This is a genomic window from Gulosibacter sp. GYB002, assembly GCF_036577665.1.
Lineage (GTDB): Bacteria > Actinomycetota > Actinomycetes > Actinomycetales > Microbacteriaceae > Gulosibacter > Gulosibacter hominis.
On sequence record NZ_JARBDD010000008.1, the window covers coordinates 57,341 to 115,011 of the forward strand.

Annotated in this window: 49 protein-coding genes and 1 tRNA gene (1 of these 50 cut by a window edge); 28 read left to right on the forward strand and 22 right to left on the reverse strand. The window is 61.6% G+C overall.

Translation table 11 applies throughout. From position 1 onward, the window contains the following. Together PV375_RS04730 and PV375_RS04735 are read left to right on the forward strand one after the other, a co-directional pair. Window positions 1-702: the 3' portion of a hypothetical protein gene (locus PV375_RS04730; protein WP_332106354.1), read on the forward strand. The gene continues 15 nt to the left of window position 1, outside the view; 702 of the gene's 717 nt are visible here — the last part of the coding sequence; its start codon lies beyond the left edge, outside the window; its stop codon occupies window positions 700-702. Window positions 703-734: 32 nt separating this feature from the next. Beyond that, window positions 735-1,982: a toxic anion resistance protein gene (locus PV375_RS04735; RefSeq protein ID WP_332106355.1), complete on the forward strand. Its 1,248-nt coding sequence runs from the start codon at window positions 735-737 to the stop codon at window positions 1,980-1,982. A 74-nt stretch (window positions 1,983-2,056) separates the two neighbouring features. On the opposite strand, the gene PV375_RS04740 is transcribed toward PV375_RS04735, so the two are convergent. Then, entirely contained in the window at window positions 2,057-2,668 is a 612-nt protein-coding gene (locus tag PV375_RS04740) for an MBL fold metallo-hydrolase (protein ID WP_332106356.1), read from the reverse strand. 83 nt (window positions 2,669-2,751) lie between these two features. After that, window positions 2,752-3,192, reverse strand: coding sequence for a hypothetical protein (locus PV375_RS04745; protein WP_332106357.1), 441 nt, complete (start codon window positions 3,190-3,192; stop codon window positions 2,752-2,754). A gap of 225 nt (window positions 3,193-3,417) precedes the next feature. Here PV375_RS04745 and PV375_RS04750 point away from each other — a divergent pair, with 225 nt between their 5' ends. Beyond that, complete coding sequence (locus tag PV375_RS04750; protein WP_332106358.1) at window positions 3,418-3,891, forward strand: DUF4234 domain-containing protein; 474 nt, start codon at window positions 3,418-3,420, stop codon at window positions 3,889-3,891. A 117-nt stretch (window positions 3,892-4,008) separates the two neighbouring features. Here the strand turns inward: PV375_RS04750 and PV375_RS04755 are convergent, their stop codons facing one another. Then, window positions 4,009-4,200 (reverse strand): CsbD family protein, encoded by a 192-nt coding sequence (locus PV375_RS04755; protein WP_201517197.1) that lies wholly within the window; start codon window positions 4,198-4,200, stop codon window positions 4,009-4,011. A gap of 314 nt (window positions 4,201-4,514) precedes the next feature. Between PV375_RS04755 and PV375_RS04760 the strand changes: the two genes are divergently transcribed. Then, the gene (locus PV375_RS04760; RefSeq protein WP_201517198.1) at window positions 4,515-5,531 is read left to right on the forward strand and encodes a hypothetical protein; all 1,017 of its coding nucleotides are present in this window, start codon (window positions 4,515-4,517) and stop codon (window positions 5,529-5,531) included. A 697-nt stretch (window positions 5,532-6,228) separates the two neighbouring features. Further along, window positions 6,229-6,858 carry a hypothetical protein gene (locus tag PV375_RS04765; protein ID WP_201521470.1) on the forward strand — a complete coding sequence of 210 codons (630 nt, stop codon included), beginning with the start codon at window positions 6,229-6,231 and terminating at the stop codon, window positions 6,856-6,858. 1,247 nt (window positions 6,859-8,105) lie between these two features. Here PV375_RS04765 and PV375_RS04770 read toward each other — a convergent pair. Beyond that, entirely contained in the window at window positions 8,106-8,681 is a 576-nt protein-coding gene (locus PV375_RS04770) for a hypothetical protein (RefSeq protein WP_230972641.1), read from the reverse strand. A gap of 138 nt (window positions 8,682-8,819) precedes the next feature. Here PV375_RS04770 and PV375_RS04775 point away from each other — a divergent pair, with 138 nt between their 5' ends. From PV375_RS04775 to PV375_RS04795, 5 genes are all read left to right on the forward strand, one after another. Further along, window positions 8,820-10,025, forward strand: a complete 1,206-nt coding sequence (locus PV375_RS04775) for a Fic family protein (RefSeq protein WP_332106359.1) — start codon at window positions 8,820-8,822, stop codon at window positions 10,023-10,025. An 854-nt stretch (window positions 10,026-10,879) separates the two neighbouring features. Then, complete coding sequence (locus PV375_RS04780; RefSeq protein ID WP_332106360.1) at window positions 10,880-11,578, forward strand: hypothetical protein; 699 nt, start codon at window positions 10,880-10,882, stop codon at window positions 11,576-11,578. Window positions 11,579-12,172: 594 nt separating this feature from the next. Next, on the forward strand, window positions 12,173-12,931 hold the full coding sequence (locus PV375_RS10540) for a Fic family protein (protein ID WP_442903927.1): 759 nt from the start codon (window positions 12,173-12,175) through the stop codon (window positions 12,929-12,931). Between the two features lie 56 nt (window positions 12,932-12,987). Further along, window positions 12,988-13,827: a Fic family protein gene (locus tag PV375_RS04790; RefSeq protein WP_332106362.1), complete on the forward strand. Its 840-nt coding sequence runs from the start codon at window positions 12,988-12,990 to the stop codon at window positions 13,825-13,827. Window positions 13,828-14,179: 352 nt separating this feature from the next. Next, window positions 14,180-15,330, forward strand: a protein-coding gene (locus PV375_RS04795; RefSeq protein ID WP_110477080.1) for an IS3 family transposase whose coding sequence is annotated in 2 segments (ribosomal slippage) — window positions 14,180-14,450 and window positions 14,450-15,330 — 1,152 coding nt in all. Because the reading frame shifts where the segments join, the coding sequence is not laid out codon by codon here. Between the two features lie 141 nt (window positions 15,331-15,471). Here PV375_RS04795 and PV375_RS04800 read toward each other — a convergent pair. After that, window positions 15,472-15,804, reverse strand: coding sequence for a DUF2637 domain-containing protein (locus tag PV375_RS04800; protein WP_332106363.1), 333 nt, complete (start codon window positions 15,802-15,804; stop codon window positions 15,472-15,474). Between the two features lie 10 nt (window positions 15,805-15,814). Next, window positions 15,815-16,030 (reverse strand): helix-turn-helix domain-containing protein, encoded by a 216-nt coding sequence (locus PV375_RS04805; RefSeq protein ID WP_332106364.1) that lies wholly within the window; start codon window positions 16,028-16,030, stop codon window positions 15,815-15,817. A 174-nt stretch (window positions 16,031-16,204) separates the two neighbouring features. On the opposite strand from PV375_RS04805, the gene PV375_RS10545 reads away from it, so the two are divergent. Continuing rightward, the gene (locus PV375_RS10545) at window positions 16,205-16,459 is read left to right on the forward strand and encodes a helix-turn-helix domain-containing protein (RefSeq protein WP_442903934.1); all 255 of its coding nucleotides are present in this window, start codon (window positions 16,205-16,207) and stop codon (window positions 16,457-16,459) included. On the opposite strand, the gene PV375_RS04810 is transcribed toward PV375_RS10545, so the two are convergent. The 4 genes from PV375_RS04810 to PV375_RS04825 all read right to left on the reverse strand — a co-directional run bounded on the left by PV375_RS04810 (window position 16,416) and on the right by PV375_RS04825 (window position 22,159). Next, window positions 16,416-16,492: transfer RNA gene (locus tag PV375_RS04810), tRNA-Met, on the reverse strand. The genes PV375_RS10545 and PV375_RS04810 overlap by 44 nt on opposite strands. A gap of 86 nt (window positions 16,493-16,578) precedes the next feature. Next, window positions 16,579-17,865: an MFS transporter gene (locus tag PV375_RS04815; protein WP_332106365.1), complete on the reverse strand. Its 1,287-nt coding sequence runs from the start codon at window positions 17,863-17,865 to the stop codon at window positions 16,579-16,581. A 101-nt stretch (window positions 17,866-17,966) separates the two neighbouring features. Next, window positions 17,967-20,882 carry a UPF0182 family membrane protein gene (locus tag PV375_RS04820; RefSeq protein ID WP_332106366.1) on the reverse strand — a complete coding sequence of 972 codons (2,916 nt, stop codon included), beginning with the start codon at window positions 20,880-20,882 and terminating at the stop codon, window positions 17,967-17,969. 119 nt (window positions 20,883-21,001) lie between these two features. Further along, window positions 21,002-22,159, reverse strand: coding sequence for a YlbL family protein (locus tag PV375_RS04825; RefSeq protein WP_332106367.1), 1,158 nt, complete (start codon window positions 22,157-22,159; stop codon window positions 21,002-21,004). Between the two features lie 82 nt (window positions 22,160-22,241). Between PV375_RS04825 and PV375_RS04830 the strand changes: the two genes are divergently transcribed. Then, the gene (locus PV375_RS04830; RefSeq protein WP_332106368.1) at window positions 22,242-23,630 is read left to right on the forward strand and encodes a zinc-dependent metalloprotease; all 1,389 of its coding nucleotides are present in this window, start codon (window positions 22,242-22,244) and stop codon (window positions 23,628-23,630) included. An 835-nt stretch (window positions 23,631-24,465) separates the two neighbouring features. Here the strand turns inward: PV375_RS04830 and PV375_RS04835 are convergent. Continuing rightward, complete coding sequence (locus PV375_RS04835; RefSeq protein ID WP_332106369.1) at window positions 24,466-26,250, reverse strand: ATP-dependent helicase; 1,785 nt, start codon at window positions 26,248-26,250, stop codon at window positions 24,466-24,468. Next, entirely contained in the window at window positions 26,231-27,208 is a 978-nt protein-coding gene (nudC, locus tag PV375_RS04840) for an NAD(+) diphosphatase (RefSeq protein WP_332106370.1), read from the reverse strand. Before nudC ends, PV375_RS04835 begins: the two co-directional genes overlap by 20 nt. A gap of 89 nt (window positions 27,209-27,297) precedes the next feature. Here nudC and PV375_RS04845 point away from each other — a divergent pair, with 89 nt between their 5' ends. Further along, window positions 27,298-28,398 carry a phosphotransferase gene (locus PV375_RS04845; RefSeq protein WP_332106371.1) on the forward strand — a complete coding sequence of 367 codons (1,101 nt, stop codon included), beginning with the start codon at window positions 27,298-27,300 and terminating at the stop codon, window positions 28,396-28,398. A 129-nt stretch (window positions 28,399-28,527) separates the two neighbouring features. Here the strand turns inward: PV375_RS04845 and PV375_RS04850 are convergent, their stop codons facing one another. Both PV375_RS04850 and PV375_RS04855 read right to left on the reverse strand, forming a co-directional pair. Further along, window positions 28,528-31,983, reverse strand: a complete 3,456-nt coding sequence (locus tag PV375_RS04850; RefSeq protein WP_332106372.1) for an ATP-dependent helicase — start codon at window positions 31,981-31,983, stop codon at window positions 28,528-28,530. Continuing rightward, a complete protein-coding gene (locus tag PV375_RS04855; RefSeq protein WP_332106373.1) occupies window positions 31,980-35,381 on the reverse strand; it encodes a PD-(D/E)XK nuclease family protein in 3,402 nt (1,133 codons plus the stop codon). The genes PV375_RS04850 and PV375_RS04855 overlap by 4 nt, the downstream gene beginning before the upstream one ends. Before the next feature lie 88 nt (window positions 35,382-35,469). Between PV375_RS04855 and PV375_RS04860 the strand changes: the two genes are divergently transcribed. Further along, entirely contained in the window at window positions 35,470-35,682 is a 213-nt protein-coding gene (locus PV375_RS04860; protein ID WP_201517214.1) for a DUF3107 domain-containing protein, read from the forward strand. Beyond that, window positions 35,682-36,044: a hypothetical protein gene (locus tag PV375_RS04865; protein ID WP_332106374.1), complete on the forward strand. Its 363-nt coding sequence runs from the start codon at window positions 35,682-35,684 to the stop codon at window positions 36,042-36,044. Before PV375_RS04860 ends, PV375_RS04865 begins: the two co-directional genes overlap by 1 nt. A gap of 67 nt (window positions 36,045-36,111) precedes the next feature. On the opposite strand, the gene PV375_RS04870 is transcribed toward PV375_RS04865, so the two are convergent. After that, the gene (locus tag PV375_RS04870; RefSeq protein ID WP_332106375.1) at window positions 36,112-37,374 is read right to left on the reverse strand and encodes a glutamyl-tRNA reductase; all 1,263 of its coding nucleotides are present in this window, start codon (window positions 37,372-37,374) and stop codon (window positions 36,112-36,114) included. A 92-nt stretch (window positions 37,375-37,466) separates the two neighbouring features. Here PV375_RS04870 and hemE point away from each other — a divergent pair, with 92 nt between their 5' ends. Genes hemE through hemL form a run of 5 tightly spaced genes read left to right on the forward strand, consistent with a single transcriptional unit; the run spans window position 37,467 to window position 43,678 of the window. Further along, window positions 37,467-38,474, forward strand: a complete 1,008-nt coding sequence (gene hemE / locus PV375_RS04875; protein ID WP_442903928.1) for a uroporphyrinogen decarboxylase — start codon at window positions 37,467-37,469, stop codon at window positions 38,472-38,474. Next, complete coding sequence (locus PV375_RS04880) at window positions 38,471-39,808, forward strand: protoporphyrinogen/coproporphyrinogen oxidase (RefSeq protein ID WP_332106377.1); 1,338 nt, start codon at window positions 38,471-38,473, stop codon at window positions 39,806-39,808. The genes hemE and PV375_RS04880 overlap by 4 nt, the downstream gene beginning before the upstream one ends. Beyond that, window positions 39,805-41,445: a hydroxymethylbilane synthase gene (hemC, locus tag PV375_RS04885; protein ID WP_332106378.1), complete on the forward strand. Its 1,641-nt coding sequence runs from the start codon at window positions 39,805-39,807 to the stop codon at window positions 41,443-41,445. The genes PV375_RS04880 and hemC overlap by 4 nt, the downstream gene beginning before the upstream one ends. Continuing rightward, window positions 41,442-42,407 (forward strand): porphobilinogen synthase, encoded by a 966-nt coding sequence (gene hemB, locus PV375_RS04890; protein ID WP_332106379.1) that lies wholly within the window; start codon window positions 41,442-41,444, stop codon window positions 42,405-42,407. The genes hemC and hemB overlap by 4 nt, the downstream gene beginning before the upstream one ends. Then, the gene (hemL, locus tag PV375_RS04895) at window positions 42,395-43,678 is read left to right on the forward strand and encodes a glutamate-1-semialdehyde 2,1-aminomutase (protein ID WP_332106380.1); all 1,284 of its coding nucleotides are present in this window, start codon (window positions 42,395-42,397) and stop codon (window positions 43,676-43,678) included. Before hemB ends, hemL begins: the two co-directional genes overlap by 13 nt. A gap of 129 nt (window positions 43,679-43,807) precedes the next feature. Here the strand turns inward: hemL and PV375_RS04900 are convergent, their stop codons facing one another. Beyond that, a complete protein-coding gene (locus tag PV375_RS04900) occupies window positions 43,808-44,446 on the reverse strand; it encodes a hypothetical protein (protein ID WP_332106381.1) in 639 nt (212 codons plus the stop codon). Between the two features lie 210 nt (window positions 44,447-44,656). Here PV375_RS04900 and PV375_RS04905 point away from each other — a divergent pair, with 210 nt between their 5' ends. Next, the gene (locus tag PV375_RS04905; RefSeq protein ID WP_332106382.1) at window positions 44,657-46,072 is read left to right on the forward strand and encodes a DEAD/DEAH box helicase; all 1,416 of its coding nucleotides are present in this window, start codon (window positions 44,657-44,659) and stop codon (window positions 46,070-46,072) included. Here the strand turns inward: PV375_RS04905 and PV375_RS04910 are convergent. After that, window positions 46,036-46,932, reverse strand: coding sequence for a PHP domain-containing protein (locus PV375_RS04910; protein ID WP_332106383.1), 897 nt, complete (start codon window positions 46,930-46,932; stop codon window positions 46,036-46,038). The two genes, PV375_RS04905 and PV375_RS04910, sit on opposite strands and share 37 nt — an antisense overlap. Before the next feature lie 76 nt (window positions 46,933-47,008). On the opposite strand from PV375_RS04910, the gene PV375_RS04915 reads away from it, so the two are divergent. Together PV375_RS04915 and PV375_RS04920 are read left to right on the forward strand one after the other, a co-directional pair. Beyond that, entirely contained in the window at window positions 47,009-48,067 is a 1,059-nt protein-coding gene (locus PV375_RS04915; RefSeq protein ID WP_332106384.1) for an endonuclease/exonuclease/phosphatase family protein, read from the forward strand. A 49-nt stretch (window positions 48,068-48,116) separates the two neighbouring features. Continuing rightward, window positions 48,117-49,553, forward strand: a complete 1,437-nt coding sequence (locus tag PV375_RS04920) for an aminopeptidase P family protein (RefSeq protein WP_332106385.1) — start codon at window positions 48,117-48,119, stop codon at window positions 49,551-49,553. A gap of 106 nt (window positions 49,554-49,659) precedes the next feature. Here the strand turns inward: PV375_RS04920 and PV375_RS04925 are convergent, their stop codons facing one another. The 3 genes from PV375_RS04925 to PV375_RS04935 all read right to left on the reverse strand — a co-directional run bounded on the left by PV375_RS04925 (window position 49,660) and on the right by PV375_RS04935 (window position 52,145). Beyond that, entirely contained in the window at window positions 49,660-50,679 is a 1,020-nt protein-coding gene (locus tag PV375_RS04925; protein ID WP_332106386.1) for a permease prefix domain 1-containing protein, read from the reverse strand. Further along, window positions 50,679-51,011 carry a PadR family transcriptional regulator gene (locus PV375_RS04930; RefSeq protein ID WP_201517227.1) on the reverse strand — a complete coding sequence of 111 codons (333 nt, stop codon included), beginning with the start codon at window positions 51,009-51,011 and terminating at the stop codon, window positions 50,679-50,681. The genes PV375_RS04925 and PV375_RS04930 overlap by 1 nt, the downstream gene beginning before the upstream one ends. 276 nt (window positions 51,012-51,287) lie before the next feature. Further along, window positions 51,288-52,145, reverse strand: a complete 858-nt coding sequence (locus PV375_RS04935) for a general stress protein (RefSeq protein WP_332106387.1) — start codon at window positions 52,143-52,145, stop codon at window positions 51,288-51,290. 117 nt (window positions 52,146-52,262) lie between these two features. On the opposite strand from PV375_RS04935, the gene PV375_RS04940 reads away from it, so the two are divergent. The 3 genes from PV375_RS04940 to PV375_RS04950 are packed head-to-tail and all read left to right on the forward strand — an operon-like array spanning window position 52,263 to window position 55,249. Continuing rightward, window positions 52,263-53,588: a magnesium transporter MgtE N-terminal domain-containing protein gene (locus PV375_RS04940; protein ID WP_332106388.1), complete on the forward strand. Its 1,326-nt coding sequence runs from the start codon at window positions 52,263-52,265 to the stop codon at window positions 53,586-53,588. A 5-nt stretch (window positions 53,589-53,593) separates the two neighbouring features. Then, entirely contained in the window at window positions 53,594-54,148 is a 555-nt protein-coding gene (locus PV375_RS04945) for a DUF1003 domain-containing protein (RefSeq protein WP_332106487.1), read from the forward strand. Between the two features lie 3 nt (window positions 54,149-54,151). After that, window positions 54,152-55,249, forward strand: a complete 1,098-nt coding sequence (locus tag PV375_RS04950) for an Mrp/NBP35 family ATP-binding protein (protein ID WP_332106389.1) — start codon at window positions 54,152-54,154, stop codon at window positions 55,247-55,249. A 10-nt stretch (window positions 55,250-55,259) separates the two neighbouring features. Here the strand turns inward: PV375_RS04950 and PV375_RS04955 are convergent, their stop codons facing one another. Further along, complete coding sequence (locus PV375_RS04955) at window positions 55,260-55,694, reverse strand: twin-arginine translocase TatA/TatE family subunit (RefSeq protein WP_230972635.1); 435 nt, start codon at window positions 55,692-55,694, stop codon at window positions 55,260-55,262. Between the two features lie 36 nt (window positions 55,695-55,730). On the opposite strand from PV375_RS04955, the gene PV375_RS04960 reads away from it, so the two are divergent. Beyond that, the gene (locus PV375_RS04960) at window positions 55,731-56,363 is read left to right on the forward strand and encodes an O-methyltransferase (protein ID WP_332106390.1); all 633 of its coding nucleotides are present in this window, start codon (window positions 55,731-55,733) and stop codon (window positions 56,361-56,363) included. A gap of 134 nt (window positions 56,364-56,497) precedes the next feature. Here the strand turns inward: PV375_RS04960 and PV375_RS04965 are convergent, their stop codons facing one another. Further along, window positions 56,498-56,668 (reverse strand): DUF3117 domain-containing protein, encoded by a 171-nt coding sequence (locus PV375_RS04965; RefSeq protein ID WP_201517233.1) that lies wholly within the window; start codon window positions 56,666-56,668, stop codon window positions 56,498-56,500. A gap of 289 nt (window positions 56,669-56,957) precedes the next feature. Here PV375_RS04965 and PV375_RS04970 point away from each other — a divergent pair, with 289 nt between their 5' ends. Beyond that, window positions 56,958-57,557, forward strand: a complete 600-nt coding sequence (locus PV375_RS04970; RefSeq protein ID WP_201521443.1) for a superoxide dismutase — start codon at window positions 56,958-56,960, stop codon at window positions 57,555-57,557. Window positions 57,558-57,671: the final 114 nt, after the last annotated feature.

The following is a 57,671-nucleotide window of genomic DNA, read 5'->3' on the forward strand; positions in this document are numbered from 1 at the left end:
CAGTCAAAATCACAGCAGTGGGTTGCTCCGGCCGCTGTGGGCGGTGTGGTCGGCGTTGGTTCAGCTTTGGCAACGATGCTGCTGCTCTCGTTCGCAGCCCCGGTGAGTGTTGCCATTGGGCTCGCGCTCGGTGCCGGTACAGCACTGATGTTTACGCCGCTAGCACCGAAGCCGATCGAGATCGCGGGCAGAGTCGCACCCACAACCGTTGAAGAATCGCTCAGTGAGGTTGCGCGCTCAACCGACCAGCTCGACCTGGCGTTATCGAGGCTTGAGAGCAGGCCGCTTTGGCATAACTCGACGCTTGATGAAAAACTGCACCGCCTCGTCGACGGCACCCGCTCATTGGCGCGGATGCCGGAGCTGCGCAATCGTGCCGTCATGGACGGCGCCATCCAGATGCTCTATACGCTGGCGACCGATTACCTGCCCACCATCGTGAACCTCGCGATTGAAAACGACCGGATGCACAGCACCTTTTCGGGCCAAAAATCACGCCAACAGGTCGAGCAAAACATTGCTGAGCTGGAACCTCAGGCCGATGTGCTCGGCGAAGTGCTCGACCGTATTGAAACCGACATTGTGCGCGGTACCACTCACTCGGTCCACGAGCACGCCGAGTTCCTGAAAGCACGGTTCCAGGAGGTCGGTACCGAATCGGTGCTCAATTTGAACAACCCCATGACGCAGGGCACAGAATAGCTGTCCGCTATCCCACCAGTTGAGGAGACCAGGTGAACGACAAACTCACTCCCCCTAGCCCCGAAGAACTCGCCCCGATCGAGGCTGCCCCCGCAGTCGAACCGGTTGCGACCGATGCCGCCGGCGGGATGCTGCCCGATATCGATCCTGAGACCGCGCTCGACCTGCGCAATCGCGCAAACACCTGGGTGAACAATATTTCGTCACTCAAGCCCAAAACACCCGAGTACACCGAGCAGGTGCGCGCCATTCAGGAGGTTGCCCGCACCGAAATTCGCACCTCTGCGAATGCTTCGCAGCGCTTCCTCGACAAGTCGCTGGCGCAGTCGAAATCTGCCGGTGGCGACGGCCACGCCGTTGAGGTGTCGCGCTCGCTCGTCGACCTGCGCAACACCGTTGAAGAGCTCGCGCCCGACGACCGCAAGTTCGGTTCGCGCTTTTTGCGGATGCTGCCCGGCGGTAAGCAGGTGCAGCGGTACTTCCGCCAGTACGAAAGCAACCAGGAACAGCTCAACACGATTCTGCTCGCCCTCGACCGTGGCCAAGACACCCTGCGCAAAGACAATGCCGCGCTCGGTGTCGAACGTAAAGCACTGTGGGAGTCGATGCTGCAGCTGAAAAAGCTTTCGGGCTTGCTCACCGAGCTCGATAACTCGGTGGTTGAAAAGATCGCTACCCTGCAGGCCTCCGGTGAGGCCGAAGCCTCGACCGCGCTGCAGAATGACGTGCTCTTTGCGATCCGTCAGCGCCACACGGATGTGCAGACCCAGCTCGCGGTGAGCGTGCAGTCGTACCTGTCGATGGATCTCATCCAAGACAACAACCTCAAGCTGATCGACGGTGTCGAACGGGCGAAGACCACCACGATGACTGCCCTGCGTACCGCCGTTGTGGTTGCCCAGGCGCTTGAAAACCAGAAGATCGTGCTCGACCAGATCGACGCGGTGAACAACACCACCAACGACATGATTGACCGCACCTCGCAGATGCTGCGCGACAACACCGCGCGCATCCAGGAGCAGGCCGTTAATTCGGGTGTTTCGCTCGAGACGCTGCAGCGCGCCTACGACAATGTGTTCGCCACAATCGACCAGGTCGAAGCTTTCCGTGCTGCCGCGAATAACCACTTCGCGCAGACCATCGCCAACCTCGAGCAGCAGGTCGAGCGGGCGAATCCGTACCTTGAGCGCTCGCGTGAAAACCAGCTCGCTCGAGAGGGCGACGGTTCGGCGCAACGACAGCTGAACTCCGGTAATCTGCCGCCCGAGCTGACGATATAACCAGCTGAGCAAAACGCAAGCGGGCCCGCATCCCTGGCAATTGGAATGCGGGCCCGCCGCTTTTTCATCAGCCGTTATGACTGCTCGGCACGCTGGTTCGCGATCGTGCAGTCTTTGCCGCGCCCGGGTTTGATGACCGCGTCGTCACCGAGCGGGAAGAGCCGCTTGCGCACCGAATATTCCATGGTCGAGTAGTCGCTGCCGCCTTCGGGTGAGGCGTAGGGTCCACTGGCAAGCAGTGTGTCACCGGTGAACACGGCGCGCAGTTCTGGCGCCCAGAGGCAAACGGTGCCGGGCGCATGACCGGGTGTTTCGAGCACCTCAAGCGTCGCATCCCCCACCTGGAATTGTTGACCGTCAGCAAGCTCACCTTCGGGATCGATACGGGGATGCACTTCGCGCCATTGGTCGAGCGCGTCGGGATGCAAATAAACGGTGGCGTTGGTGCGCAGCGACAGCTCCGGTACCGCCGATGTGTGGTCGTGGTGCGCGTGGGTGCAAATAATGGCCAGGGTTTCACGTCGACCAACCAGGTCAAGCACCGTGTCCGGATCCGCACCGGGGTCAATGATGACGCACTCTTCGTCATCACCGACAATCCAGCTATTGCATGGCAGCGCCGGGTCTGATTCGTCGTGGTGACCGGATGCGCCGGTGGTTTGGATGCGGTCGATGCGGACGGTCATATGGCCTCCGGTGTAGACAAAACTGAGCACCGGCACGTTACCAAAACGAGGCGAGGGATGGGCAACTTTCCTGACGGGTGTAGCTATGTCGGTTGCTGTTCAGGCTCGCCGGGCTGCTGCTGGCTGCGCTCCTCAACGGTTACTATGGCGGCCACAACCACGAGTGGTATCCAGACTCCGAATATCGAAGCGAGTAGGCCCAGCGTCAGCACTTGGCCATCAAGGTAGTCGGGCAGGCTCAAGAGGTTAAACACCGCTGGCACTATGATGCCCACAACCAGTGAGGATCGCCAAAGGGCACTGATTCGCGGTAAGACGCCGAGCGCGAATCTGAATGTCCCATAGAACACGACGGCGGTGACGGCGGCAACCCCCAACATCATCCAGCCAATGACAATCAACCAGCCAAGTTCGCCGCGGGACTCAACGACAAACGCCATGAACATGACGAATAATGAGCTAGCAAAAACACCCCAGGTGGTGCCACCAGCACGAAGCTGGCTAGGTTCTTCCCGCTTCTCCATGAGCCAGAGCATAGCGAAGCCTACCTGGGGATGCAGCACTCGGCCTTTTTGTTTCTGATTCTCAGTTTCACTGGAAATAAAAATACCAAATTAAATGGCACTATATAAATAGACGACCAGCAGAATTCGATTAATCGCCTACTTTATTAGCCGCCGCTTATAAAAAGGCCGACGCAGAACGGTCTGCAACGGCCGGCTCATCAGCTAGTGAATTAGGAGATTCTCATGAGCAGCATCAGCCCTCTTCAACAGTCCCCGCAAGAGCCGCAGCTTCAGCACGTACAAGCCGCACCGGTTCACCGGGCAAACTTCCCCACGAACCGTTCGCTCACCAAGTTCATCCTGCTTGGCATCATCACGCTGGGCATTTACCAGATTTATGTTGTTGCCCGTGCGGGTGAAGACCTGAACGCGATCGCCAGCCGCTATGACAACAAACGCACCATGAACTACTGGCTCGTGGCGCTGTTGCTCGGTTGGCTTACGCTCGGCATCATGCAGTTCGTTTGGTGGCACGGCACATCGAACAGAATCGGCAATGAGCAGGCTCGCCGAGGCCAAGCGCGCACAATTAGCAGTGCTGATTTTTGGCTGTGGTGTGTGCTCGGCTCACTCATCATTGTTGGCCCGTTCGTATTCATGTACAAGTGGCTCCACGCCATGAACGGTCTGTGCGCCGACTTTAATGAGCGTGGCTAACCGAAAAGTTCACGGATAACGCGTATCAAATACAATAACGGCACCCCGCTATTTGGGGTGCCGTTATATATTTTCGGTTCAACGGCGAAGATGCGCCGGTGAACAGTTCACTAAAAATTACTTGTCGCCATTGAGCAGGTTGTTAACGCCGTCCTTGACGTTTTCAACCCCCTGCTTCACCTTCGACGAGAGCTGGTCGGCCTGGCCTTCGTGCTTGAGGTCCTGGTTGTCGGTCGCCTCGCCAGCCTTCTCCTTGCCCTTGCCAACGAGCTCTTCGGCCTTGTTCTTTGCATCATCAATGAAACCCATAGTGCGCCTCCTCAATAGAGTTTGTGCTGCGGTTGCAGTGGTTCCACCCAAACAAACCACCCTGGGTGTGGCACTCAGACTCCACCCTCATCCAGCCCAAATGTGATGTTGATAGAGCTACGATCGGCTTAAGCGCGCGGCAGACGGCACTTGCTGACCATCTGCTCAACGCCGACGGCTGACGAGGTGGTACGTGCCGAGTGCAATCGATGCCAGTGGTTGTGCTAGTAGCGACATCCCTGCGGTGCGTATTAGCGTTGAGCGTTCAGGCATCGCCCGGCCCCGCCGATGCTGTGCCCCATTGAAAGGACTCGATGACTCCCCTTGCATCCGAACCCGTTTCGCAACCCCCAGCTGGCGGTACCGTACTGCTGCCCGTTGTCGAAAATTATCTCGATACCACTGCCACGGCTGCCGACAACGACGATGCTGAGCAGCTCAGCGGATTTGCTCGCCAAATTGACCGCGCGCTGGCGGTGCAGCGGCCCCTAGCGATTGCATTCGTGCGCCGTTGGCGCCGCAAATATCCGGAGGCAACTCCGGCCGATCTGCTGCCGGTTGCGGAACGCTGGTTTCGTCGCTCAGCAATGGGCACGGGCGGCGGCGTTGGTGCCGTTGCGATTGTGCCCGGTGTGGGTACGGCTACCGGCATCGCGATCGCCGCAGCCGAAGTGTTGAGCTTTGTCGAACTGACGGCGCTATTTGCCATGACCGTGGCCGAGATGCACGGTGATGCCACCGATGACCCGCGCCGAGCCCGCACGATGGTAATGGCGCTATTGCTCGGCGACAAGGGCAAGCGCATCATTCGCGAGGTTGCGGCTGGGCAGGATGCGCGGGGGCTATTTAAGAGTGCCGTTTGGGGCGAACTTGTCACGCGGACGCTGCCCGATACAGCAGTGAATGAAATCGGCCGCAGGCTTCGGGAAGCATTTTTCAAGCGCCTTGGTCAGCGTCAAATTGGCGGGATTGTTGGCAAGGTGCTGCCCTTCGGCGTGGGGGCAACCGTTGGCGCGCTCGGGAATCGTGCGCTCGCCAACGAGGTGATCAGCAACGCTAAAACTGCGTTCGGCGCTCCCCCGGCAAAATTTGTGGGGCCGGTGAACGACGAGGTGTTGCGGGCAGTGCAGGCCGAGCGCGACGAGCGCCTGCTCGAACGGGCCACTCGGCGCGCCGAGCGGCGTGCTGTTGCGGCTCGGCGGCTGGCTGAAAAACGAGCGCGTCGTGACAAAAAACGCGTCGAATCCGACGGGCGGAAAATTTCGCTCTCACTGCGCCGTCGATCGGAGCGGAAGACTCAAGCCCCAGTTCCGCCAGCTGACGACGAGTAGCGCGGTCCGCTACCTGCAGCAGCTGCTCGACCGCATCCGGCACCTGGAACTGGGCGATCATACGACTAGGGATAGCTGTCCTGTCAATCCCGCTAAAAAACACGTCATTTGTCGGCGCCAGTACGACGATTGCGGCGAATAAGCCAGACGACAAGCCCAACAACGAGAAGCGGCATCGCAACAAGAGCGGCGGTCCAGACAACATCCACTACTACCGGGTTCATTCTGACATCTCCTTTGACATCTCTCGGTCGAATTCAAAAGTAGCGAGGAGTTCAACGGAACAAAACGCGCCCAGGAGTGCTGTGGCTGCATCCTGCACTCGAAATCTTCCGTTGAACTCACGGGCACCGACCGCAAACAACCCGGAAAAGGTCTCGGCCCCGACCAGACTTGCTGGTCAGGGCCTTACATGGTTGCGGGGGCAGGATTTGAACCAACGGCCTCCGGATTACGTGCATCAATAACCCCGATCTGGGATGCTCCCAGTTACCGCCGCTCCGCTTGGAAAACGGAAGCTCAACAGATCCAAGCTCGATAACCGACCAGTACACACGCACAACGAATGAAGCACCTCAACCAACGACTGAGGCCAGCGCGTCAAGAACGCAAATCACGCCGTGAGATTCCGAGAAACCGTGCAGCTGAAGCGAGCAGCGAGCCCTGAGATGCACCGCTCCACCCAACACAAAATCCAATGGACCACAGCAACAACGGGATTGAGGACAGCCAACTTAGCATTGACCACGCCCACCATCTCTGCGAAATCCGCACCATCAACAGCGACAACACCCAAGCAGGTTATGTGATCAAGAACCATCAACAGTTTAAGTCTCTCGACACGAAGATCGATCAAGACGCTGTCGAACTGTTTTTGCATCCAGCTCTAAGACGCCTCGCTTGGGAGCCGGCTGGCTGCGCTTGCAAAGCTCATGCACCTGCGGCCTGTACCGTAGTCTCAAAGACGAAGGTTCTGCAGCGCATCTCGAGTTTCAGATCGATCTCGCCACCGACACCGCGACGTAGCAGCGTTGCCAAGCGTTTGCGATCCCAGGTCAATATCGTGCTTGATGGAGTAGCTTTGAAATCTCGAATGATCGATCCGCGAGACGGGGTATCTGAGATTGATTTCCCTGGATACCGTGTGTATTTCGTCGATTCGCACGGGGCCACCGAAGAATGGCTGCTCACGGAGTGCCGTAGCGTGCTTGAGGCGATCGACTGGGCTGATACTGCGGCTCGCCAACGTTCGTATCATTTGTACGCGGAATGGCCCTTGAGCACTGGTATCGGCCTAGTACGACTACTAGAGCGTAACGGCCTTTGAGGGTTGTTCGGTGCTGCACTGTCGGCGATTCCGAACAACCCTCAAAGTTACTTACCGCACCCAGCGAAAGTCAGAGGCTGCTGCGGGGATATTGAACGGGGTGAACGGTGCGACTGCGGATGCTGAAGCTGAGCCCCTGAAGTAGGCTCCGCTACTGATCTTGGTCGAACTGCCTTGCCTTGGAACATACCAGGTCTGCTTCGGCCCGTAACTTGCTTTGGAATTGACTGTTACTCTCTGCGTGTAATCAGACTCGGCCACGATCCTCAGACTTGGAATCGACTCCTTCGAGGACTTCGCTAGGTACCCAATCACGCGGATCGGGATACTGGCGGACGGCCCCTTGCATGCGACGCGGGGTTTAACAATCACGCTCCTGGCACCCGATGACCAGTGTGGACTATCTACAGACAAGATACACGTAAAGGTTGCGGCCTTCGCGACCTCAATTCGTTCGCCGTCGGGCCCTCGATACGCGCCCGCCTCGATACTGAACTCGACCTCCTGCGATCCAGAATCAGGCGTCGCAAGTGCATCGAGCGCAGGGTACTCGGGGAGCGAATCTACATCTGTACCATCCGTATCCACTGTGGCAATCTGCTCGAATGTCCCTTCGAGCGCAGCAGCATTAGCTATTGGAGTCGGGAGCACGAGCGCCAGAGCTGCACATACAGTTGTGGCAATAGTCCTTGACCACATGAATATTCCTTTCCATCACCTTTGATGTGTAGATGAATAACATATCCCTTATCGGAAGCAATAGGAATGGGTGGAAATGTCACCTTCCAAGACTGCCCACGCGGGACGTATATTTCACCATACGCATGGATCGATACATGGTTTGAACCGCGTTGACTTGGCGCTCGGCACATTGATGCAGGCGCTCAGCTCTCTCCTCACACTCGGGGCCTCGCCTTCTGCACCCCTGCTTGAGCAAATGGCACGCTCGCACTCTCAAGCGCCTGTGCGCGAAACGTCGGAGTTGATCTGTGCAAGGGTGCACTAACTCGCGGAACGGCGTCAAAGAGGAAAAGGTCTCGGCCCTGACCAGACTTGCTGGTCAGGGCCTGAATTGGTTGCGGGGGCAGGATTTGAACCTACGACCTCCGGGTTATGTGCATCAGTTACCCCGATTTCAGCAGCGCCGAGCTGGCAAAACTCCAACCGAAAAAGCGATCACCGCGAATCCCAGTCAGCCACGCACGCACATAGACGCCTACGCAACCGGCCGACAAACAATCCAGCAGCTACGCTCCGGCATGAATGTCATAGCCCTCGAACACTGCCGGAAGCTCGGACGGGTCAATCGTCGTCTGGATTCCAAGTTCATACCAGACCGGGTCGTTGACTGGACCTTCGATGTAACAAATGAGCATATAGTCACGCTGTCCTGACACCCAGGTATCACCTACGGTGCCGTAGATTGCCACACCAAAAATGCCATCCTCGCGTTGATAAATAACCGATTCCGACTCCGGGGCAAGCTTGTCACGCGAATACCCGCCTGGAACCCCACTCGGCCCATGACTCTTGGTCTCAACCATGTGCAGACACACCTCGTACGCGTTTTCAGCGTTGACCACATCCCCAGAATCAGCGTCCGGCGCAGTCGGTTCCACCCGACCACCAGGCTCCGATTCAAACGGCACCTCAGTATCAGACTGGACCCCGGTAGGTGAAGGGCTCGCAACCACCGACTGCGCCCCAGTCTCGGGCGCCGGCGAAGAAACAGCACATCCAGTCAACGACACCACCGACACCCCGGCCAGGAACACCGTAAACGCCCGTAGCTGAACACGAGACCCAGCAAACGTTGCCATCATGACCCTCCCTGGGCACAAGAGTACTCACGTGCTCTGTTGCTGCACTTTCCTTTCTCTGATCCGTCTCACCAAAAAGCTGAGAACGAACGAGGTAAAGTATTCTCAACTGGACAATAGTTGAGAATCGAGGTGGTCTGGTTGGCCTCCCAACACGTAACGATCCCACCGATTACCTGGTCGGAACAAGTGTGGCAACCTCAGGCCGGCCGCTATACCGATACGACGATGATCCCCGACTACGGGCGCACCTACCGAGCCCTGGTTCCACCGCGAATCGCTGACCTCCAGGTGCGAGTTCCAACTGTGCTCGCACAAGAGCTTGACGATGCTGAAGCGGCACTCCGCAACTTTGACACCCAACATGGCATCGATATTGCGCACTTTGCCGCATTGCTATTGCGCAGCGAAGCACTATCATCGTCGCAGATTGAACAGGTGGACGCCGGCGCTCGGCAGGTGCTTGCCGCCGAGATTGGTGAGTCATCTCGCACCAATGCGTTGCTGATCACTTCGGCTAGCCGCGCCATGCAAACTGCCTTAAGCGACAACGCCCCCGTCGATGCGGCGCTGGCCCAGAGAATCCACCTCGCGCTATTGCACGACTATCCGCGCGCCCATCCAGGTGAGTACCGGACCGAACCAATTTGGGTCGGCGGGCAAGAAGCGACTTCACCGCTGGCTGCCGAGTTTGTTGCCCCACCCGAAAACCTTGTACCCGAACTCATGGACGATTGGGGGGCATATGCTGCTCGTCGCGATATCCCCCCGCTTATTCAAGCGATGATCGCGCACGCACAGTTCGAAACGATCCACCCTTTCAACGATGGCAATGGCCGCACTGGGCGAGCACTGCTCCAGGCAATGCTGCAGCGGCGCCACGTCGCCGCTCGAGCCGTTGTTCCCATTTCAAGCGGATTGCTCGCAGATACGAACAAATACTTTGACGCACTCTCCGCATATCGAAATCAAGACGCCGCACCCATCCTCTCCGCTGCAGTCGAAGCCACCCACCGCAGCATCGCGAATGCTCGGCAGCTGGTTACTGAGGTCCAAACGATTCAGGCACGCCACGTTGAAGCGGCCCAGGCACGACGCGGGTCGAGAACAGCACAGCTCATCAGCTTTGCAGCGAAACAGCCAGTGTTCACGCCACGGTTAGCAAGTGAACAGCTAGGAGTTCGCCCCAGTAATTTGCAACGCGACCTCGACCGACTCGTTGCTGCCGGCATCCTACGAAAGTCGGCAAGTGAGCACCGAGGCGGCGGCAAAGTGTATCGCGCTGATGATTATCTTGCCGCACTCGATCGATTCACAGCTCGAGCACGTCGCTCGCCGGCGAGGTGATCGAGTGACTCCAACGGCCCTCGTGCTCGGAGGCGGCCAGTTTTTTTTGCGCAACCATCAAGCGAAAACGAACCAATACAACAGCGACTGCCCTGCCATCGATCTCCCGGGCCAGCAACAGTAGCCGGTTTCGCAAGTAGCGAGGAGTTCAACGGAACAAAACGCGCCCGGGAGTGCTGTGGCTGCATCCTGCACTCGAAATCTTCCGTTGAACTCACGGGCACCGACCGCAAACAACCCGGAAAAGGTCTCGGCCCTGACCAAGATTTTTCCTGGTCAGGGCCTGAATTGGTTGCGGGGGCAGGATTTGAACCTACGACCTCCGGCTTACGTGCATCAATAACCCCGATCACAGCGGCGCCGAGCTGGCGCCCACAGCGGATCGCAGAATCGGAGTCGCCCTTGGCATTGAATGAACTGGAATCAGCTGATGAACTCGCACGAGCGACTACAGCTAGGGCCCCTATAAATCGCGGTGATGACTCTCTCGATACTCAATATCACCGGCCGACCGCTTGCTGCGCCGCAAGCACCAAACAACTAGCCCCGCGACAAGCGCTGCTGAGCCGAGGAGGACGACAATCCAAATTACATCAGCAACCACTGGACCCAACATGACATCTCCTGTGACGCTCTGTTTATTCGGCCTCTGCCAATACTAGATGCTGCACATTTTACACCACAAGAACAGATAGGGGGCACACCACAAGAACAGATAGGGGTTGCAGGAACCAGATTCGCAGATTCAGTGGCAGCACAGCGAGCTCACACCAGGTTGTCAGCTATTTTCCAACTGTTTCTGAGTAGAACTTAAAATTGAAGCCCCGTACCATTCCTTCACAAAGGAGTCAAGAATGGCTAGCCAGATGCAGCACCTGACGAAATGTCTCATCGCATTACTCATAGCCATACCGCAACCTGTCAGCGGTTTTATCCCAACAGAACAGCCCTCCACCAGTGCAACAAGCTTCGATTCCTCATCAGAAGCGCCCGACATGGAGAACATTAAGTCCGAATTACTTGAGCTAGGTGTAGACATCGACGAAGCGGATGCTCTCATAGAAAAACTCAAGGAAGGCGTCCCTTGGGATTCAATGACAAAAGATACTCCCCTCCGCGAAGAACCCATCTATGGATCATCTACCGGCATGAAACTCACCTATGCAGACGGCTCAGTAGCAATTGTCACCGTCGAATCACCGAAGCCTGTTCACTCTGACAATGCTTCTTCCCTCGGTCTTCAAGGATGCACCGAGAAACACTCCTCGGGCATCAAGTACGCAACAAATTGTGAAGTCGCCTATAACGGGGTCTCTTTCCGATACGGCTTCAAAGCTGACTATTCATACGGCCCTTCGAGCGCATCAATCAAGGCAAGACCAGGAACCCAGTACGGATATGTGGTGGGTGGCTCATGGTCGTTCGAAGGAATCACTTCAACGAGTCGAACTGTCCGCGGGAACTTTTCACTCACCTTCGGCCCCTACTTGGGCAAGTCTTTCTGGGTTCAAGGAAATGTGAACAACAATGGCGCCTGGACAACATACGGATAGCAATTGAGGATTTGCCTACGAAATCCAGTAGAGAATCTTGAGGAGAGTGTCGTAGAAACCTCAAAGGCCACCCGCATGCATCAGCCCACCCTAAATGCGCAAGTCTTGCTCGGCGCTACAGACTGCCCGCCGATTTCGGTCAGCTCAGCACGGCCAACACCCTTTCTCTTCGCGAGAGCCGGCCATGTCAGGCCCGACGGTTTCCCGCCCGTACCCTCCTTACTTCAGTTAGCTACTCGACTCCTGAGTGGGCAGCAGCGACACCGGTGTGTAATTGATGAGGGTCCCAATCTAATGCGATTGGGACCCTCAAGCCGCGGCTCCGCACGGGGACCTCTTGCTCACCTCGGCAATCACCTCGGAAAAGGTCTCGGCCCTGACCAAGATTTTTCCTGGTCAGGGCCTGAATTGGTTGCGGGGGCAGGATTTGAACCTACGACCTCCGGGTTATGTGCACGAGTGACACCAATCTCGGAGGCACCCACCCTTCTGCGCAAGCATCAAACAGTATCGGCGCAAATCACCTTCAACGAGATCAAGTCCGCGACGTAGACTGACTCTCCATCGAGCAATTGCTGAGCCTTGGAGTAAAAGATGAACTGCAACCTCGAAGTCGTAGACCTTGCCGGGCTCATCTACTCATCCGGCAAGGTATTCAATGGCCTTAATACCAACCGGCTCGATACTGAAGAGTTCCTTCGCACCGGGGACACAAGCAAAGTCCACTCACGCGCAGACCTCGAACTCCTCAACGACCTCCGCGACGCGGCCCAATTCATCCTTGAACACCCCAGTCCTCGAATCGATGCCCAATTCGTTTGCGACGTGAACGCTCGACTCACCCGAAGCGCCGCGCTCGAACCCGGCAAACTTCGCCGCATCGACCAGCGAATTGGCGTTGACACCGTGTTTGGGCGGCACGAGCCACCGGCGATCACTGTCGATCAGCTCGAAGCGCTCGTTGCCACAGCACAGTTGCCGGCAAACCCACGCGAGCGAGCAATGAACCTGTTTATTGACCTCGCCAAGGCACAACCGTTTGGCGACGGGAACAAACGCACAGCACTGTTTGTCGCAAACAGCGCTGTTCTTTGGCAGCCAACGCCGTTGATGCTGACGGTGCCCGTCAGTGAACATGACCCAAAGGTGGCAGCCACGCTAAATGAGGCGATCGCGCGAGCCTACATTCATGACGACCACCGAGACGTGAAAGCGCTCCTTACCGCTGCGGGATGCAAGACCCTCCCATCGACAAAGTCTCCTTTGGCGAGGAACAGCCGACCACGTGATATTCACGCCGATCAAAGCGCGCACACGCCCCGGTCTCAGCAGCGCGGACCAACACTCAGCTGACCGCCCGATTCTCGACAGCACATGAACACACCCCGGCGACTACTTGGAGGAATTGAATGACTGCTGCGAACTCTAATGACGAGTACGCCATCAGCGCGGCAGCGTTCCGTGAAGCGTTGCAATCCCAGCGAACAACGAAGCTCAAAGGCGGGCTATATCACCTGACACAAATCCTGATGGCCTACAACACCAACCGCATCGAAGGAAGTCAGCTCAGCATCGACCAAACCCGGTATATCTACGAAACCCGTACCGTAAGCGGCGAAAACGTGCCGGTTGACGACGTTATCGAAACAATCAACAGCTTCGAGCTCTTTGACACGATGATGGATCGCCTAGGCGAACCAATCACCGCGGACACGATGAAGGAATATCACCGGATTCTGAAATCGGGAACCCGTGCCGTCGGAGCTCCATATTTCGTTCTCGGAGATTGGAAGAACGTCGCCAACGTCATCGGAAGTGGCGAGGTACCCACGAGCTCGCCCGCAAACGTAGATCGCGACATTCATGCCCTGATCGAACGCACGCCAACGTCAATGACCTTTGAAGACATCGTGCAGTTCCACTACGACTTCGAACTCATCCATCCGTTCTCTGACGGAAACGGGCGCGTCGGCCGCATCCTCATGTTCCAACAATGCTTGCAAAACGACATCATGCCGTTAGTCGTCCTCGACGACCAGAAAGCGTTCTACTACCGAGGACTAGACCGCTACGAGGAACAACCGGGGTTCCTGCGCGATACCCTTCGCGCTATGCAAGACAGCTACTACGCTCGCTTTGAACAGTTCGTAGCCCCAACGTTACGACCGGCCACTGGGCGACCACGAGACGTGCACGCGAATCATCAGCAAACGACCTGCCCTCGACCTGACGGTCCATCCATCGCTTAGATCGTTGCGCTTCTCGAATTTGTAGTCGTACCCCTGAGAAGCCCCACAGTCACCGGGATTGCTGCTGATCGGGCAAGGACTTCAACATCGCGCTTTGCAGACACAGGCTGCTGACCTTGAAATCCCCATTCCTCAAGGGCACCTTCGCACCAGAGCTGATCCGCACGAACCCGCGTGGTAATCACGTGGTCGCCACGCTGTGCTTCGCCTGCCGCATACTCGGGTGAAATGGCAACCCAATCACCCGGATTGATGTGCGTTACACCCCGTGGGCTGACCCCGTTTCGTAGGTCCAGTCGTTATGAGAGTCGTCCTGTTGCCCGCGGTCGCGGGCAGGGAGACTGGTCAGATCATGACGAACAGCAGGAAGCGTCACACCCCGGAGCAGGTCGTCCGTAAGCTCGGGCAGGCCGACAGGATGCTCACCGATGGTCAGGACGTCGCGGCGGTGTGCCGGGAGCTGGGGGTGTCCGAGCAGACGTACTACCGGTGGCGGAACCAGTACGGCGGCCTCAAGGCCGACGACGCAAAGCGTCTGAAGGAGTTGGAGAAGCAGAACGCGACCCTGAAGCGTCTGCTCGCGGAAGCGGAGCTGGAGAAGGCCGCGCTCAAGGAGCTGGCTGAGGGAAACTTCTAAGCCCGGACAGGCGCCGCGCCGCCGTCGATCACCTCAAGCGCAAGTTGCGGGTGAGCGAACGGATGGCGTGCCGTCTGGTCGGGCTGAGCCGCTCCGCGTACCGGCGACCGCTCAAGGGCGACACGGTCACGGACCCGGATCGGGCGCTCAGGGAGTGGCTGCGCGCCTGGGCGAAGGACCATCCCCGCTACGGGTATCGGCGGGCGTATCACGACGCCCGCGCCGAGGGGTGGGTGGTGAACCACAAGAAGATCCAACGCCTGTGGCGTGACGAAGGGCTCCGGGTCCCGCAGCGGCGTCGACGCAAGCGCGTCGGGTCCTCGACCGTCGACGCGCCGACGGCGGACGCGCCGAACGTGGTGTGGGCGGTGGACTTCCAGTTCGACGCCGACGAGCACGGACGATTGATCAAGATCTGCTCGATCGTCGACGAACACACCCGGGAGTGCATCGGCGGCCTCGTGGAGCGCTCGATTACCGCCGACCGACTCACCGCCCACCTCGAGGACCTCGTCGCCGCCCGGGGCGCCCCGGCGGTGCTCAGGTCGGACAACGGGCCGGAGTTCATCAGCGAGGCGATGGCCGACTGGGCTGGCACCCGCACCGGCCTGTCCTACATCCCTCCGGGCTCGCCGTGGCGCAACGGGTACGTCGAGTCGTTCAACAGCCGGATCCGCGACGAGTGCCTCAACATCAACAGCTTCTACTCGCTGCTGCACGCACAGGTCATCATCGGCGACTGGAAGGACGAGTACAACCACCACCGCCGGCACTCCTCGCTCGGCTACCTAACCCCAGCCGAGTACGCTCGGCAGTGCACCCATCAAATGGAAACCGACGACTCACAGAACGTCCGGACCGAATGAAGGGGGCGGCTCACAACGGATCAGCAACCCGATGACAAGTAAGCAAGACGACAACCGGGAACAACACCGACTCATGATCGACCAACAAACCCAGCAACCCCATGCCAACTATCCCCAATCACAACGTGAGGAGGTTATGGATTATGTGTGATGCACGTCCACACCGCCGGTGGCATCCACCACTGTCGCGGTGTGCACCGCGTTGCCAACGATGGACACCAGAGCAAATAACGACAGCGTGACCCACGGCCAAGCGACCTCGCGGCGCGGGGCGTTGCGCCACTGGAAGATCACGAGCATGGCGGTCACGATCGAGCCATCGATAATGGTCGGCCACACCCACGCGATTGGCTCGGGGATACCGGACCGCGCGGCCAGATGACTTAGCGCAGTGAAAGACAGCGCGAACGAGCCGAGCGCGATGCTGCCAACGCACAGCGCTGCAACCACTGCCAGCCAACGCGGGCTCTGCACGTTCGCTGTCTTATTGGCGCGCATCAGTTTCACCAAGTAGTGCAGCTACCGTGCTCTGCCCGTTAGCGCGATCCACTTCCGCGCGGGAGATTCGCCACTGACCGTTAATCACCTTGTGCCCAGCGAGCTTCCCGGACTTGAGCCATTCACGCACCGTCGCAGGCGACAGGCGAAGGAGCACCGCAGCTTCGGAAACGGTGAGATCTTCCTGCATTTCTGCGTTCATTGGCGCAGTTACTCTCTGTGCATGTCAGATTTGACACGTGCAGGCTAACACGAACAGATCATTTCTGACATGAACAGATATGCTTGTGTCATGAATAACGCAGAATTCACTCAGGCTCCGAGCGTGACCTCCGGCGTGAACACTCGCATCCACGGTCAACTCTTTGCGGTACGCATGACCAAGAAAGACTTAGCTGTTGCGCTCGGCTTGTCAGTTGCGACTGCCTCGCGAAAGCTCAACGGACATATCGATTGGACGGTCACAGAGCTTGTACGACTGGCGGACGTGCTTAACACATCGGTCGCTTATCTGGTCGGTGAGACCCCCGAGACTCACCGGAAAATGAAGAACGGTCTGACTCGACTTGAGTCAGACCGTTCTGAATTGGTTGCGGGGGCAGGATTTGAACCTACGACCTCCGGGTTATGAGCCCGGCGAGCTACCGAACTGCTCCACCCCGCGGCACATCAATCGACTATACCGGATGGTTACGGGAAAGTCCAATGCCGTTCATATTGCAGCCCGGCCACGCATCTCAACACCAAAAATCAGTCTTCCCGCACATCCTGTAACCGGCCACGCCGGTGCGCCCACAGCACCACTGGCACCGCGAGCAGCCCCGCAACCCCACCAATCACGCTGAGCGTCGCAAAGCTGGCGCCCGCCATGATGAGCCCCGACACTCCCCCGCCAGCAGCCCCCGCCAGCGAGATCGCCACATCGATCGTGCCCTGTGTTTTCGGACGCGTTGCGGGCGTGGTTGCATCCACCACCAGCGCGGTGCCCGCAATCAGCGTGAAATTCCATCCCACGCCAAGCAGCACCAGCGCGGTAATGAGCAGCCCCAGCGAATCACCCGGCGACATCGCCGCCACAACACCCGAGGTAAGCAGCACGAGCCCGCCAAGCACCGCCATAAGCACGCGACCGAATCGGTCGACCATCCTGCCGGTCACAAGCGAGGGCAAATACATGGCACCGATATGCAAGCCGATCACCAGCCCCACATGCTCATAGCCGTGCCCGTGGTGCCCCATATGCACCGGTGTCATGGTCATGATCGCCACCATGCTGATCTGTGAGCACACCATCACCGCCGCACCAACATAGGCGCCGGCGCCAACACCGGCTACGGGCCCACCTGCCGCCGGTGCAGCCACAACCGACGCATCCGTATCCGCAGCAATCTGCTTCGCCACCAAGAACGGGTCGGGGCGCAGCAACACCAGCAACACCACACCGGCACCCAAAAACGCCACCGCCGCCAGCAAAAAAGGCCCCGAGTGCCGAGGAAGACCCAATTGCAACGCCAAATCCCCCAGCGGAGCGATCAGGTTCGGCCCCAGCACCGCACCGAGCGTCGTCGCCACCATCACCACGCTCACCGCCGTGGCACGCTGTGCGGGCGTGGCCAGATCGGTGCCCGCATACCGTGCCTGCAGATTTGTCGACGTGCCGGCACCGTAAACAAAAAGGGATGCAAATAGCGCCCATATATTTTCGGATGCGGCCGCGAGCACCACCGCGATGGCACCAATTCCACCAGCTGCAAACCCCAGCCCCAAGCCCACACGGCGACCAAGCCGCTGCGTCATGCGCCCCACCAAAAATGCCGAGAGCGCAGCACCCAGTGTGAACAGCAGCGTCGGCAACCCGCCGAAGCGTTCAGAACCGAGCATTTCGGTAGCAAGCAGTGCGCCAACGGTAATGCCCGCGGCGAGACCGAGGCCGCCGAGCACCTGACTTATGACCACAATGATGAGGGTGCGGCGCTGCAGCCACTCGCGCGCCATCGGGTCGGTGACGGCCTCCGCAGCTAGCTGTTGTGCATCCATGTAGTTCTCCCGTCGACGGTGCCCCGGGCCCCTTCGCACAGTGCATCCAAAAACAAGTTTGGCGGCAGAACCGCACAAGTTCTGCCGCCAAACTCACATCACTATGGTTTGATGCGTTTTTCTGCCTCGGCTGCACGCTCGAGCGCATCGGTCATACGCTTGTCAGCCTCAGCAGCACCCACAAGGTCGTTGTTTTCGTAGGCCTTGGTGCGGTCTTCAAGCGCCTTACTGGCGTCATTCAGCGCCTGTTCGAGATCGGCACGGGCATCACCACTGGGTGCGCTCGGTTTCTCAGTCGCCTCCGGCGTTTCTGACTTGTCACCCTCGGGGTCGGCAGGCACATCGTCACCGGTTTCGGGCACCTCGACATCGGGGTTATCGGCCTGATTTTGCGCGTTTGAGTCGCCCGCCGTGGTACCCGAGTCGCCGCCGAACAGTTTGTCGAGGGCCTCATCAAGCGTCGATTCAAAGGCGATGTTGTCACCGAATGCCACCAGCACGCGCCGCAGCAGCGGATAGCTGGTTTCACCGGTCGACTCGACGTACACCGGCTGCACGTACAAGAACCCGTCACCCATCGGCAGCGTCAGCAGGTTACCGCGCCGCACCCGTGTCTGGCCGCCGCGCTCGAGCAGGTTGAGTTCGGTGGCCACCTCGTTATTCGAGTTGAAGATGTTTTGCACCTGACCGGGGCCATTAACCGAGTCGTTCTGGATGTTCAGCAGCGTGAGTCGACCATAGTCTTCACTCACCTTGCCGTCGGTCGACCCGGCGTCGGCGTTGGCCGACAGATACCCGGTGAGCACGTTCCGCGACTGCTGCCCCTGACGCACATACGGGATGTAGGTCGAGTACAGCGAGAATGCGGGGTCGTGACCCGGCATGCGCATGGTCATGTAGTACGGGGGCTGCTTGGGACGTTCACCCTCACGCTGCCAGGTCGGTTCACTCGGCAGCTGCCAAGCGTTGTTCTGGTTGTAGTACTGGTTCGCATCGGTCACGTGGTAGGTCGCGAGCACCGAGCGCTGCACCTTAAACAGGTCTTCCGGGTAGCGAACGTGGCTGAGCAGGTCACCCGACATTTCACTCACCGGCTTCACCGTGGCCGGATACACCTTCTGCCAGGTCTGCAAAATCGGGTCGTTTTCATCCCAGGCGTAGAGAGTCACCGAACCGTCATAGGCGTCCACCGTCGCCTTAATCGAGTTGCGCATGTAGTTCACCGTCTCGCCACCGAACTGCTGCGCAGTGTTGGTGTCGGCAATCGCCTGCGCAACCGAAGTCTCTGACGAATATGGATAGTTGTTCGTGGTGGTGTAACCATCAACGATCCAGACGATGCGGCCATCCACCACCGACGCATACACATTGCTGTCGAGCGTGAGGTACGGTGCGGCTGCCTGCACCCGCTGGGCGGGGTTACGGTCGTAGAGAATCTGCGACTGCTCGTTCACCGCATCCGAAAGCAAAATCTGTTCCGAACGGAATTTCACCGCGTAGACAATCCGGTTGAACCAGTTGCCGAGGCTGGGGCCACCCTCACCGCGGAAGGTGGTGTAGGTCTGCGCAGCACCGTCGTCACCGGCAACGTGGTCAAACTCGCGGTGATCGCTACCCTCGGGCGCACCCACGACCGAATATTCGGGTGAGTTTTCGCCGAAGTACACGCGCGGTTCAAACTCTCCCAGCTGGCCCTGCTGCGGCATACCGGATGCAAAAAACAGCGGCTGACCGTCGGGGCCGCGCTGGTTACCATAACCGGCCACAAGACCGTAACCGTGGGTGTACACCGTCGCACGGTTCACCCACGATTGGGCGTCGGCGCCGAGGCCATCAATGTTGATTTCACGCACCGACATGACCGCGTCCTGGGTTTTACCGTCGATCGTGTAGCGGTCAACATCGAGCTGCTTCGGGAAGGCGTAGTAGGCCTTTTCTTGTTCGAACTGGGCGTAGGTCGGCGACACCAGGGCCGGGTCGAGGATGCGGATATTTGCAGCGGTTGCGGCATCCTGACGCAGCTGCCCGGGCTCGGCCGTGGTCACACCCGCGTAGGGCACCACCTCAACATCGTCCACGCCATAGGCAGTGCGAGTGGCGTCAATGTTGTGCTGAATGTACTCGGTTTCGAGCTGCTGCTCGTTGGGGCCCACCTGCAGCTGCTGCACACCCCACGGGTAAGCGAGCGTTACCACTAGCCCCACCACGACGAGCGAACCAACACCGATCGCCGGCAGCCGCCAGCTGCCCGCAATCGCGGCGAAAAAGAACAGCAGCGCAACCACCACAGCAGCACCGGCGAGGATCGTCAAACCGGGAATATTCGCGTGCACATCGGTGTAGAGGGCACCCGCCCAGCGGCCCTGATCCTGGGTCAGCCGGTCATAGCGGTCGAGCCAGAAGTTTACACCCTGCAGCAGCACAAACAGACCCGCCAGCACGGCGACCAGGATGCGGGTGGCCTTGGAGATGATCAACTGGTTGCCGGTGATGCGGATGCCGCCATACAGATATGAAACCGCAACCGCCAGCACCAGCGATACCAGCAGCGCTGCCGAGGCAAACATGGCAACACCGCGCCAGAATGGCAGCTGAAAAACGTAGAACGACACATCCAAACCAAACAGCGGATCGGTCTGACCGAACGGTGTCGAATTCAAAAACGCGAGCACGGTGGGCCAGGCATTGGCGGCTGCCATCCCCGCGAGTACACCCGGGATGATCGGCACGATCAAAAACACGGCACGACGCACGGGTTCGAGCATCTTCTGATACTCATTGAGCTGCTGCGAGAGCTTCGCGTAGACGGGGCGGGTGCGGTAAGCAATCTGCGTGACCAGGTAGAGCGGCACCGCCATCGCCACGAACCCGATTACAAACATCACCGCGCTGGCGATCCAGCGAGTGAGCAGCACCCCTTGGAAACCGAGCTGGTCAAACCAGAGGTAGTCGGCGTAGTAGTTCGTGAACCAAAAAAACACCACTACCAGGGCAATCACCACGGCGATGGTGATCACCAGAGGAGTGAATCGCTTCGTGGTATTGCTATTTGATGCGGCAGCCGGGTTGGGTACCTGAGGAGAGCTCACATTTGTCCCGTCGTCGATTGTCGTTCAATCGCCCAATACTACCGGGGCTATTGCACCTGTTGCACCCCGTCAGCGATAGCGTCGGCGCAGGTGCGTAGCCCCTCGGTGTCGCCGGAGGCGTTACCTTTCAACACGTCCACGGCCTCGCTCAGATCGGCTACCGCGTACACGGTCATATTGCGCGGAGCCGAGCCGCCACTGAGCGCCTCGCCGCAATTTGCCTCGGGGGCAATGAAATAGTCGGCACCGTTGTCGCTAGCGGCATAGATTTTTTGCCGCACCCCGCCGATAGGGGTCACCGTGCCATCGGGCGCGATTGCGCCGGTGACCGCCACCGACAAACCGCCGGTGAGGCTTCCCGGTTCAAGTTTGTCGATGGTTGCCAGAGCGAACACCAGCCCGGCGCTGGGGCCGCCAACATCGGCCAGGCTGATGTGGACATCGATTGGGAAATCATGTTTTTCTTGCACGAGGATGCCCAGCAGCGGTCGCCGGTTTCCCTGCCCGTCCTCAGCGGGTTTCGGAGTGACTGACACCACTTTTTCTTCACCATCGCGGCGGATGCGCACTGCAACCGGCTCGGTGGTCAGTTGCATCTGCTGCACATCGGCAAGCGATCGGATGGGTTTTTCGTCGTAGGCGAGCACCACATCCCCCGCCGTGAGTTTGTCGGTGGCGGGGCTCCCCTCCGGCACCTGCGCCACGACCACCTGGGTTTTGACGTCATAACCGAGATAGCTGAGGGCCGCCGCCACCGAGGTGTCTTGTGAGCTGGTCATCATCGCCGCGGTCTCTTCGTCGCGCTGCTGTTTCGACACACCAATCGGGTAGTACAGCTCCATCGGCAGCACGTCACTGGTCGGGTTAAACCAGGCGCCGGCAAGCTCGAGCCAGTTGAGCTGATACTCGGGGTTCCCCACAACCGACACGGTCATCACCGTCAATTCGCCCGCATCCTCGGGATAGGTTTGTGCGCCCGAGATGCTGATGACCTCCTGCTCCTCGCCCGCGGGGCCCGCCGTGCCGAGCGCATTCGCGACCGGTCCCGGTTCGCGAATCACGTACGGTGAGGGGGTCAGTGCCAGCACCAGCAGCAACACCAGCCCGGCAACTATTGACACCACCCCCGGATGGATGCGGCGACGTTTCGGTGCTGCCGCAGCATCGGATGCGGGGTTCGCGGAGGGCGCAATAGATTCGGTCACAGATGGCAACTTTCCTAGGTTTTGATGCGGAAACGCTTCGCACACCGTCGATACTGTAGAACGAAGCGCTGAGAGGAATGACATGAGCGATCACACAGAACGCAACGGTGCCAATAACGAGCGCCCGGAGGACGAGCTGCGCAGGCTGCTCGAACAGCTGCTGGGTGGCGGTTCAGCGATGCCCGACGGGATTGACATGTCACAGCTCGCCGCCGCTGCGGGTCTGCCCACCGACCAGGGCTCGCTCACACAGTTCCTCTCACAGCTGCAACAATCGATGCATGCCTCGACAGAGGGCATCGATTGGAATCTCGTGCGCGATGCCGCCAAGCGCGCGGCCGTCGGCAATAGCGAGGTGGATGCATCCCAGCGGCAGGAATTTGACCAAGCCTTTACGCTCGCGCAGCTGTGGCTCGGCGAGGTGACCTCGGTGGGTGATCTTACCGAAACCGGTCGCACGCTCACCCGCCACGAGTGGATTGTCCAAACGCTGCCGGCCTGGCAGGAGATGTGCGATCCGGTTGGACGTCGCATCTCAGACGCACTGGTGAACACCCTCACCGAGCAAACCCCCGAACAGCTGCGCGATATGGTCTCGCGCTCAAGCGGCATGGTTCGGTCGATGGGGCACTCGATGTTCGCGATGCAGATGGGGCAGACCATCGGCAAACTCGCCGAGGTGGTGCTCGCCGGTGGCGATATTGGTATGCCAGTGCTCCCCCACGGCCGCGCCGCACTCGTACCGCAAAACGTGATTGCCTGGGCCGAGGGCCTGGAGGTTCCGCAGCAGGAGGTGGTGCTGTGGTGTGCTATCCGGGAAGTCGCTCACGCCCAGCTTTTCCAGCACGCCAAATGGCTGCGACTTCACCTCGAAACGAGCATCGCCGAGTTCGCCGCCGGCATCTCAATCGACACCGACAGGATCGAGCAGACCGTACGCGACCTCGATATCTCCGACCCCACCGAGATCCGCCAGGTGCTCGCCTCAGGCGAGCTGATTCCGCCGCGCACCGCCGAGCAGCAGGAGGCACTCGATCGGCTTGAAACGATGGTCGCGCTCATCGAGGGCTGGGTGGATGTGGTGACCTCTGAGGCAACCCGCCGGCTCCCCCACGCCGAGGCAATCGCCGAGATGATGCGCCGCCGTCGCGCCACCGGCTCACCCGCTGAGCGGGCATTTGGTGCGCTGGTGGGGCTTGAAATCCGCCCGCGCCGACTGCGTGAAGCCGCCGCAATGTGGCGCACCGTCTCAGAACGGCTCGGTGCCGATGTGCGTGATTCGCTGTGGGATCACCGAGATGCGCTGCCGGATGCAAACGATATTGACAGCCCCGACGCTCTCGTCGACCGCCTAGCCGGTGCCGAACACGAGCGGCCCATGGACGAGCTCGATAGCGATCTGCAGCGACTGCTCGACGATCCGGATGCATTTGGGGATGCACCCAGCGACGGCGGCCTGCCGCGCGACTGACCCGTATCGAGACGCCCACGCCTGTGGATAGCCGCAGCGGACGCGACCGGTTTTTGTCACGCTGTTCGCATGCGCTATCGACTCGACCCCGGACTGCCGGTCACGCTCTGCTCGTCCACACAGCTGCGCATCGGTGATTCAGATGCCCGGCTCACCCTGCCCGATACGCCACTCGTGCGCACGCTCATCGAGCTGGCGCAGCTGGGCACTACCCGCGCCGAGCTACTCACCGACGCCCAAAAGTGGGCGTTGCAGCGCCGACAGCCCACTGATCAACTGGCTGAACTGGTCGATCTGCTGCTTGACGTGTGCGAACCGATTGCGCTGCGCGACCCGACAAACCGGCAGCTGCTCATCCGCACCACCGCCGCATCCAGACCGCTCGCGGAACTCATCGCGGGGTCGGTCAATCTTCAGGGCCACCGAGTCGCGATAGGTGACGAGCACACCAACCCCGCCGATCTCGATCCGCTGCCGGATGTGGTGGTTGATATTGCCGAACGGATGCTGGCGCCGCGCCGGTATCTGCACATGGCGTCGCTGCAAATTCCGCAACTGGCGATCGTGCGCGAAACCGCTCGCGACCTCATCGGGCCGCTCAGCTTGCCGCCGGTCACACCCTGCCCAAACTGTGACGAGTTGCACCGCGTTGCATCCGAGCTCGGCTGGTTTGCCGTGGCCACGCAGCTGGCTGCCTCACCGCCGCCGACCGATAGCGACACCCGCCGCTGGTGCACCGCCCTGGTGGCTGCCGAGCACCTGTGTGATCTACTGGCGCAACCGGTCACCGAACAGCGCGTTGCGGCGCATCCGCTCGCCAACCAAACCCTGATGCTCAGCCCGAAGTTTCAGTCAGTCCGGCAGCGCCAAAACTGCCACGACGAATGCGGTTGCCAAGCTCAGCTACAAACCGACTCGTTGTCGATGACTCCCCCGGACGGCTCATCCGCGCGTAGCTCAGCTGCAATTGCTGACGGGCTCGGGTTAGCGCCACATACAGCAGTCGACGCTCCTCATCCAGCAGCTGCGGTGTCGTAGCCTGCGGCACCGGCAGCAGCCGCTCGGCGAGCCCCGCTACAAACACGTGATCCCACTCCAGCCCCTTCGCTGCATGCATAGTGGTGATCGTCACAGCATCGATATCGGGTTCGTGCTGCCACTGTGCCCGAAGCTGCAGCTGCGCCGAAAATTCGGCGATCGAAGTGTCTGGCGCGGCGCGATCAGCCAATTGTGCCAGCGCATCCAGCGAGGCCCACACCCGCTCAAGCTCGCGATTACCGCTGGGCCGATGCACCGACCAGCCCCGGTCACGGAGCACATCCGAGACCACCTGAAACAGCGGCCGGGTATCACCGGCAACGGCCGCTGCGCGAAAACCGGTGAGCGCGGCCCGCACCTCGGGGCGACGAAAAAACGGTTCGCTGCCGGGCAGATGGTGCGGAATACCGGCCTGCTGGAACGCGCGCACAAAAAGCTCGGTTTGTGCGTTGGTTCGCACCAACACAGCGATCTGCGAGGCTGCGGTTCCCCCATCAATAAGATGCCGGATGCGTGCGGCAATCGAGGCCGCTTCGGTTTCACTATCGGGATAGTCGATCAGCACCGGAACAGTGCCAGTTTCAGCCTCGGCGTCGGCACTCACGAGCGTGACTGCGTGGGAAATCTGCCCGGCCAGTGCGTTCGCGGTGCTGAGAATCGCGGGGGTAGAACGATAGTTTTCATCCAGTTCAACCGTGTTGGCATCTGGAAACTCGCGATCAAAATCAGTGAGGTAGTGCGAGCTCGCGCCGGCGAACGAAAAAATTGTCTGCGCCGCGTCCCCCACCACGCACAATTCGCGGCGGTTACCGAGCCACAGCCGCAAAAGTTTGTGCTGCAGCGGCGAAACGTCCTGGTATTCATCCACCACAAAAAATCGGTACTGTTCACGCACCTGCTGCGTCACCCAGGTTTCGGTTTCGAGCATCCCCGCCGTGGCGAGCAGCACATCCTCGAAGTCGATCATTCGCTGCTCATCTTTGAGCCGCTCATACATTTCGCTCAGCGCCACAAGCTGTTCGGCGCTCAGCCCCGCCGGTAGTGGCTGGGTGCCCGCAGCGAGTGCTTCAGCGAACTGCTCATGGGTGAGTTCGCGAACCTTTCGCCACTCGATCTGTTCGCCGATGGCGCGCACCTTGGCCGGATCGACTCGAATCTCCAACCGGCCGGCCGCATCGGCGATGGTTTTAGATTTGGACGGCACAATTTTCGGCAGCTGACCGCCAACGACGTGCGGCCAAAAATAGCTGAGCTGTCGCAGCGCAGCCGAGTGAAAGGTACGTGCCGACACGGTGGGCACCTGCAATTGCGCCAGCCGCCCACGAAGTTCGCCAGCGGCACGCGCAGTGAAGGTGAGGGCCAGCACCCGATTGGGGTCGTAGACGCCCTCACGAACTCCGTAGGCGATGCGATGCGTAATCGTACGGGTTTTACCGGTGCCGGGCCCGGCCAGGATGCGCACCGGGCCCACCAGCGAAAACGCAGCCTGTCGCTGCCCAGGGTTGAGCGGGGCAAGTAGCTCTGCGCCGCTGGCCACCCCGGGCGGCTGCGGCAATGCCTGTTCACGCAATTGGTCGGCCATACCACTGCTCAATCATGGCCCGAGCAATCGAGCTGCGGCCGGGCAAAAGTTCGGGATGCGCACCGATTTCAGCGCGCGTAAACCAGCGCACCTCGGCCAGCTCGAGCTCATCAGCGCGAACCGTGGTCGGGTCTTGGTTCGGGTCGAGTTTGGCGGTGAAGCCGACCATCAGGCTCGCGGGAAACGGCCACGGCTGCGAACCCACATAGTTGAGATCGACAATATTGGCGGATGCTTCTTCCAGCACTTCGCGCGCGGCAGCGTGCTCGAACGATTCACCCGGCTCGACAAATCCTGCCAGCAGTGAATAAAAGCGCGGCGACCAGTTTCGATTGGCGCCCAAGAGGATGCGATCATTCGCGTCGGTAACAAGCACGATCACCGCGGTATCGGTGCGAGGAAACACCGCGCTGCCGTCGCTATCGCGAAGCACCCAGCCACCCTCGGTCGCGGTGAGTGGTTTACCGGTGCGCGGTGAATAGCGGTGACTGGTGTGGAAGTTGCGCAGCGCCAGCGCCTCGGTAAAAAGCCCCACATCCAGGTCGGTCAACTCGAGCGCCACCTCGGTGAGTTGTTCCCAGCGACGCTGGTTGGGCTCGATTTGTTGCGCGTGAAAATCATCAACCTCAATGGCGATAACCGCTGTGCCCAACGGATCGATTCGACCGTCGATGTTGGTGCGTTCGTGCAGTGTTTTACCGAGATAGAGAGGGTTGGGCACGGTAGCCGTGGTCATTGGCTGCAGCTGTGTGAATTCACGCAGGTCGAGCGCGAGGCCGCCTTCGGGCAGTGCGCCCACGAGCACGGTGTCGCGATTTTGTAGCAGCACGCGGGTGTTGGGGTGCACGAGCAGGTGCTCAATCAGCTGTGGATCTTGACGGCCGTTGCTGTCACGGTCGACGCCGGCTCGGGCCAGTGGTAGCGCGCTCCCGAGCGGTGAGTTCAGCTGTGCGTCCATGCTGAAAAAGTGTAGTGCTGGCCGGTCAATGCCTTGGTTAACGGCGCGGCAGCGCGCTGTGCCACTGCCGATCGTTTTAGGGTGTCGGCATGGAATACCTGAAGCTCGCCGGTTTGGCGTCGGCCGCTGTGCCCGATCTGGATGTCGTGGCTGCGGCGCCGTATTCCACCGGCACCACCGGTGACTACGATGCGGCGCTGCTGCGCACCGCCGACGGGCCGACGGTGATTGTGCGACAGCCTCGCTTTGCCGCCGCGGCTGCCGAGCAACTGGCTCAGGGAAGGGCGCTGGCGGCGCTCACCGAGGGGCTACGATCACGGTTGCCGTTCACGGTACCCACCATGGTCGGCCAGTGGCGCAGCCGCGAAACGCAGCTGGCGGTGTTCAGTTTTATTCTCGGCCAAGACTGTGCCCAGGTCGAACTGACTCACGATTCGCTGCTGGTGGCTGAGATGGGACGGTCGATCGCCGCGATCCACGCGCTGCCCAAGTCGTTTATTGGTGAGGCTGGACTGCCGGTATTCGATGTGGCGGCAGTGCGCGATTCGGTTGAGCAGCTCATCGACCGCGCTGACACCACGGGCCGGTTACCGAATGCGCTGGCAACCCGCTGGGGTGCGGCGCTTGATGACCCGTCGCTGTGGGAGTTTTCACCCTCGGTAATTCACGGCTCACTGGAACGCTCGTCGTTTATTACCAATGGCGCGAGTGTGGTTGGAGTGCTGGGTTGGAGCGATCTGCGCATTGGCGACCCGGCGCAGGATATGCGCTGGGCGCAGACGCTCGACGGCGCGACCGAGCGAGTGCTTTTTGACGAGTATGTGGATGCCCGCGGCGCAACTGTTGACCGGCAGTTGCGTCAGCGCGCGGTGCTATACGCCGAGCTCGAGCTGGCCCGCTGGCTGCTGCACGGTGTTGAAGCGCAGGATGCCACGGTGATTGCGGATGCGGAACAGCTTTTGGATGGGCTGGTTACACGGGTGCGCAGCCTCGAGTCGACCGAGTTGCGGCACGAGACGCTGCCGGTGCTCGACCTGGCCGGGGTGCAGGAGCTTTTGGCTGAGGCCGGTATGAAGGCTCGTCACCACGAGGCCAATCTGCCAAAGCGCACTCAGGCGCCAGAAACCGGATCGGAGCAGCGCCCGGAGGCCGACGCGGAGCACGGTCCGGCTCGCGATTCGGACGACTAGCGTCTGCGTCACTTCCGCGCCGGCATCCTCTCGCGGGCGCGGCCCCGCCTGCACCCCGGAAGATTCCGCTCCACCGGTGCCCCCTGGGACATGCTCGCGCGTGCGCGGTCCCCACATGCGAGGGCGTCGCTAGTGCAGTGCCTCATTAGCGCGCGCTTCGGCTGCTCGCAATAGCTCGAGCAACTCTTGCCGCGGCAGGATTCGATCGATGCGAAGCTCCTCGTCGGCGGCGAGATAGTAGAGCGTCGCGCTGACGCGATCGAGCGGCACGCGATAGCTCTCGGCATAAGCGTGCGCGTAGAGCATAAGCTGCAGTTCTCGCGAGCGCTGCTGTTCGGGCCCGCGGGGTGGCACTCCGGTTTTCCAGTCGACGATTTCGACCGTGCCGTCGGGGTGCTCGTAGACAGCGTCAATTTTGCCGCGCACTGTCCGGCCACCCAGCGGTGCGTCGATCGGCAATTCGACGTGCGTCGGCCGAATTTTTGTGGGCGCGAAGCGACTAGTCATGAACGTAGCTTTGAACGTCTCCAACCGGTCGCGGTCGGCGCTGCTGGCGCGAGCGAGCCCGGCATCACCTCCCTCGTCAATATCGGGTTCGAGCCCATCGAGAAATCGCGCTCCGGCACTCTGATCGGTAAACATCGATTCGACCCAGGCGTGGAAGAGATTACCCACGAGGGATGCGGCGGTGGGCCGCTGCGGCATCGGGCGGGCGTAGTCAAGCGCGGATTGTTCGGGATGCTCAATGAGCTCGTGAAAATACGAGGCACCGAATTGTTCGGGCAGATCGAACGACCGCGGCTGCTGTTTGGCACGCTGTTCGGCAAGCAACAGGTCGATGAGCAGGTCGTAGCGGCCCGCTTCGGGTTCGGACGCGCCATCGATCATTTTCCGCAATTGCTGTGCCTGCTGACGCCGGCGCGCCAGGGGATCTGGGGCCATCGGGGGTCGTGGCCAGAGTTCGATATCGCGATCGGCAAGCACCGGTGATTCTGGCAGTGCAGCTCTCCGCTCGGTTTGTTCGTATCTGCCCGACTCGCCGAGCACATATGTGGCATGTTTTGTCACAACCAGCTGCGGGGTCTGATCGCTGTTGTCAGGTTCCGGAACCATGGCAAGCGCCTCGCTCGGCTCATCCAAAGGTGTCGCAAATAGCGCCTCGTCAAAGGTGACGGCAGTGGTGAAGCGCGGCGTTTTGCTGTCGTCAGTGTGAAGTGCGCTGAGCGCCTCGTGCAGGAAGGGTGACGGGTAGGCAGCGGTCGAATTGCGTCCCACCCAGCGGCTAGAGCTCAGCCACAGATCGCTACGTGCGCGAGTGATCGCCACATACGCGAGCCGGCGATCTTCCTCTACACCCCGCTGCCAGTTCTGTGCCACGAATGAATCGGGTTCGCCTTTATCAAACTCCTGTTTGATGTCGTAGAGCGTGTGATACGAGGCACGCAGCGCCACCGGATCGCGAAAATCGAGCCCCGCAAAACGCGGTAGATCATCACGGTCTTGCCGCAGCGGATAGGGCAGCTGATTCTGGTTAAACCAGCCTTTTCCGGAATGACTATTCGGCATCTTGCCGTCGTTGAACAGCGGAATCGCCACCGCATCCCATTCAAGCCCCTTGGCAGAGTGCATCGTCGTGATTTGCACTATGCCGCGGTCTTCGGGAACGTCATCGACCTCGGCGTGCTGATCGTCGGCTTCGGCAGCCTCGAGCCACTCGAAAAACTCGTTAATGTCGGCGCCGGGACTGGTGGCGGTGTAGGCACGCACCGCATCCAAATAGGCATCGAGATTGGCTGCACCAACCGCTTTATTGGGGTTCGCCGTGGTTTCGATTTCGAGGAGGCTGCGGCGGATCGTGCTGTCGACCAGCTCAACCAAGGGCAACGTGAGATCATGTCGTACCTCGCGTAGCAATTCGGCGGCCTCGCAGAGGCGTTCGTATCCGGCATCGCTCAGGCCGAGCTGTTTGCGCTCTTCGGCACGGAGTGTGGGCACCAACTCGAGCGCCTCCGACAAAGAATCGGATTCTTGCTGCGCGTGGTGGCTGCCGCGCAGCTGTCGCGATTGACCGGCCTTTCGTGCCAGCCGCGACAGCGCCTCAATATCGGCCAGGCCCAGCTCAAAGCGGGCACCAACCAGCAGTCGCAGCAATTCGTTACCGGCCGATTCGTCGCTGGCTGCCCGCAGCAGACAGTTCAGATCAACCACTTCGGGTGTACCGAGCAGTCCGCCAAGCCCAATCACCCGGTAGGGCACGCCCCGCGCAGCGAGCGCCTCGGCAATGGACTGCATCTGGTTGCGCGCCCGCACCAGCACCGCACCGGTTTTTTCAGACCACTGCGCCTCGTTCTCGACAAAACGCTCGGCAAACCAGTCGGCAATTGCCGCAGACTCTTGGGCTTGGGTGACGAAGTAGCCGGCGCAGACCGTGCCTGCGTCCGCGTCACCTCGAGCGGCGAGTGTGACCCCGTCGCGGCTTTCCGGAAGCGGCTGCGCCACCCGGTTGGCGGCGTCGAGAATGCTTCGATCGTTGCGCCACGAGGTTGAGAGCGAGTACTCGTTTCGGGGCTGATCGACGTTCGTGAAGTCGCGGTGAAAACGGCGCATATTGCCTGCCGAGGCACCGCGCCAGGCGTAGATCGACTGCTTCGGATCCCCCACTGCCATCACGCCGTGACCGCGGAACAGCGTCGAGAACAGCGCCGTTTGCCCCACCGAAGTGTCCTGGTATTCGTCGAGGATCACGAGCTTGGTTTGGGCACGGATTTCGTCACCGATGGCGGGATCCTGGGCAAGAATTTCAGCGGCCGTGGCCACTTGGTCGCTGAACTCGATCACGCTGAGTTGTCGTTTACGAGCCTGGTATTCATCCGCCAGCCGCGCCAGCACCGGCAACCGCTGAACGTTGGTAACGAGCTTGTGAACGGTTTCAAGTTTCGGCCCCACTCTGCCACTGGGGGTTTCACCGCGTTCGCGAGACTCGAGCCATTCGGTGAACGTCGACACGAAGTCTTCGACGTCGGTGCCGGTGCGACCGTTGTCACGCAGCGCGTTTGCGAGCTTGAGTGCCTGTGTCGCGAGCTGGCCGGGGCTCGACCACTGCCCGAGCATCAGTTCAACGTCGCTGGTGTCGATGGCAACCTGCCGCATGAGTGCGAAGGCACCGGGCTGATCGAGCAGCATCGCGTCGGGTTCGCGACCAACCAGCAGGGCGTACTGCCGATAAATTGTGCTCGCATACGAGTTGTAGGTGCTAATTTCTGGCGCCTCGAACTCGTCAAACTTGATAATTTCGTGCTGCCGCAGCGCACGCATCCCGGCCTCGAGTCGGGTGCGAAGCTCGCCGGTGGCCTTGCGCGTAAAGGTGAGCCCCAGCACCTCACTGGGGCGCACCTGCTTTGTGGCTATCAGCCACAGGATGCGCAGCACCATGGTGTGGGTCTTGCCGCTGCCGGCGCCCGCCACCACCAGCGCCGGTTCGATCGGTGCCTCAATAATCTGGCGCTGCTCGTCGGTGGGGAGATGAACAGGTTTGCCGGGTGGGGTGAGTGCCCGCGCAATTTTTAGGTGTAGCTGGTCGCTCATTCGGTTACCTCCGGAAGGATATGCAACGCGCAGGCTGTGGATGTGCCCCAACTGCTGGTGCAGTGGGTGCCGAGCTCGGCGATGAAATGTGGCGCCGCGGCCGTTTCGCACATGACTGGGTTATCGGAGTCTGCATCCTCTGTGGGCAGCACGCCGTGTTGCTGCAGCGCTATCCGAGCAAAGGTCTGACGAACCGCCACTAACTCGGCCTCATCGAGAGGGAGATGCTCTATCAGCTCAAAATGCGGCGGCTTGACGACATCTTTTTCAAATACCAGCCGCCCGGCACGAAACTGTTTTGACTCACCCTCGCGCTCAAGCACCTGCGCAAGCTGTTCGTCGAGCGCGCCCAGTTCATAGCCAATCTGGTAGGCCCAAAGCTGCGGGAGGTATTCCACCTGTTCGGCTTTCGCAGGACGCCGGCCAGTTTTGAAATCAACGATGCGCACACCGTGTTCGTCGGTTTCGATGCGGTCGATCTGTCCGGAAATGTGCAGGGTGACGTCGACTTCGCCCGCTTCTGTAACGAGGTGCTCGTCAAACGAGCAGTGCATGGTTGTTTCATAGCCGATTGCTCGCTGTGAGCCCGGCCATTGCAGATATTCCCAGAGCCGCAGGGCCTTTTCTTCGGCTTTGCCGCGCTGCACTTCGCCTGCCCAATCGGCCCCAAAGTCGAGCAATTGCAGCCGGTCATGCACCCACTGTTGGAACTCAACGACCGAATTGAATTTTGCTTCTTGTTCGAGCGCTTCGTGGATGATGTTCCCCACCGTCTGGGCCGACGAAGGGCTTCCGAAGGCGTGCTGTTCAATAAACCAGTTGAGCGGGCACGCCAAAAATCCTTTAATGGACGAGGGACGCAGCCGTAGCTCGGTGTGTGCGTTAGTCACGGTCACGAGCGGCGCCTCGGTGCTGCGGCCGCGGGCCGCGAACCACTCGGCCGGGTCGGCTCCGGGCACGCGTGCACGTGCCAGACGGGTAAGCGCCAGGGCGGCATCGCGGTCGCCAGTGTTCGCAAGCTCGCGGCGCAGATGCCCGGTGAGGGCGCCCACACCCAATAGCCGATAGTCGACTGTCAGTTCGTCACTCAGCACCAGCTGCGGCTCAAGAAGTGGCAGCCGCATCTGCCGCAAATACGGCGAAGGCTGCACCTCGTCGCTATTGATTGCGGTGAGCAGCAAATAGTCGCTGGCCCGGCTCATTGCCGCCAGCAGCATCCGTGACTCGTCATAGAGCACCTGCCGACGTCGATCGATGATGTTCGCAGCGGCGTCATCTTGCAGCGCTTCAAGCAGCCTCCCCGCGCCCAGCAGCGTGTCGCGCACGCGCAGGTTCGGCCAAGCGCCCTCGTTCACACCGACCACGGCGACACCCCGCCAGGCGTATCCCACTGCCGAAGCCGGTGTGGTGAGGGTTACCGCATCTGCTCGGCGCGCCCCGCCGAGCGAGTCGTCGACCACACTGTTGTTGTGCCATTCGGCAAGAAACGCCTCGAGCGAGGCATCGGGGTTGCGCTCAACAAATCGCTTTGCTCGATCAAAAAGCGCAACCACCGCGTCAAGCCGTCGGTTAATTGCGACCGCTTCGGGGGTGTCGCCCAGCGCAGTGCGTTGCCACCGAGCATTGCGTTCGGGGTCGTCCCAGGCCACGAACAACACGGTGTCAAGCGGCGCATGCGCTGCGAGCTGGCGCCGCATCCCGCGCAAAATCGTCACGAGCTGTCGCACCCCGCGGGCAAGCTGTGCGCTAGTGCGGTCCCCCTGTTCGAGCGCATCAAGCACATCCGAACCAATCGAGTGGCGTTCGTCAGCAATCTCAGCCGCGATCGAGGCGATGACAAGATCACTGCCCGACGAACACGCACCGGGTAGCACCGGCCACGGATTCGCGGCGGCCTCGCTGTCACCCGCGCTAGCGCGCTGCGATGCGGCAATATCTGCCACCACCATTGCGCGCCGAACCCGGCGGAATTTCAATGCATCCACACCAAAAAGCTCCGAGGCAAGCACCCGCTGAATATCGGCCAGCGACCACACTTTAGGGTCACACTGCGCGAGTTTCGCGAGCGTCAAAATTGCTCGCACCACCGAATCATCGGCGGCCCGCACCGGCGCATTCGTCGTGGTTGGAATACCCGCCCGGTTGAGGGTGCGCTCAATCGTGGTGAGCGTGGCACTGCTGCGGGCAATCACCGCCAATTGCGACCACGGCACCGACTCGAGCAGGTGCAGCCGGCGCAAATACCCGGCAACCAGCGTGGCCTCCTCATGGATGCTGCCGACCTCAGCCATCGCGGCCTCGGGAATCGACCGGACGGCATCGCTTTTGTGCTCGGCTTTTCCGCCCACAGCGGCACGATGCTGCCAGGCGTCGTCGGCCACACCGATGCGAGCGGCGAAGTCGGCGAAGATTTGACTGATAGCCGGGGTGTGCCGGAACCGGGTGTCAAGCACTTCGGCCGGCGGCGCGGTTTCGCCTGCTGCCCGCCAGTTGCGGGCATTCTCGGCAACACCGCCGTGGTAGGGGCCGGTGGCGATATCGGGATCACCAAAACTGATGATCCGGGCGCCGCGCGCCTCAAATGCCGCAATCAGCTGGCGGCCCGATTCGGTGAGCTCTTGCGCATCGTCGATTACCACCAATTTGATTTCGGCATCGGCAGCCGGCAGCACCCCCGCTGCCACAAGATTCGCCGCAAGCGCGGTCATATTCGCAACGTCGTAGCTCGCTTCGTAGGCCGAACCGAGCACATATTGGTAGTCGTTTGCCAGCCGCGACACAGCCCGCCAGAGCGCTCGGTGCCGCTGGCGCTTGGCCACCGCGTCGCTGTACGGCAAGCTCAGCTCGGCTAATTGTTCGGGGCTCACACCGTGCGTGGCCATCGCTGCAAAAAGTTCACGCAGCTCGGCACGGAATCCAGCCAGCTGCGGAGTTTCGGGTGAGAAGTTTTCGGGCCAGGGCAGCTCACCTCGATACCGCGTTGGTGCAGCTTCGGGGTCGGTGGCACCGGCGATGACATCGCGCAAAATGGCGTCCTGCTGCGAACCGGTCAGCAGCCGCGGCGGGGTCTGACCATTGCGGGCGCGATCTATGGCCACTATTTCGTGCGAAATTGAAGCGACCGTGCGCCCCAGTCCTCCGCCACGCACGGCGGTTTGCAGCCGTACCGCGATGCGCTCTCGCAGTTGGGCTGCCTGTTTACGATTGGCCGCCAGTGCGAGCACCTGTTCGGGCTGCGTGCCGGCAGCGACGTGCGCTGCAACCATTTCAATGAGCAGCGTGGTTTTACCACTGCCGGGAGCCCCCAGCACGGCAAAAGACTCGTCGTGGCTGCGGGCCAAGATATGCCGCTGCCGATCACTCAACGGAATCGGCGCGCTGGCTGCTTGTTCGCTCATGGCATTCACCGTACTTGCTGCCTCCGACACTTTTCGCCGACTAGGCTGTCGAACCGTAAGCACCCGCAAAACAGCGAAAGGTTTCTCTGTGGAACTGCGTATCGGTATCCTGCACTCGCCCCGTGAACTCAGCTTTGAGACCAACGCCAGCTCGGCAGAGGTTGAGCAGCTCGTGACCGGCGGCGACTCGATCATTCGTTTCGAGGATGACCGCCAGCGCGTCTACCTCGTGAACCGCGAGCAGATCGCCTACGTAGAAATCGGCGAAGAGGCCGCCCGCCGCGTTGGATTTGTCGCCTAATGTCAGCACTCATCGCGCTGGCAATTGGTGTGGCCTGCGGCGTCGCAGCCCACGCCATTGCCACGCCCAAGGGCCTGGTGCATCCGCTGCTACTGCCGGGAATAGGTGCGGCTGTGGCAGCCGGAACCTGGGCGGCGCTCATTTGGCTCGGCCGGCTGCTGAACTGGCCGGCGCTCGAGCCCACCGCGGTCGCGCCCTGGGTCGTGCTCGTGATTGTCGTTACGGTGACCGTTTTTCTCAGCGCCACCGGCATGGCGAAACGTCGCGAGGCCGATGACAAAGACCTCTTTGACCGACTCAGCCACGTCGGTCGCGTGAACATTCAGCCCGGTGAAGTCGACGAGGCCGCGCCCGCACAGTAACTGCCGGCGATGAGCTACTGGTGTTCAGCAGCTGACGATCAGTTACCGGTCAGCGCGGCAGCGCCGCTCAGGAGTGTTCGAGGTCAGACACGCCCAGGTGCGTCACCGGGCAAACATCTTGTTCGAGCGTGTCAGCGTCAATACCGGACTGCTCACCGATTCCGTACAGGTGCTCCATAGCCCGCAGGTATTCGGCTGTGCGGCCCTGTTCGGCGGCGAGCCGGGCACGGGTTGATGGCACGTGCAGCAATCGGGTTGCCAGCCGCCGCAGCGATCGCGCGGCGTCTTCGGGCGTGAGTTCGCGCTTCGGCAGCCGGGCGACTTCGTCATCCACCAACGCCATCACCGACTCGCGCAACCCGACCACTGCCGGATCGACCGCGCGCACGCGCAGCTTGGTGAGGGTTTCGGCAATCCCCTCGTTCACAATCGCGCCGGCCCGGCGCGTGTCTTCGTCAATCCCGCTTCCGAGCGCCTCCTGGATGCGGGCCAGATCGATCAGCTGAGTTTGTTCACGCTGGCCCACCTCGGGATCAACATCTCGCGCGAGCGACAGATCCAGAAAAATCTTTGGCCCGTCTACCTTCGACACCAGCTGCGGTGTGATCACATGCCCGCCGCGGCCACGGCAGGTGACGATGAGATCTGCACCGGCGATCCCGGTTACCAGATCGGGCTGGTGCGCCACATCGTGACTGACAGCAAAACGCTCTCCCCGGCCGCTGGCCGAGTGCACGGCAAGATCTGCCACACCGCGGCGGCGCAGCGCGGCAATCACAGCACCGGCATATGCTCCCGTGCCGACGATCAGCACCGAGAGCTTCGCCCAGTCAGCCACCTCAAGCAGGTCAAGTCCCTCGCTCACTACCGAGCGACCGGCGCCCTCAAGCGCGGTTTCGTGCGAGACACGGCGCGAGGTGCGCAACGCATCATCAATCGCAATATTGAGCATATGCGTCGATTCGCCGGCTTCACGCGCATCTGTGAGCGCGCGTTTGAGCTGACCGGCAATTTCGCGCTCACCAACCACCATCGATTCGAGCCCGGCAGCCACGCGGAAAAGATGCCCGAGTGCCGCCTCGCCGAGGTAGAGGTCCCAGGCTGGCGGCGTATCAAATTGCTCGTTCAGCACCGTTCGCAGGTCGGCCGCACCGGGTTCATCGGTGTCGAGCAGCACCTCAACTCGGTTGCACGTGCTCAAGACCACCGAGCCGGCAACCGCCGATGACTTCCGAAGCTGAGTTACGGCTTCGTCGATGCCACTGGCGATGCGCTCAACTTCCGAGAGCCCCTGACGATCATGCTGAAGAGAAAAAACATGCAGAGTCACAGTGCTGTCTATTCAACCACTTTCTGCGCGCTAAGGCTCCGCTGACCCGCCCATCCCGGTTCCCTGCAGCTATGGCAAGATTGATAGTTACTATGAGTGCTCTTCTTTCTGCGCTGCAGGGCAAGCGACCAGACCGTCTTCCGGTGTGGTTTATGCGCCAGGCAGGTCGTTCACTTCCCGAATATCGCAAGGCTCGCGAGGGCACCACAATCCTCGAAGCCTGTCTGATTCCCGAACTTGCTGCCGAGATCACGTTGCAGCCGGTGCGACGTCACGGCGTGGATGCAGCGATCTTTTTCTCGGACATCATGACGCCGCTGGTGTTGGCCGGTATTGATGTTGACATTGTTTCGGGTGTTGGCCCGGTGATCGAAAACCCGGTGCGTACCCGCGCGGATGTTGACCGCATCGTCGAACACGAAATCACCGACAGCAGCGCCATCACCGAAGCGGTATCGATCATCGTCCGTGAACTCGGGGATGCGACACCGCTGATTGGCTTTGCCGGCGCCCCGTTCACCCTCGCGGCCTACCTGGTTGAGGGTCGCGGCACTCGCGATCACCTGCGGGCACGCAGCATGATGCACGCCGATCCCGAGACCTGGAGCCGGTTGCTCGACTGGGCCGCGAAACTTTCGGGACAGTTTTTGGATGTGCAGATCGCCGCGGGCGCTCGGGCCGTGCAGCTGTTCGACTCGTGGGCCGGTTCGCTCAGCCGCGCCGACTATCTCGAATATGTCCAGCCGCACTCGGCCACCGCGCTTGCACCGGTCGCCGGACGGGTGCCGCGCATCCACTTTGGCGTGGGGACCCACCACCTGCTGCCCGATATGGCAGCCATCGGTGTTGATGCGCTCGGTGTCGACTACCGCACGCCGCTCGATGAGGCGGCACAGCTGGTGCCCGACCTGCCACTACAGGGCAACATCGACCCGGCACTTTTGGCAGCCGGTTGGCCCGCCCTCGAGGCACACGCGCGCGATGTTGTGCGGCGCGGGCAGGCGGCTCCCGCCCACATCGTGAATCTCGGCCACGGAGTTCCACCAACTACCGACCCGCAGGTGCTGACCGACCTGGTAGCACTCATCCACGAACTGTGACGCAGGTCGTTGTTGTCGGCGGCGGTATCGCCGGGCTATTGACGGCCGTGCGGCTGGGTGAGCGCGGCCACAGTGTCACGCTGCTCGAGGCACAGCCACAGCTCGGTGGCATGATCACCTCGATCACGGTTGGGGATGCGCTCGTGGATGCGGGTGCCGAGGCATACGCGGTTCGCGGCGGCACCGTGCGCGCGCTGTGCGATGAACTCGGCCTTGCGGTAGCGCCACCGCGCGGCACCTCGCAGCTGTGGTGGCAGCACGGTAGCAACCCGATGGCCACCGGCGTGCTCGGTATCCCCAGCTCTCTCGATGACCCCGCCCTCGGTGCGCTCAGCTCCGACGAGCACCAGCTCGCGGCCGCCGAACCGCAGCTTGACCGCGCGGTGGGCGCCGATTCGACCACCCTCGCCGAGCTTGTGCGCCTGCGCCTGGGCGAGGCGGTGTTGACGAAGCTGGTGGCGCCGGTGACTCGCGGTGTTTATGCGCTTTCGCCCGAGCAGATGCCGCTCGCCGAATTTGCGCCACAGCTGCTGCCGAAACTCGCCGAGTCGGGATCGCTGATCGCCGCGGTGGCACAGCTTCGCGGCCCTGGAAGCGCCGCCGTAGAGCAGCCGGTGGGCGGAATGTTCCGGCTTATCGAGGCGCTCCGCGAGCGCTTCCTCGCAGCAGGTGGCACGCTCCACACCAATGCGGCAGCCACCAGACTCGAACCAGGTGCGTCTGGGATCACCGTGTGCACCGCAGGCGGGCTCAGCTTGGATGCTCACCACCTGGTGCTCGCCACTGCGGCGCAGCCGGCTGCACGGCTGCTGGCCACGCTGGGAGTTGAACTTACTCCGCCGCCGGTGCGCACCATCCGGTCGGTCATTCTCACCACCAAAAAGCCCGAGTTTGCCGCGCATCCGATTGGTTCGGGAGCCGTGGTGGCCGAACCCGACGGTGTCGGGGCCAAAGCAATCACGCACTATTCGACAAAATGGTCGTGGGCACCCGAACATGTGTTTCGGATGACCTATCCCCCGCACGCCCGCCCCACCCTTGAGGGCGCGGTGGACGACCTTGCGCGCCTCACGGGGGTGCCGGTAACAGCAGCGGACATCACCGGTTTTGCTTCGCTGGCGTGGGATTCGGTACCCACCCGCATCAGCCCCGCTGAACGCACCGCGATCCGCGAGCTCGCGCGCGCCGCCGGTGTTGAGCTTGTGGGTGCCTGGCTCGACGGTAACGGCATTGCGCCCGCGATTGCCGGCGTGGCGCAATTGCTCGAACGCGATTGGGTCAACAGCGCGGCCACTTCGGCTGGCGATATGACTCACACAGGGAGTGAAACGTGAAACTCAAGCTCGGTACTCGAGGCTCCGCCCTCGCCGTTTCGCAATCGGAGCAGGTAGCCGATGCGCTCCGGGATCGCGGCCACGAGGTTGAACTCGTGCGCATCCGTACCGGCGGTGATGTGGCCCGCGGCTCACTCACCCAGCTCGGTGGCGTGGGCGTATTTGCAGCCGAATTGCGCATCGCGCTGCTCAACGGCGAATGCGATTTTGCCGTGCACTCGCTCAAAGACCTGCCCACGCAGCCGGTTGAGGGGCTGACCATCGCCGCCGTTCCAGCTCGCGTCGATCACCGCGACGCGCTGTGCGCTCGTGACGGCCTCACCCTCACACAGCTGCCCGCCGGCGCCACCGTCGGCACCGGCTCGCCTCGACGGGTCGCACAGCTGCGCCAGCTCCGCCCGAATCTGCGCTATGTGGATGTGCGTGGCAATGTCGGCACCCGGCTCGCACGAGTATCGGCCACCGACCTCGACGCCGTTGTGCTGGCGGTCGCGGGCCTCGAGCGGCTCGGCATGACCGAACACATCACCGACTATCTTGAGCTGCTGCCCTCGCCCGGGCAGGGCGCGCTCGCGCTTGAATGCCGCACCGACTACACCGAGGTGATGGCCGCGCTCGCTGCCCTCGATCATCCCGACACGGCCCGCGCGGTGCATGCCGAACGCCAGGTGCTCGCCGGACTCGGCGGTGGCTGCGCCGCGCCAATCGGCGCCCTCGGCCGCGACGGCACCCTCGAATCCGGCGTGTTTGCGCTCGACGGCAGCGCTGCGGTAACCCACTCGATACCGCTGGCGGATGACGCCGGAGCGCTCGCGGCTCAGCAGCTGCTGCGGCAGGGCGCGGCAGATATTGCCGAGCTGGATGCATCCCGACCGTCACGCCTGGCTGAGCTCCACGACGACTCGTCGCTGTGGCGCGGCGCGAATGTGCTGGCGGGGATGCACGTGTTTTTCCCCCGCGCCGATGAGGGTGACCTGCTGGCGGCGCTGCGGGCATCCGGTGCCGAGGTGACTGCCGAGCCGGTGCAGCGACGGGTGGCGCTCGCCACCGACCGCACGCTCGAAGACGCCGATTGGATCGCGGTGACCTCACCGGCGACGTTCACAGTGCTCGAGCAGCTGGGTTTGCGCATCCCCGAATCAGCCCGACTCGCGGTGGTCGGCCTGGGCACCGCAACTGCAGCACGCGAACACGGCTACCGTGTCGATCTGCTGCCGGTGGGCGGCGAATCGAGCGCGGCGTCACTCGCTGAAGCCTGGCCGGCCGGATCGGGGCGCGTGCTCATCCCCGGTTCGGCACTGTCATCACCGGTGCTAGCGACCGGGCTGCGCGAAAAAGGCTATGCGGTCGAAACGCTGCCGGTGTACACGATGGAACCGGTCGAGTCACTCCCCCAGCACCTCGTTAGCGACTATCGCAGCGGACATTTTGATGCCGTCGTGGTGTTATCGGGTTCGATGGGCACCGCGATCGAGCAGCTGCTCGGTTGGCATCCCGAAACCGCCGTTGTCGCGTTCGGCCCGCCCTCGGCCGCCTCCCTGCACCACCGCTCGGCACCCGTGGCCGCCCAGGCAGCCACGCAGGATGCCGACGGCCTTATCCAAGCACTCGCAACCGTCAGAAAGCACAGCGCATGATTCAGCATCGTCCCCGTCGACTCCGTTCCACCCCCGCTATGCGTCGCCTCGTGCGCGAAACGCAGGTACGCCCCGACCAGCTGGTGCTCCCAATGTTTGTTGCCGATGAGCCCGGCGAAATCGTTTCGATGCCCGGTGTGCACCGCCACTCGCTCGCCGATCTGCCCGCTGCGGCCGAGCGTGCGGTTGCTGCCGGTGTTGGCGGCCTGATGCTTTTCGGTGTGCCCGAAGAAGCAGCGAAGGATGAGCGTGGCAGCGCTGCGTGGGATGAGGAGGGCATTTTGCAGCTCGGCCTGGCAGCGGTGCGGGATGCGGTTGGTGACGAAACCGTCGTCATGGCCGACACCTGCCTCGACGAGTTCACCAGCCACGGTCACTGCGGTTTTTTGACCAGCACGGGCGAGGTCGAAAATGACGCGACACTCGAAGCCTATGGTGCGATGGCGGTGGCCCAGGCTCGCGCCGGAGCGCACGTGGTTTCGCCCTCGGGCATGATGGACGGCCAGGTCGGATACATCCGGGATGCGCTCGATGACGCCGGTTTTCAGGACGTCGCCATCCTCGCCTACTCGGCGAAGTATGCATCCGCGTTTTATGGCCCCTTCCGCGACGCAGTGTCATCCACGCTCGAGGGCGACCGCCGCACCTACCAGCAAGACCCCGCGAATCGTCGCGAGGGGATGCACGAGACCGAACTCGATCTCGCCGAGAGTGCCGATATGGTGATGGTAAAACCGGCCGGCTATTACCTCGATGTGCTCGCCGATGTGGCCGCTGCTTCGCCGGTTCCGGTGGCCGCCTACCAGGTGTCGGGCGAGTACGCGATGATTGAAGCGGCCGCGCGCCACAACTGGATTGATCGCCAGGCCGCGATTTCCGAATCGGTTACCGCGATCGTTCGCGCCGGCGCCGACATTGTGTTGACCTACTGGGCTGAGGAGCTTGCATCATGGCTGAAATAAATCTGTTTGATCGCGCAAAAAACATCATTCCCGGCGGTGTCTCGTCACCGGTGCGTGCGTTTGGTTCGGTTGGTGGCGACCCGGTGTTCATCGCCTCAGCGCACGGCCCCTATGTGGTGGATGTGGACGGCAACGACTATGTCGACCTGGTGTGTTCGTGGGGTCCGGCGCTGCTCGGCCACGCCCACCCCGAGGTTGTAGCTGCCGTGCAGCAAGCGGCCGGTCGCGGACTGTCGTTCGGGGCGGCCACCGTCACCGAGGTGGAGCTTGCCGAGGCGGTGCGTGACCGGGTGCCGCTTGCCGAGCAGGTGCGTTTTGTGTCGACCGGCACCGAGGCGACCATGACTGCTATCCGGCTCGCGCGCGGCGCCACCGGACGCGATGTGATCGTCAAGTTCGCCGGTTGCTATCACGGGCACTCGGATGCGCTACTCGCCGCGGCCGGTTCTGGTCTGGCAACCCAGGGGCTACCGGGTTCGGCGGGTGTGCCTGCCTCTGCCACCGCCGACACCGTGGTGGTCGAATACAACAACGAGGCCGCTATCCGCCAGGTGTTCGCCGAAATGGGCGACCGTATCGCAGCGGTTATTACCGAGGCATCGCCCGCGAATATGGGTATTGTCACCCCGGCTGCCGGGTTCAATAAGACCCTGCGTGAGCTCACTCGCGAACACGGGGCGCTGTTCATCCTGGATGAAGTGCTGACCGGCTTCCGGGTTGGTCCCGCCGGCTGGTGGGGCTTCGAGGGCGGTTATGAGCCCGACCTGTTCACCTTCGGCAAGGTGATCGGTGGCGGGATGCCGCTGGCAGCTATCGGCGGCCGCCGCGAGATTATGCAGCATCTGGCACCCGTGGGTGCCGTGTATCAGGCCGGTACGCTGTCGGGTAACCCGCTGGCGACCATCGCCGGGCTCGAAACGCTGCGTCTAGCCGACGACGAGGTGTACGCAACCGTTGACCGCCGCTCGGTCGAACTGCAGCGCGTGGTGGGTGAGGCACTCACGGCCGCTTCGGTACCGCACACGATCCAGACTGCGGGCAACCTGTTCTCGGTGTTCTTCCGTGACGAACCGGTGCGCAACTACGAGGATGCGAAGGCACAGGACACTGCTGCGTTCGGCCGGTTTTTCCACGCCATGCTCGAAGCCGGCGTGGCGCTACCCCCGTCGGCATTCGAGGCCTGGTTCCTATCGTCCGCTCACGATGACGCGGCTATGAACCGCATTATTGATGCGCTGCCCGCCGCCGCTCGGGCGGCCGCCCAGCAGTAGTCATCCCATCGCGGGAAATGGCACCGTGGCCGACTAATGGCACCGACATGCCGGTGCCACTTGTCGAACGAGGTGCCATTTCCGGGAGAGGGGCGGTCGCCTAGGTGTTGTGGGTCATAACAACTACACCTAGGCGGCGAGTTTGAGTTTGTTCATCCGGCGCGAGTGCTCCGAGAAGCAGTGCGATACCAGCCATTCGACGGTTTCGTCAGCCTCGGGCTTTGTTTCATCACTCTCGAGCCCCAAAAGCGTTCGTGCCCACACCGCGCAATCACCCGCAACCCGGCGACCCCACATGGCCAGGCGATCATCGAGCAGAGTGTCATCGGCAAACAGCGCGTCGAAGGCCGCCGCCAGCGATTCCTGCGCCGAGGCAATGCGCTCGGATGCGGTAGGTTCCGCTTCCGTTCCGCTCAGCTCGGCGCGGGCACCCAAAAGTAGCGTCACCGCATCCACCGCGAAACCCAGTGCGATGTGCAGCGAAAGCAATTCTTCCTGTCTGTCGTGACCGGCAACTGCTGTGCGCAGCGCATCCACACTCGCATCAGCGGTACGAATATCACCCGCCTCAGTTTTCGTATCCACCTCGGCCGCTGCCGCAGCAAATTCATCCCGTGCCGCCGCGATCGACTCGCAGGCGCCACTGTCGACAAAATCACCGGCGAGTTTCGCCGCCTCTTGTTCGCCGCGCGAAAATATCGCCGCCTCAAGTGCCCGCAGGCGTGCGATTGATGGAATGAACTGGGGATTCACACTGCTCGTTGCCACGTGGTCAGCGTAGCCGGTTCCACACGAGAATTCCGCGAGTCTTCGTTACCAACTATCGCTGTGAGCCCAGAGGCACTGCAACCCGAGCCCCCCAAAACACCGCGCCAAAGCTCGTCCACGGTAGGCTAGTGGCGGTGCAGTAGACAGCACCCGCGCCCTTAGTATTCCCGGGCGCCAGAATTTTCCGACGCGATAAGGGCGTATTTTTTCGTGAACTTTGCCGATCTAGGAATCGAATCAGACATTGTAACGGTGCTCGCCGAACACGGCATCACCACCCCCTTCCCCATTCAAGAGCAGACCATTCCGCTCGCTCTCAAGGGGCAGGACATTATTGGCCAGGCAAAAACCGGCACCGGAAAGACACTCGGCTTCGGTTTGCCACTGCTCCAGCGACTGGGCGAAAACCCCGAGCCGGGGGTGCAAGCCGTGGTGGTCACCCCCACCCGCGAGCTCGCGATGCAGGTGTACGAGGATCTCGTAACTGCAGCATCGCGCCGCGGCACCTCACTGGTGGCGATCTATGGCGGTAAGGCCTACGACGAGCAGATCAATCAGCTCAAGGCCGGAGCCCAGGTGGTCGTGGGTACCCCGGGCCGAATTATCGACCTTATGAACCAGCGGGTGCTGTCGCTCTCGAATGTGCGCGAAATTGTGCTCGACGAGGCCGACAAGATGCTCGATCTCGGCTTCCTGCCCGATATCGAAAAGATTTTTTCGCGCGTGCCGGCGGTGCGGCACACCATGCTGTTCTCGGCCACGATGCCCGGCCCGATTCTCACGCTGGCGCGCCGTTTCATGAACGCACCGGTACATATCCGGGTGACTGACCCGGACGAGGGTGTGCTGCAAAAAAACATTCGGCACCTCGTCTACCGCGCCCACCCGCTCGACAAGGATGAACTCATCGCGCGGATGCTGCAGGCAACCGGGCGTGGCAAGACCGTCATCTTCATGCGCACCAAGCGCGCCGCCGCCAAACTGCTCGACGAACTGCGCGAGCGCGGTTTTTCGGCCTGTGCCGTGCACGGTGATATGAACCAAGACCAGCGCGAACGCTCGATGGAGCAGTTCCGTTCGGGTAAGCGTGATGTGCTAATCGCAACCGATGTTGCCGCCCGCGGTATCGATGTTGACGATGTCACCCACGTAATCAACCACACGATTCCCGAGGATGAAAAAACCTATCTGCACCGCGTGGGCCGCACCGGGCGCGCCGGCAACACGGGCATCGCAATCACCCTGGTCGATTGGGAAGACATTCCCCGCTGGGCAATCATTTCGCGCGCGCTTGAACTCGACGCCGAAGACCCGACCGAAACCTATTCATCGTCACCGCATCTGTTCAGTGATCTCGATATCCCCGAGGGAACCAAGGGGCGTATCAAGCAGCCTGCCGCCCAGCGGGGGGCGCGCTCACGCACGCGCAGCCGTCGCCGCACCGGCAGCAGTAAGCAGGAATCGGTCGCAGCAGGTGGAAAGCAGCAGCCCGGTGGTGATGAGTCGGCAACCGGCGAGAGCGCCGCACCCCGTCGCCGCCGTCGTCGCCGCCGAACCAACAGCCAGAACACGGCGGCGCAGCAGCGCGATCAGGCCCCGAAGGCGGATGGTGCAGCTGGCGCGTAGTAGGGAGCGCATCCCGTGGCAGCGTCGATGATTCGCTGCAGCTGATCCGGCTCGGTGGTGTTTTCACCGAGCCGGTTTGGTTTTCCGGTGCCGTGGTAGTCGCTCGAACCAGTCACGATGAGGTCATTGGTGCGGGCCGCGTAGCGCAACAGGCCGCGATTAATGTCGTCATTTTCGCGATGCCCGATTTCGACGCCCAGCAGCCCCGCGGCAATGAGCTCTGCCAAATTACCGTCGCGCATTGCCGGTCGGCCCCGGCTGCCTGGATGCGCCAACACCGGCACTCCCCCGGCCTGACGCACCAGCTTGATCGCAGTGATCGGATGCGGGGCGTGATGCGGCTGGTAGTACCCTCCGCGCCAGTGCAAAATCGTGTCGAACGCTGCCGAGCGGTCGGTCACGATGCCCTTTGCCGCGAGCGCATCGGCAATATGTGGACGGCCGATAGTCGCACCTGGCTCTGCCTGAGCCAGCACATCATCCCAGCTGAGCGGGTAATCAGCACCGATGCGGGCGACCATTTTTTCGGCACGCCCCAGACGGCTTTCGCGAATGGTAGCCAACTCGTCACGCAGCGGTTCGTAGTTCGGGTCGACCAGGTAGCCGAGTAGGTGCACCGACGCGCGGCCGATCTGCGTGGATATTTCCACTCCCGGAATCAGCGTCACCCCGGTTTCGGCGACAACGCCGGAAGCTTGTTCCCACCCGTCGAAGCTGTCGTGGTCGGTGAGTGCTATGGTGCCCAGCCCGGCGGCAGCCGCAGCCCGCATGACGGCGGCGGGCGACTCGGTGCCATCCGAAATATTTGAATGAGTGTGCAGGTCGATCGGCCGTGCGACGTCAAAGTGATAAACGGGCATATCGAGATGCTACTTGGCGCCAAGTTCCGCGCCGGTGCAGCACAACCTCAGCATCCGGGTTTAGAGTTGCGGGGCTATGTCGAACACTCGCCGCTCCAAACGTGTGCACCCGGGCTGGTATTTCGGAGGCCTCGTGCTTGCCGTGCCAGCTGCGGCTGCATTAACGGTGCTGCTGTGGCCCCAACTATTCGGGCTGCAGCGAATGTTTCCGTTTGCCCAGGCGGTTTCGTTCCGGATGGTTGCGACCCTGTCGCTGGCGTTCGCGCTGGTGATACTGGGGCTGCTGATGGTGCCCTCGCCGCGACTTCGTGGCCTATTGGCCGCTGGCACCGTGGTGGTGGCGGTGGCGACGACCGCTTCGGCGGCAGTGGTGCTGTCTCGCGGCGTGAACACCGTGCTTGAGCCCACCGGTGCAGATGGTTCGGTGCGGGTGCTCGCCTGGAACACGCTGGGTAACGAGCCCGGATCGCCAACCATTGCCGATCTCGCCCTGGAGTATCGCGCCGATGTGGTGATGCTGCCCGAAACAACACAGGACATGGGGCTGGAGATTGCCGGGCTCATGAAGGCCGAGGGGCGCCCGATGTGGGTGCTTTCAAACACCGGCGCACCGGGGTATCGAGCCGCCGAGACGACACTGCTGGTTTCGGTTGAGCTTGGCGAATATGAACTCAATGAGTCGCTCGGCGACACCGAAAAACTTGCCACCGTGATTGCCGAACCGGTTTCGGGTGATGGACCGACGCTGATTGCCACGCATCCAATCGCACCGGTGCACCGAGAGATGGCCGTCTGGAACCGCGACCTCGAGTGGCTGTCGACGGTGTGCCGCGGCGACACCATCATCGCCGGTGATTTCAACGCCACGCTCGACCATCTTGCGGGGCTTGCGGATGGCGATGTACCGGGTGCGCAGCTGGGTGCCTGTCGAGATGCGGCATTGGATGCGGGAGCGGCCGCGGTGGGAACCTGGCCGAGTGGCCGGCCACCGCTGGTGGGCACACCGATTGATCACGTGATGTACACCTCGCAGTGGGAAGTCACCGGTTTTGAAGTAATTGCCCGCGACGAACTTGACGGTTCGGATCACCGACCGGTGTTTGCCGAGCTCTCACGCACCACAAATCACGAGTAGCGGCGGCGGGCTGACGCTGGTTCTCAGCTGCAACGGCCACAATGGAGGGATGACTGACCAACAAACCTCCACTGTCAAAGACACCGCCGAGGGGTCGACCACGCCCGCTACCGCTGACGCGGTCGAGCTGAACTCCAATCGCAGCACCACCCCCGACTCAACCGGTTTCCAGCAGTTCATTTCATCGGGCTGGGCCGAGCGCGTCGACACGCTACCCGAGCCACGTGCCGCAGCTGCATTCACGGCCGCGCGCCGCGAGCGACTCTCGGCAGCGCATCCCGGCGAACGGCTGGTAATCGCCGCGGGCGACCCGAAGGTGCGCTCGAACGACACCGATTACCCGTACCGCGCGCACACCGCGTTCTCTTACCTCACCGGCTGGGGATCCGACACGGTTCCCGGCGCACAGCTGGTGTTTGAACCGATCACTGACGGCCACGAGGTGACGCTCTACTTCCGTGAGAGCGCGGGCCGCGACACCAGCGAGTTTTACGCCAACCCCGCCATCGGCGAGTTTTGGACCGGCCCGCGGCCGTCGCTAGCACAGGTTGCGGCCGATCTCGGAATCGAAACCCGTTCGCTGAGCGAATTTGAATCTCGACACGGTGATGTCACACTCGACACCCCGCAGCTCGCGCAGGAGCTCAGCGAGGCGCGCCTGGTGAAAGATGAATACGAAATCGCCGAATTGCGCGGTGCCGTAGACGCCACCGAGCGCGGATTTGATGACATTATCCGCGAACTCGACCGGGCCGTTGGCCACCGTCGTGGCGAGCGCGTCATCGAGGGCGTGTTTGCGGCTCGCGCTCGACTCGAGGGTAACGATGTGGGATACGGCACCATCGCTGCCGCCGGCGCGCACGCGTGCATCCTGCACTGGACCGACAACGATGGTGAGGTGCGCCCCGGTGAGCTCGTACTGGTGGATGCGGGTGTCGAGGCCGACTCGTACTACACCGCCGATATCACCCGCACGCTGCCAATCGACGGCCGGTTCACACCGGTGCAGCGGCGCGTCTACGAGGCGGTACTGAAGGCGGCCGATGCTGCATTTGCGATCGTGAAGCCCGGTATCACCTTCCGCCAGGTGCACGAAACCGCGCTGCGCTCGATTGCCGAAACACTTTCGGAGTGGGGCATCCTGCCGATGCCGCTCGAGCAGGCGCTGCTGCCCGAGAATCAGCCGCATCGCCGCTATATGGTGCACGGCACCAGCCACCACCTCGGTCTCGATGTGCACGACTGCGCTCAGGCACGTCGCGAAATGTATCTTGACGGTGTGGTCGAAGCGGGCATGGTGTTCACCATCGAGCCGGGACTGTACTTCCAGCCGGATGACCTGACCGTTCCGGAAGAGCTGCGCGGCATCGGCGTGCGAATTGAGGACGACATCCTGGTTACCGAAACCGGGGCCGAAAACCTTTCGGCCGCAATTCCGCGCACCGCCGACGAGGTCGAATCCTGGATGGCCCGCATCCGCGGCTAGTTCGTTCCCGCCAAAGAACATGGGCGCCACTCCGATTGGTTGGAGTGGCGCCCGTATGCTTTGACTGAGCTGTCCGGCTGAGCTGTGTCGCCTGAACACGCTCGAGCTAGCATTTCCCTTCGTCGCGTTCACGCGCCGCCTGGATTGATTGGGTGGTGACCGCTATTAGACCGAAGAGCACACCGCCAATTGGCCAGACAATCCACGAGGTGCCCCAACTGTTGCCGATGAAACTCCAGGCCATATAGATGACAACAATGAGCATCCAATAGGGGCCGGCAATCAGTTCAAGCAGGCGATTTGATTTTTGCTCGCGCTCGCGCCGCGCCGGATCATATTCGCCCTCCTGCGCCAGCATCCCGAGGGTGGTGCGGCGCATCCCCGCGAGCACCAACAGGTAGACGCCCACGCCCACGAGCACCAGCAGCACGGTCACGGTGATGTGTGCCGCGGCCTCGTTTTCGCCGGTGAGAATATCGACGATCGGGACGGCGGCCAGACCGAGCAAAATCACCCCGATTCCGATGGCGAGCTGCAGCGCAAAGCGGCCGGTTTCGGTCTCACGCATCCGGCCGTAGTCCTGCCTTGCGCTCAGAGGCACGTCCACACCGCGTTCGGCCGCCTCGAACCTCGAAAGCGACACCCCCGCGAAAACGAACATGCCCACCGCGATCGCAAAACAGAGAAACATGATGCCGAAGCCGACGGCAGTGAACACATTGGCGTGTTCCGGGCTAAACAGGTAGGTCTCGGTGGTCTCGTCGGGTGTCAAAAGCACTAGGGCAGCGACACCCAGCAGCGCAACCAAAACTCCCCCGCCGATGAGGTGGGCGGCACGCTGCCGAACACTGACGAAGCGCCCGGCCTGCTGCTCGTCGAGCCTGAGGCCATCTTCATGCACGCGATCGAGTTCGGCGCGGATGCCGAGCTCGTCGGCGAGTTCTTCGAGGTTGCCGAACTGCGAGATGACCCGCCCGACCGCCTCGTTCTCAGAGACTCCTTCGGCAATGAGTTCGTGATAGCGATCCTCGGCCATCTGTCCGAGCTCGGCGCGCGCACGCTGCAGTTCGGGGGTTGCCGGAAGACCCTGGAACATGTGATTGAGATAGGTGGTGATTGCTTCCATCACTCGACTCCCTGTCGTACAAATTTGCTGATCAATTCGTTGGTGGCACGCCATTCGGCGCACTTCGACCGGTAGTGTTCCCGACCGACGTCGGTGATTCGGTAGTAGGTTCGCGCCCGCCCCTGGGTCTGTTCGCCACGAAACGACTCGAGTGCGCCAAGCTGCTCGAGGCGACGCATGGCCGAGTAGAGCGTGGTTTCTTTCAGGGAATATCGCCCCGCCGCTCGTTCCTCAATGCGCTTCGAGATGGCGTACCCGTACGAGGGCGCCTCCCAAACCGAGTCGAGCACGAGCAAATCCACCGAACCACGGATGAGATCGCTGCTAATCACGGCCCCTCCGTTCCTATTGCGTACTACATTGCCTGCCGTACTATGTCTATCGCAGTACTTTTACTGTACCTCGCATACTACGACAGATCAAGTACTTTTATCGGATCCGGTTCAGGTGTGAGGTATTGGGAAGATTTTGGGGTCAGGATGCTCAAGCAGCCATCCTGACCCCAAAATCTTCCGCTGAACTCACCGCCACCATAGAAAAAAGGGCACCCACTCAAGGGCACCCCTCATGCAGCTCTCGCGACCACCGGAACGCGGCGCGCTCGATGGCTAGCTATTCTCGCCGTCGCTAGCACCGCGCCCAGCCGCAGCATCCTCGCCAGACTGCGAGTCGCTGCCGGCAGCATCAGCCTGACCCGCCCGCTCCGACGCCTCGCGCTCCTGGCGGCGACGCTCATCCAGCATCTCACCGTAGGTGCGCGGCGGTGTTGCCGCAGTCTCAGGCTCAGCGCTCGCAACATCAAGCTGCCCTGTGACCGACTGCCCCTGCTGGCCATACTGCGACTGGCCATAACCCTGCTGGCCATAGCCGGGCTGGCCGTGCTGCGACTGTGATGCGCCGAACCCCACCGGCGGCACACCGTAACCCCCCGGCTGCTGCCCCGCAGGTTCGCCATGAACACCCGAGGCCGACGCCGGCTGCGCCGCCGCGGTGCCAAGAATCTGCCGTGCCTCGGCAGCGAGCCCGTGCGGCACAATCACGTCGTACTTGGTAGCGGTCAGCTGCATCATCGAGGCAAACTCGCGCTTATTGGGCGAGATCGCATACACGATCATGCCCCACACCGCACCAAACACGGTGGCCAGCAGCAGCACCCCGAGCAGCGTCACCAAATAAACATCGGGCATAAACAGCATCATCGTGGCACCGAAAAACATTCCCAAAAAGAGCCCCGATAGCGCACCGTTGAGCGCCGCTTTGCCGGTGTTCATCCGCCCGGTAACCCGCTCAACCGATTTCAGGTCGCTGCCGACAATCGAAATCGACTTCACCGAAAACCCCTCGTTGCGAGCCAAGCGATCGACGCTCTCCTGGGCACGCTCATACGACGAATACGAAGCGACCACCTCTCCCTCGGGAAGGGTCGGGAATCGACTCTGTTGCTGCATCTGCTGAGAGCTACTCATAACCCCATTTAAGTCGCTCAGCCTGGGTGTCCGCCGCCGTGTTCGCCAAGGGCTGCATCCAAGCGCCCGAACGGCACGGTGAGCATTCGCCAGCACTCGCCCGACTAACATCGAAGGGTGAGCATCTCGAAAGTCTTTGTTGCGCGCCTCGCAAATACACCAGCGTTCGACCAGAACGGTGACCGCGTGGGCCGCGTTCGCGATGTCATCATCAACTATCGCTCATCGCAATCACCGCGCGTCAACGGCATCCTGATCGAACTCGCCGGAGCATCCCGCCGCGTGATTTTCGCCGCCATGAACGAAATCACGTCCATCGGCAGCTCACAGCTCATCGTTGACTGGGAACGCGTCGACCGTCACTCATTCGAACAGCGCGGTGAAGAGGTGCGCGTATTCAGCGACCTGCTCGACCGCTCAGCCATCGTGTTGGCCAGCGGCACTCGCGGCGTGGTCGAAGATGTGGCCATTCAGCAGGCCGATGACGGCACCTGGTCGGTTGAACAGCTCTTTTTGCGGATGCCGCGCACCACGATGCATATGTTCGGTCGTCAGCCGAGCAAATACGTGACCTGGGATGAGGTCGAACTCGACCTCGACCCGACCGTCGACACCCCCGCCACCCAGTTCCTCACTGCCCACAGCGAAATGGGCCCCTCCGACTTTGCTGATGCGCTACTTGAGCTTCCCGAAGAGCGCCGCCTCGAAGTCGTCGAAGAGATGCCGGATGAACGCATCGCGGCGGTGCTCGAAGAAATGTACGAGGACGATCAGGTCGTCATCATCGACCACCTCGGCGATGAACGCGCCGCCGATGTGCTCGACCAGATGCAACCCGACGACGCCGCCGACCTCGTGGGCCGACTCGACGACGAAAAATCAGAGGCATTGCTCGCACTCATGGAGCCTGAAGAGGCCGAAGACGTGCGTATGCTGCTCGAATTCGAGCCCAACACCGCCGGTGGTCTGATGACGACCGACCCGATCATCGTCTCTGCCGACACCACCGTCGCGGAAGCGCTAGTGCTCATCCGCCGGCAAGAAATCCCGCCCGCGCTGGCAACCACCGTGTTTGTCACCGCATCCCCCTACGAAACCCCCACCGGTCGCTATCTTGGCCTGGTGCATTTCCAGCGACTGCTGCGCTACCCGCCACACGAGCGCGTCGGATCGATCCTCGACAGCGACACCCAGCCAGTACCCACCACCGCGACCGATATCGACGTGGTGCGGTCACTCGCCCGATACGACCTCGTGGTGCTGCCAGTGGTCGATGACGACAACTGCCTCGTCGGTGCGATCTCGGTGGATGACGTACTTGACCACATCCTGCCCAATGACTGGCGTTCGGTACCGCGCGAAGTAACCCTCGACACGCAGGCCCTCACCCTGCCACGCAAACCGCTCATTGGCCAGCTCGACCACCAGCAGGACCGGGGGTGACCAACATGTCGCACGAAGACCACGAACTACTCGCCACGCCGAAATCAGAGCGCCCACCGCGAAAACGGCGCCGCAAAGATGACACTCCCAAAAAGCGTGACCGTGACGGCGACATGCTCGGCCGGGTGATGGAAGTTATTGCCCGCGCATCGGGCACGCCGGGCTTCCTCATCGTGCTGAGCGTGTTCGTCGCAATCTGGCTGACGTGGAACTCGCTCGCGCCCGAGCAGTGGCGCTTTGACTCGGCCGCGCTCGGGTTCACGGTGCTCACACTGGCCCTTTCACTACAGGCCTCCTACGCCGCACCAATGATTCTGCTGGCACAAAACCGGCAGGACGACCGCGACCGCGTGCAGATCGAACAAGACCGGCAGCGAGCCGAACGCAACACCGCCGATCTTGAATACCTGATGCGTGAAATTGTCGCGCTGCGACTGGCCATGCAGGATGTGGCCACAAAAGATTTTATCCGCGCCGAATTGCGCTCGCTGCTCGAAGATATCGACCAGCTCGATGATGACGACGAATCCCCCAATACTGATCCAGCTCCCAGCCGATAGTTCATGAACCGCCGCGAAGCCATCCACGCCGAGCTCTCCCGCGTCAACGACCCGGAGCTGCGCCGGCCGCTCACCGACCTCGGGATGATCGCCAAAATTGACGATGACCCGGTGCAGGTCGAACTGCTGCTCACCATTGTCGGCTGCCCCGCCGCGAAGCAGATCGAGTCGGAAGTACGCGCCGCGATTGAGCGGGCGATCGGTGACGAGCACTACACGCTCACGGTCGGTGTCATGACGAGCGAGCAGCGCAGTGAGCTCGTGCAAAAAGTGCGCGGTTCACGGCCCGCCCACAATCCGTTTGGCCCAGATTCGCTCACCCGCGTGATTGCGGTGACCAGCGGCAAGGGCGGGGTTGGGAAATCCACGGTCACCGTGAACCTGGCCGCCGCGATGGCTGCCGAAGGTTTGGCAGTCGGGGTCGTGGATGCGGATGTTTACGGTTTTTCGGTGCCCGGTCTACTCGGCCTCGCACCCGGCACCCAGCCGACACGCGTGGGCGAACTCATGCTGCCGCCGGTGGCGCACGGGGTGTCGGCCATCTCGATCGGCATGTTCCTCGCATCCCCCGACGATGTGGTGGCCTGGCGCGGACCGATGCTGCACCGCACGCTGCAACAATTTCTCACCGATGTGCATTTTGGCGATCTCGATGTGCTGCTGCTCGATCTCCCACCCGGCACCGGTGACATAGCGATTTCACTCGGACAGCTGCTCCCCGGAAGCGAGGCGGTGGTGGTCACCACCCCGCAGCAGGCGGCCGCGGATGTGGCGTGGCGATCGGGTTCGGTGGCGCGCAAGACCGGACAAAAACTGCTGGGAGTAATCGAGACCCTGTCACCGGTGATCGGTGCGGACGGTAGCGAGTTCGCACTTTTCGGCTCGGGCGGAGGCGCCACTGTTGCCGAGCGCCTGGGTGTTGAGCTGCTGGCTCAGGTGCCAATTTCGGGGATGCTGCGCGAATGTGGCGATGCTGGCACACCGCTCGTGATCGCGCATCCCGACGATCCTGCCGCACTCGCGCTGCGTGATGCGGCCAAACGGTTGATGCAGCAGCCACGCGGGCTCAGCGGACGTTCGCTGCCGCTGTCGATCAACTAGGTGGCGTCGTCTAAGTCGCCTCGTCATCAAACGGAGCCGCACCGGGCACATAGCGCTCGCCGGGCACAGCAGCGGTCAGTGCCGCCCACGAGGGACGTGAACTACTCCCCACGCTTCCTGCCTCACTCGCGGCTGCGGCGCCCACGGCAGCCGCGGCAGCCGAACTGCGGGCTCCCGACGGTGCCGGTGCATCCACTTCATTCCAGGCGTCGCGCACAATTCGCCGAGGGTCATACTGCCGCGGGTCAAGTTTGCGCCAGTCATCAATCGAAAAGTCCTCGCCGAGCTCATCCTCGGCGCGATCTTTCATTTCATTGCTCCACGACTTCACCCGACGGATGAGGTGCGCCAGCTGTTCGGCCAGTCCCGGTAGTTTGTCGGGCCCAAAAATGAGCATGACAATGATGCCGATGATGATCAGCTTGTCAAAGGTCAGTGAGCCCACGCCTCCACCCTACTGGCCGTAACCTATTCTTGAAGAATGAGCGAACTCGAGTTGAACCGGCGTTTTGTAAACGAACAAGCGCACGAGACTCGTGAGCAGCAGATTGCCCGCCACTACGCACTCGAGGCAGGACTGCCCGAGATCACGCCGGGGCTTGGTGCCCACCTGGCGTTCATCGCCGCTGCCACCAACGCCCAGCAAATCATTGAAATTGGTTCCAGCGGCGGGGTGAGTTCTGCCTGGCTGCGCCGCGGAGCCCCGAAAGCGACGATGACCTGCCTGGATGCCGAGGCCGAATATCTTGCCGATGCCCGGCAAACCTTGATCGCAGCCGGGCACGCCCCCGCACGCATCCGCTGCATCGGCGGCGACCCGATCCAGGTGCTGCCCCGAATGAGCGATGCCAGCTACGACCTGGTCCTCATCCAAGACGACCCCGCGCTCGCGGCCGCATATTTGCGCCACGCGCTGCGCATCACCCGCCCAGGCGGCACCATCCTGCTGCTCCACGCGCTCAATCACGGCCGGGTTGCCGACCCCGCGCGCCGGGATGCGGTAACAAATTCATTGCGGGCCATCATCCGCGAGTTCTATCGGCAGCCCGACACGGCCTGCGCCGTGTTGCCGATTGGCAGTGGGCTACTGCAAATTTCTACGGCCAACCGGTAGCGCCACTCGCGCTCGCAAGTTTTTGAGCGCCCGCAAGGCTTCTGAGTGCCAGCTAAGCGTGCGGCCGCAGAAACAACAGTGCGGCGGAGCCCGCACCATCGGTGTGGCTCCGCCGCACTGCAGTCAAAATCAGACTACGACTCGAGCGCCGAACCGAGCGCTGTCGCAAGCTCCTTCGCCTCATCGTCGTTCACCGACACGACCAGTCGACCGCCGCCTTCCAGCGGAACTCGAACAATGATCAGTCGACCCTCGCGAACAGCCTCCATCGGGCCGTCACCGGTGCGCGGCTTCATCGCAGCCATATCGTTGCCTCCTGTTTGGTCTTCTTCCACCAACCATTCTACCGGGCAAATCCCACTGAGTTACCCGGTGTGACCACTTCGCACATACTGCACCTGGCGAACCGAACAAATCCTTCCCTGTCAGCACTGCCCATCACGGTCACGTTTTTACGGGCGAGCTTCGGCACCGGAATAGCAACGGTGCCGTTCGGGTTGTACACATTCGAGCCGGCTAGATTGGCTCATATGCCCGGCGCCGTTTTGAGTGCTGGGATGAATGAGGCAGACGCCCCATGCGAAAGGAATGACGATGGCAGAATTTACGCTCCCCGACCTCCCCTACGACTACTCGGCACTCGAACCGCACATCTCGGCAAAGATCATGGAGCTGCACCACTCCAAGCACCACGCAACCTATGTCAAGGGCGCGAACACCGCACTCGAGCAGCTCGCTGAGGCTCGCGACAAGGGCGACTTTGCCAACATCAACCGTCTCGAAAAAGACCTCGCGTTCAACGTCGGTGGTGTGAACAACCACTCGATCTTCTGGACCAACCTCACCCCGAACTACGAGGCACCCGCCGGTTCGATCAAAGACCTGCTCGACAACGAGTTCGGCGGTCTCGAAAAATTCCAGGCGCAGTTCACCGCTGCCGCACTCGGCATCCAGGGTTCGGGATGGGCAGTGCTCGGTCGCGACAATGCAACCGGCAACGTCTCGACCTTCCAGCTGTTCGACCAGCAGGGCAACGTGCCTTTCGGCATCACCCCGCTACTGATGCTCGACATGTGGGAGCACGCTTTTTACCTCGACTACCAGAACGTCAAGCCCGACTACGTGAAGGCCTTCTGGAACATCGTCAACTGGCAGAACGTGGCTGAGCGCCTCGACGCAGCCGTTGCGGCCTAGTTACAGCAAACACACGAAACGGTGTGTCTCGGCAATAGCGCCGAGACACACCGTTTGCATATCAGCGACCAGCGCGGTGTTTTTCGACTGTGTCGGCGCCCGGCTCGCCTGCTG

Bases quoted from the DNA above. Each gene is read 5' to 3' on its own strand.
- hemE (WP_442903928.1), top strand. From the start codon at position 37,467: ATGAGTGCTCTTCTTTCTGCGCTGCAGGGCAAGCGACCAGACCGTCTT.
- PV375_RS10545 (WP_442903934.1), top strand. From the start codon at position 16,205: ATGACCAAGAAAGACTTAGCTGTTGCGCTCGGCTTGTCAGTTGCGACT.
- PV375_RS04855 (WP_332106373.1), bottom strand. From the start codon at position 35,381: ATGAGCGAACAAGCAGCCAGCGCGCCGATTCCGTTGAGTGATCGGCAG.
- PV375_RS04815 (WP_332106365.1), bottom strand. From the start codon at position 17,865: ATGGATGCACAACAGCTAGCTGCGGAGGCCGTCACCGACCCGATGGCG.
- PV375_RS04765 (WP_201521470.1), top strand. From the start codon at position 6,229: ATGGACCACAGCAACAACGGGATTGAGGACAGCCAACTTAGCATTGAC.
- PV375_RS04965 (WP_201517233.1), bottom strand. From the start codon at position 56,668: ATGGCTGCGATGAAGCCGCGCACCGGTGACGGCCCGATGGAGGCTGTT.
- PV375_RS04745 (WP_332106357.1), bottom strand. From the start codon at position 3,192: ATGGAGAAGCGGGAAGAACCTAGCCAGCTTCGTGCTGGTGGCACCACC.
- PV375_RS04790 (WP_332106362.1), top strand. From the start codon at position 12,988: ATGACTGCTGCGAACTCTAATGACGAGTACGCCATCAGCGCGGCAGCG.
- PV375_RS04845 (WP_332106371.1), top strand. From the start codon at position 27,298: ATGGAATACCTGAAGCTCGCCGGTTTGGCGTCGGCCGCTGTGCCCGAT.
- PV375_RS04755 (WP_201517197.1), bottom strand. From the start codon at position 4,200: ATGGGTTTCATTGATGATGCAAAGAACAAGGCCGAAGAGCTCGTTGGC.
- PV375_RS04850 (WP_332106372.1), bottom strand. From the start codon at position 31,983: ATGAGCGACCAGCTACACCTAAAAATTGCGCGGGCACTCACCCCACCC.
- PV375_RS04740 (WP_332106356.1), bottom strand. From the start codon at position 2,668: ATGACCGTCCGCATCGACCGCATCCAAACCACCGGCGCATCCGGTCAC.
- PV375_RS04770 (WP_230972641.1), bottom strand. From the start codon at position 8,681: ATGATGGCAACGTTTGCTGGGTCTCGTGTTCAGCTACGGGCGTTTACG.
- PV375_RS04805 (WP_332106364.1), bottom strand. From the start codon at position 16,030: ATGAACGCAGAAATGCAGGAAGATCTCACCGTTTCCGAAGCTGCGGTG.
- PV375_RS04780 (WP_332106360.1), top strand. From the start codon at position 10,880: ATGGCTAGCCAGATGCAGCACCTGACGAAATGTCTCATCGCATTACTC.
- PV375_RS04910 (WP_332106383.1), bottom strand. From the start codon at position 46,932: ATGCCCGTTTATCACTTTGACGTCGCACGGCCGATCGACCTGCACACT.
- PV375_RS04920 (WP_332106385.1), top strand. From the start codon at position 48,117: ATGACTGACCAACAAACCTCCACTGTCAAAGACACCGCCGAGGGGTCG.
- nudC (WP_332106370.1), bottom strand. From the start codon at position 27,208: ATGGACGCACAGCTGAACTCACCGCTCGGGAGCGCGCTACCACTGGCC.
- PV375_RS04950 (WP_332106389.1), top strand. From the start codon at position 54,152: ATGAACCGCCGCGAAGCCATCCACGCCGAGCTCTCCCGCGTCAACGAC.
- hemL (WP_332106380.1), top strand. From the start codon at position 42,395: ATGGCTGAAATAAATCTGTTTGATCGCGCAAAAAACATCATTCCCGGC.
- PV375_RS04865 (WP_332106374.1), top strand. From the start codon at position 35,682: ATGTCAGCACTCATCGCGCTGGCAATTGGTGTGGCCTGCGGCGTCGCA.
- PV375_RS04945 (WP_332106487.1), top strand. From the start codon at position 53,594: ATGTCGCACGAAGACCACGAACTACTCGCCACGCCGAAATCAGAGCGC.
- PV375_RS04925 (WP_332106386.1), bottom strand. From the start codon at position 50,679: ATGGAAGCAATCACCACCTATCTCAATCACATGTTCCAGGGTCTTCCG.
- PV375_RS04760 (WP_201517198.1), top strand. From the start codon at position 4,515: ATGACTCCCCTTGCATCCGAACCCGTTTCGCAACCCCCAGCTGGCGGT.
- PV375_RS04960 (WP_332106390.1), top strand. From the start codon at position 55,731: ATGAGCGAACTCGAGTTGAACCGGCGTTTTGTAAACGAACAAGCGCAC.
- hemB (WP_332106379.1), top strand. From the start codon at position 41,442: ATGATTCAGCATCGTCCCCGTCGACTCCGTTCCACCCCCGCTATGCGT.
- PV375_RS04970 (WP_201521443.1), top strand. From the start codon at position 56,958: ATGGCAGAATTTACGCTCCCCGACCTCCCCTACGACTACTCGGCACTC.
- PV375_RS10540 (WP_442903927.1), top strand. From the start codon at position 12,173: ATGAACTGCAACCTCGAAGTCGTAGACCTTGCCGGGCTCATCTACTCA.
- PV375_RS04750 (WP_332106358.1), top strand. From the start codon at position 3,418: ATGAGCAGCATCAGCCCTCTTCAACAGTCCCCGCAAGAGCCGCAGCTT.
- PV375_RS04915 (WP_332106384.1), top strand. From the start codon at position 47,009: ATGTCGAACACTCGCCGCTCCAAACGTGTGCACCCGGGCTGGTATTTC.
- PV375_RS04830 (WP_332106368.1), top strand. From the start codon at position 22,242: ATGAGCGATCACACAGAACGCAACGGTGCCAATAACGAGCGCCCGGAG.
- PV375_RS04835 (WP_332106369.1), bottom strand. From the start codon at position 26,250: ATGGCCGACCAATTGCGTGAACAGGCATTGCCGCAGCCGCCCGGGGTG.
- PV375_RS04935 (WP_332106387.1), bottom strand. From the start codon at position 52,145: ATGAGTAGCTCTCAGCAGATGCAGCAACAGAGTCGATTCCCGACCCTT.